Genomic DNA, 55,895 nt, shown 5'->3' with positions numbered 1-55,895 from the left:
GAACACCCGATGCCGAACATCCTGCTCAAGGACCCGCGTGACTGGGAGCAGGTCAACCATGGCATGCAGATGGTGATGCACGACCCGCGGGGCATTGCGCGGGCCGCAGCGGCCGGCGCGCAGTACCGGATTGCCGGCAAGAGTGGCACGGCGCAAGTGGTGGCGATCAAGCAGGGCGAGCGTTACAACCGCCTCAAGACCCGCGAGCGTAACCGAGACAACGCCTTGTTCGTCGGCTTCGCCCCGGCCGAGCATCCAAGGATCGTGATTTCGGTGATGATCGAAAACGGCGAAGCCGGTGGCCGCGTCGCCGGCCCTGTGGTGCGGCAGATCATGGACGCCTGGCTGCTTGACCAGGATGGCCACCTGAAACCGCAATACGCCAGCCCGGCCAAGCCTGCGGCTCCGCCCCACGTCTGAGTCACTTGAGCATCAGGCTCCCCGGCACCTGCTCACGAATGCTGAGCATGTGCTGGATGCTGTCGAGGAACACAGTCTCGGCCTGGCTCATCTTCTGCTCGCGATTCCACAGCAGCTGGATATCGAAATCCACCACCCCTTCCTCCGGCGGCAGGCGCCACAGCAGGCCTTGCTCAACGTCACGTCGCACCAGGTGGATCGGCAGGCAGCCGATGCCGAACCCGGCGCACACCAGGCGGTAAATTTCCTCGAAACTGGTGGAAGACGCGACGATCTTGCCGGTAAAACCCTGCTGGTCACGGAACAGGGTCAAGGGAGAAAGGTTGCCACCCAACTGGTCACTGGTGAAGCTGACAAAGTGCTCCGCGGCCAGTTGCTCCAGGGTCAGGCCGCGCTGGCCGAACAGCCGATGGCGCTGGCCGCAGAAGTAGGCATAGCGCTCGCGGAACAGCACCCGCTGCTCTAACCGTGGCTGGGGCAGGCGACACAGGCCCAACCCCAGGGTGGCGGTCTTTTGCAGCAGCGAGCTGATGATGTCCGAACTGCCCATGACGTCCACTTCCAACTCGATCTTGGGGTGGGTTTCATGAAAGTCGGCGAGGAACTCGTCGTAATGCTGGGCCTGTACCCCGCTGACGGTAAGGATGCGCACCTTGCCCACCAGATCGTCATGGCGGCTCTCCACCACTGACCCCAGGCGCGAGATATCACCGTAGATATCGGCAGCAATGCGCAGCACTTCCTCGCCGGTTTCGGTCAGCTCGAAGCGCCGTCCACTGCGCGCAATCAGCACACACTCGAGCTGTTCCTCCAGGCGCTTGAGGGCCTGGCTCACGGCGGACTGGGTGATGTGCAGGCGCGCAGCGGCGCGGCTCATGCTGCCTTCCTGGCCAATGACCAGGTAGGTACGCAGCAGATTCCAGTCCAGCCGATCGTTGAGAAAACGGCGACCGACCCAAGGGTTGGCCACAGGGTTGGCAGTGGGCATCGCCCCTCCAGGTAGTAGCAAGGCTAATAGTAAAGATAAGGATTTGAAAATTGACTAATCCTGGCACGGCGGCGATAAAGCCCACAAGCGCCACAGAGCGCCACCCGGATTAGTTCTTCAGTACCTGCCCAAAAAACTACAAATACAGGGTCCTTGCATGCACACCACCCCTCAGCCGCGCCGAGCCGCGGCGGCTGCCTTTATTGGCACCACCATCGAGTTCTACGATTTTTACATCTACGCCACGGCGGCGGCGCTGGTACTCGGGCAAGTGTTCTTTCCCAGCACTGACCCGGTGATGAGCACCTTGGCTGCGTTTGGCAGCTTTGCCGTGGGTTTTATCGCGCGGCCCATGGCGGGCATGGTCTTCGGGCACCTGGGCGACCGCCTAGGACGCAAAAAGATGCTGCTGGTGACCATGGCCCTGATGGGCCTGGCCACCACTGGCATCGGCTTGCTGCCGAGCTATGCCAGCGTCGGTATCTGGGCACCGATCAGCCTGATCGTGCTGCGCATCATCCAGGGCATCTCGGTCGGAGGCGAGTGGGGCGGGGCAGTGCTGATGGCCAGCGAACATGCTCCGGCCAGGCGCAAGACCTTCTACGCCTCGTTCGCCCAACTGGGCAGCCCGGCGGGCCTGTTGCTGGCGTTGATTGCCTTTCGCCTGGTGACCAGCCTGGAGCCCCAGGACTTCCTCGACTGGGGCTGGCGCCTGCCGTTCCTGGCCAGCGGTGTGCTGATGATGGTTGGGCTGATGATCCGCTCCGGGGTCCATGAGTCGCCGGAGTTCGCCAAGGCCCGGGACAACAATGAAACCGCCCAATACCCGGTGATGGAAGTACTGCGCAGTTGCTGGCGGCAGATCCTGTTTGCCGCGGCGGCGGTGACCATCGGCTCGGCCGGGTTCTTCTTCACCAACACCTTCATGATCACCTACGTCACCCAGTACCAGGGCATTGCCCGCTCGACCATTCTCGACTGCCTGTTCCTGGTGACGGTGATCCAGTTGCTGTCGCAACCGCTGTCGGCGTTGCTCGCCGAACACATGGGCGAGGGCCGCTTCCTGAAACTGGTGGCCCTGCTGTGCATGGCCACGCCGTACCCGATGTTCGTGCTGGTGGGGACGCAGAACATCGTGCTGATGACCCTCGGCATCGCGGTGGCGGTGGTGATCCTCTCCGCGCTGTACGCAGTGATCGCCGGCTACATGACCCAGGCATTCCCGGTGCACCTGCGCTACTCGGGCATTTCCATCGCCTACCAGCTCAGCTGCGCGATTGCCGGTGGCAGCACGCCGCTGATCGGCACGCTGCTGGCAAGCAAGTTTTCCGGACAATGGTTGCCGTTGGCGGTGTACTTCAGCCTGCTCTCGGCACTGTCCCTGATTGGCGTCTGCGGCCTGGCCCGGCTCCGTGCCGGCAATGACGCCCACCCCGCTCGAAAAGAGGTGTATTCGTGAGCAAACCTGAACACATGAACCCGATTGAATGGCAGGCCCGTTGCGAGCTGGCGGCGCTGTACCGGCTGGTCGCGCACTTTCGCATGACCGACCTGATCGACACCCACATCACCCTGCGCATCCCCGGCCCCGAGCATCACTTCCTGATCAATCGCTACGGGGTCATTTTCGACCGCATGCGTGCCAGCGACCTGGTGCGTATCGACCAGGACGGCCGCATCGTCGACCCGGATTACGCCGGGCACCGGGTCAATGCTGCGGGCTTTGTGATCCATTCCGCGATCCACATGGCGCGACCCGATCTCAACTGCGTGATCCACACCCACACCGCCGCCGGCATGGCGGTCGCCGCGCAGAAGCAGGGCCTGTTGCCGATCAGCCAGCACGCGCTGAAGTTCTACCGCCGGCTGGCCTATCACACCTATGAAGGCATCGCCCTGTCCCTGGATGAGCGCGAGCGCCTGATCGCCGACCTGGGGCCGCACAAGGCCATGATCCTGCGCAACCACGGCTTGCTGGTGGGGGGCGCGACGGTGGCCCATGCGTTTCAGGAGATCCACTTCCTGGAGCGTGCCTGCCAGGCCCAGGTGCAGGCACTGGCCGGTGGCTGCGAGTTGAATTACCCGTCGCCCGAGGTCTGCGCCCACACCGCCGAGCAGTTCGACCGCGATGAAGCCGACAACATTATCGAACTGGCCTGGCACGCTGCCCTGACCCTGATCGAGTCCCAGCGCGAGTCTTACCTGTCATGAGTAGCGTGGTGCTGTTATCCCGCGATGGGCTGTTGCTCGAACAGCTGCAAGCGGCCTTTGCCCGCCGTGCGCCGCAGCTCAAGGTGCTGCTGGCCGATGACCCCCAGGCCGCCCAGGCGCAGATCGCCGCCTGCTGGTTTCCGCCCGCCGGCAGCCTGCGGGCCTTGCCCAATGTGCAGGTGATTCACTCGGTGGCGGCGGGCATCGATCACCTGCAGCACGATCCCGAATGCCCGGACTTGCCGGTGTGCCGGGTGGTCGACCCGGGCCATCGCCAGGGCATGACCGAATACGTGCGCTGGGCGGCCATCCACTATCACCGCGGCTTTGACCAGGTGCTGCGGCAACAGCCCGAACAGCGTTGGCAACGGCCACTGCAACGGGCTGCCGCCGAGTACCGGGTCGGGGTCATGGGGCTGGGTTCCCTGGGCAGCGCGATTGCCCTGGACCTGGCCGCCGCCGGCTACAGCGTGCGCGGCTGGGCGCGCAGCGCCAAGGTGCTGCCGGGCGTCGAGAGTTTTGCCGGGGCGGCGGGTTTGGCGCCATTTCTCGACGGCGTCGAACTGCTGATCAACCTGCTGCCGCTGACCGCGGAAACCCGTGGGATTCTCGGGCATGCCACCTTCGCCCGCCTGGCGCCGGGGGCGGCGCTGGTCAACTGTGGGCGCGGCGCGCACCTGAATGCCGATGACCTGGAGCAGGCCCTCGCCAGCGGGCAGTTGCGTGGGGCGTTGCTGGATGTGTTCGACGAGGAGCCACTGCCGCCCAAGCATCGGCTGTGGACCCTGCCCGCAGTGACCATCACCCCGCACATGGCCTCGGCCGCGTCCCACGATTGCATCGCCGAACAGGTGGCGGAAAACCTGCGCCGCCTGCAGGCCGATGAACCGCTGCTGAATCGGGTCGACCTGACGCTGGGTTACTGAGGTTCGAGGCTCTGTTGCAGGCTGTCGATAAACAGGGTCTCGGCACGGCTCATGCGTTGTTCGCGGTTCCACAGCAGGTGGATGTCGACATCGGCAATGCCTTCGTGTGGCGGCAGGCGCCACAACAGGCCGGCTTCGACGTCGGCCGCCACCACATGCTCCGGCAGGCAGCCGATGCCGAAGCCGGCAATCACCAGGCGCCGCACTTCTTCCAGGCTAGGTGACGAGGCGACGATGCGCCCGCTGAAACCTTGCTGATCGCGAAAGATAGTCAGCGGCGAGAGCATGCCGCCGATCTGGTCACTGGTGAAGCTGACAAAGTTCTCACGCTGCAAATCGCCCTCGGCCACGGCTTGCTGGCCGAACAGGGCATGGTGCCGGCCGCAGAAAAACGCATAACGCTGCCGCAGGAACAGCCGCTGTTCCAGGCGGGGCTGTGGCCGGCGATTGAGGCTCAGGCCCAGGGTCGCGGTTTTTTCCTGGAGTGCGCTGACGATGTCCGAGCTGCGCATGACTTCGATTTCCAGATCCACCCGTGGGTGCTGGCGATGGAAACCGGCAAGGAAGTCATCGAAGCGGTCGGAAAAGATCCGGCTGATCATCAGCAGCCGCACCTTGCCGATCACCTCGTCGGCGGGTTGTTCGAGGACGCCGCTGACCTGGGACATCTGGCCGTAGATTTCCCCGGCCAGTTGAAAGATCTGCTCGCCGACCTCGGTCAGGGCAAAGCGCGGCCCTCGGCGGGCGATCAACTGGCGCCCGAGTTGTTCTTCCAGGCGCTTGAGGGCCTGGCTCACGGCCGGCTGGGTCAGGTGCAGGCGGGCGGCGGCGCGGCTGATGCTCAGTTCCTGGCCGATCACCCGGAAGGTGCGCAGCAGGTTCCAGTCCAGGCGGTCATTGAGCAGGCGGTCGGACATGGGCGAAGGCTCTGGGAAGGGCAGGGGCTTGATAATAAGCGTGGCTAATAATCAGCATAATAAATAGAAAATTGACTAATTATAGCCCCGCGACGATAAATCCCTTCCAGACAAGCGCCGCCAGAGCGCCTGCGTGTTCACCGTTCTCTCCTGCCAAAAAAAATAGCCAAGGAGCCTGATCCCATGAAGCTTGCCGCTTCTGCTCAACCACGCCGTGCCGCGGCCGCCGCCTTTATCGGCACCATGATCGAGTGGTACGACTTTTACATTTACGCCACCGCCGCCGCGCTGGTGTTCGGCGCCTTGTTCTTCCCCTCCGACGACAAACTGTTCAGCACCATGGCCGCCTTTGGCACCTTCGCCGTGGGGTTCTTCGCCCGGCCCCTGGGCGGGATCATCTTCGGCCATATCGGCGATCGCATCGGACGCAAGAAGTCCCTGGTCATCACCTTGCTGATGATGGGCGTGGTCACCGTGTGCATCGGCCTGTTGCCGACCTATGCCCAGATCGGCGCGCTGGCGCCGGTGCTGCTGGTGCTGCTGCGTATCGTCCAGGGCATTGCCGTGGGTGGCGAATGGGGCGGGGCGGTGCTGATGGCCGGCGAACATGCGCCCAAGGGCCGGCGCAATTTCTTCGCCTCCTTTGCTCAGCTCGGCAGCCCGGCCGGTTTGATCCTGTCGCTGCTGGCCTTCAGTGCCGTCACCCGCCTGCCTGAAGAGGCCCTGATGAGCTGGGGCTGGCGCCTGCCGTTCCTGGCCAGCGCGCTGTTGCTGCTGGTGGGGCTGGTGATTCGCCTGGGGGTCAACGAGTCGCCGGAGTTTCTGGCCAGCCGCGAACAGGCGCGGACCTCGGTGCGCAAGGAGCAGGCGCCGGTGATGGAGGTGCTGCAGACCGCCTGGCGCCCGCTGTTGCTGTGCATCGGGGCCAATACCCTGGGGATCGCCGGGGTGTATTTCACCAACACCTTCATGATTGCCTACACCACCCAGCAGCTTGAGCTGCCGCGTTCGCTGATTCTCGAATGCTTGTTTGTGGTGGCAATCATTCAGTTCTGCATCCAGCCGTTGGCGGCCTGGACCGCCGAGAAGATCGGCGCCACGCGCTTCCTGTGCCTGGTGTCACTGCTGGCCATGGCCTCGCCGTACCCGATGTTTGTGCTGGTCAGCTCGGCCCAGGCGCCGCTGATCATCCTCGGTATCGCGCTGGCGGTGGTGTGCATGGCGTCCTTCTATGCGGTGATCGCCGGCTACGTCAGCGGCATGTTCGAGACCCGTGTGCGCTACACCGCGATCTCCCTGGCGTACCAGGTGTGCGGCGCGCTGGCCGGTGGCCTGACGCCGCTGATCGGCACCTGGCTGGCCCATGAGTTCGCCGGGCAATGGTGGCCGATGGCGCTGTTCTACAGCCTGATCGCCGCGGTGTCGCTGATCTGTGTATTGGCCCTGGCTCGGCGGCATGCCGCAGCCCAGCGCCTGGAAATGGCCGCAAGCGCCTGACTTATTCTGGAGAAGAACCCATGTTGAAAATCAATGGCGAACGCCTCTGGGCGAGCTTGATGGCCATGGCTGAAATCGGCGCCACGGCCCGTGGTGGCAGTTGCCGCCTGGCGCTGAGCGCCGAGGACCAGGCCGGTCGCGAACTGTTTGCCCACTGGTGCACCGAGGCCGGGCTGACCCTGAGTGTCGACCCGATCGGTAACCTGTTTGCCCGCCGTCCCGGCACCGACCCCCAGGCGGCCCCGGTGATGATCGGCAGCCACCTCGACACCCAGCCCGAAGGCGGGCGGTTCGACGGGGTCTATGGCGTGCTGGCCGGGCTGGAAGTGCTGCGGCGCCTGGACGATTTGCAGATCCGCACCCGCAAGCCGCTGGAGGTGGCGGTGTGGACCAACGAAGAGGGCGCGCGCTTTACCCCGGCCATGTTCGGCTCGGCGGTGTTCACCGGGGTCATGCCGCTGGAGGCCGCACTGGCTGTGCGCGATGCCGCCGGCATCAGCGTCGCCGAGGCCTTGCAACGCACCGGATATGCCGGCCAGCGACCGCTGGGCGGGCCGGTGGATGCCTACTTCGAGGCACACATCGAGCAGGGGCCGATCCTCGAAGACAACGCCAAGAGCATCGGCGTGGTCAGCGGCGGCCAGGCGATTCGCTGGCTCGACGTACAGGTCGAAGGCATGGCCGCCCACGCCGGGACCACGCCGATGCCGCTGCGCAAGGATGCGTTGTATGGCGCCGCGCAGATGATCCTCGCGGTCGAAACCCTGGCGGCCGACTTCGCCCCCCAAGGCCTGACCACGGTGGGCGAGTTGAGCATTGCCAAGTCGTCGCGCAACACCATCCCGGGCGTAGTGCAGTTCACCGTGGACCTGCGTCATCACCAGGACCAGCAGATCGCCGCCATGGAACAGCAATTGCGCGAACGCCTGGAGGCCATTGCTCACCAGCGCGGCCTGCGGGTCAGCGTCAGCCCGCACTGGGTCAGCCCGGCCACGCCCTTCGACGCCCAATGCGTGGCCGCCGTGCAGCAGGCGGTGGATGGCCTGGGCTATCCTCAGCAGTCGATTGTCAGCGGCGCGGGTCACGACGCGATTCTGCTGGCGCGTTACTGCCCGACGGCCATGGTGTTTATCCCCTGTGTCGGCGGCCTGAGCCACAACGAAGCCGAAGACGTGCTGCCCCAGGACGTGCGCCAGGGCGCCGATGTATTGCTTAACGCCGTGCTGGCCCGTGCTGGCCAGGTTGAATAAGGAGAAGGTCATGCGCAGTTTTTTCCACCCCGAACAGTTGCTCCACCACCCACGCAGCTACTACTCGCGCGGCCAGATGCGCATACCCCAGGAGGTGCCGGAGCGCGCCCAGCGCCTGGTGCAGGCCGCACACTCCCTGGGTTTTGCCGTCGAGCAGCCACGGGATGCCGGGATGGCCCCATTGCTGGCGGTACACGGCGCGCCGTACCTGACGTTTCTGCAGGATGCGCACCAGGGCTGGAAGGACATCCCCGAAGACTGGGGCGATGAGGTGATGTCCAACATCTTCGTGCGTGAGCCCAATGCCCTGCGCGGGGTCCTGGCCCAGGCCGCGTGCTACCTGGCCGACGGAAGTTGCCCGGTGGGTGAGTCGACTTGGCGTGCAGCCTACTGGTCGGCGCAAAGTGCCGTCGCCGGGGCCCAGGCATTGCTCGACGGTGAGCCGGCGGCCTACGCCTTGTGCCGCCCGCCGGGCCACCACGCGCGGGCCGAAGCCGCAGGCGGCTTCTGCTACCTGAACAACGCGGCAGTGGCGGCCCAGGTGCTGCGGGAGAAATATGCCCGGGTCGCGGTGCTCGACACCGACATGCACCACGGCCAGGGCATCCAGGAGATTTTCTACCAGCGGGACGACGTGCTGTATGTCTCGGTGCATGGCGACCCGACCAACTTTTACCCAGGCGTGACCGGGTTTGCCGACGAGTGCGGCGAGGGACCGGGGGCGGGCTATAACCTCAACCTGCCGATGCCCCACGGCGCCAGCGAAGGGGATTTCCTAGCCCAGCTGGAAACCGCGCTGGACGCGGTGCAGTGTTTCGGTGCCGAGGTGCTGGTGCTGTCCCTGGGCTTTGATATCTATGAGTTGGACCCGCAAAGCAAAGTAGCGGTGACCCGGGACGGCTTCGCCACCCTGGGGGAGCGGATCCGCAGCCTGGGTCTGCCGTGCCTGATCGTCCAGGAAGGCGGGTATCACCTGGAAAGCCTGGAGGACAATGCCCGGGCCTTCTTTGTCGACGGCGAGGCCTGGAAGCTCTGACCCGGGGCGATCCGCCTGCGGGTGATGGCGCCCGAGGCGCTGATCCCGCCGACCCGTCGCGGGGCCAGGGCAGACGGCGCTTGCCATTGGCTTGACGTTAACGTAAAGATGGCCCGGCGCCGCAACCCATGGCGCAGGTTTTGCTTGAAGGGAATGGGTGTCCGCGGTGCCGGGCCAAACTTATCTTTACTGCCATCTGAACCGGGTGTAGACATTTGCCTTGGCTTGCGTGCTTCTCGCAACCCAAGGGAATGGATCGGGGAGGTACCGGGCGGACCGATTCGGAGCGCTTGATGACTCTTATAAAAACAAGAAACGCTGAACTGCCACACGAAGCCCGGCTGGCCCGGGAGAAGCTGCACCTGGAGGGCGAAGTCCCCGACGGTGTATTGCGTGCAGAAATCGATGCCTCATGGCGGCGCAGCCTCAGCCATGGCGTGCACTTCAATGGTCAGCACGAGCTGGCCCTGGAATCCAGCGCCAGCCTCGAGCTGCTGCTGTCCAGCAACCGCTTGTTGCTCGATGCCGCGATGCCGGCCATCGACTACCTGGCCGAGCGTCAGGGCAAGGACGGGCTGATCATCCTCGCCAACTCCGACGCCACCATCCTCGCGGTCGAAGGGCGTGCCGATCGCCTCAAGGGCAGCGGCTTGCAGGACATCACCCTCGGCGCCTGCTGGAGCGAGGCGGCCCGTGGCACCAACGCCCTGGGCACGGCCCTGGTGGAAGCACGGCCGACTCTGATCGATTGCGGTGAGCACTACCTGGACCGCCTGAGTGATTTTTCCTGCACCTCGGTGCCCATCCATTGCCCCCAGGGCGAGATCCTCGGCGTGCTCGATCTGACCCGCGAAGGGCCGCTGGGAAGGGCCCAGGACAGCACCGCGCTGCTGGCCATGGCGGTCAGCCAGATTGAAAGCCGGGTGTTCAACGCCACCTATCCCGAACAGATCGTCCTGGCCTTCCACAGCCGGCGGCAGTACCTCGAATCCCCCTGGCAGGGCTTGCTGGCCCTGAGCCTGGGCGGGCAGATCCTGGCGGTCAGCACCCAGGCCTGCCAATTGCTCAATGCACCGCGTGCGGCCCTGGTGGGGCGGCGCTGCGAGGAGTTCCTCGGGGTCGATGGCCTGCAACTGCTCGCGCGCTTGCAGCAAGGCGGCGTCGGCAGCCTGCAAACCGCCAAGGGCGAACTGTTCTACAAAACCCTGCGCGCGCCCCAGCGTTCGCTCAACCTCAGCAGCGCGCCGCGGGCCGTGCCCAAGGCCGCTCCCGTGCAACCGCCGCTGGAGCATCTGGCCGGCAGTAACCAGCGTTACGCCCGAGCCTTGCGCATGGCGCGCCAGGGCTTGGCCAACGCCTTGCCGGTGTTGTTGCTGGGCGAGACCGGCACCGGCAAGGAAGTGATTGCCCGGGCCCTGCACCTGGCCGGCAGCCGCAGCGACAAACCCTTTATCGCGGTCAACTGCGCGGCGATCCCCGAAGGCCTGATCGAGTCGGAACTGTTCGGCTACCGCGAAGGCGCCTTCACCGGTTCGCGCCGTGGCGGGATGATCGGCCGCCTGCAACAGGCTCACGGCGGCACGCTGTTTCTCGATGAAATCGGCGACATGCCCCTGGCCTTGCAGGCGCGATTGCTGCGGGTGTTGCAGGACCGCAAGGTGGCGCCCCTGGGCGCAGGTGAAGAGCAGGACATCGACGTCGCGCTGATCTGCGCCACCCACCGCGACCTCAAGCGCCTGGTGGAGGACAAACACTTTCGTGAAGACCTGTTCTACCGGGTCAATGGCATCAGTGTGATGCTCCCGGCCCTGCGCGAGCGCGAGGATTTCGGCGCGCTGCTGGGCGTCCTGCTCGGCAAGCTCGGCAGCCCCGGCGTGGCCTTGGCCGATGATCTGCGGCAACTGCTCGAGGCGTACCACTGGCCGGGCAATATCCGCCAGCTGGAGATGGTCCTGCGCACGGCCCTGGCCATGCGCGAGGAGGGCGAGAGCGCCCTGACCCTGGAGCATCTGCCGGACAGCATGCTCGATGAACTCAACGCCAGCGAACGGCCTCAGGCCGGCAGCATCCGCGAGAACGAGCTGGAACTGATCCGCAGTTCCCTGGACAGCCACCAGGGCAATGTCTCGGCGGCGGCCGACGCCCTGGGCATCAGCCGCGCGACGCTGTACCGCAAGCTCAAACAGTTGCGCAGTTGATGCGGCGTCTGATCGGGCGCCTGGTAGACAGCCCCAATCCCGAGGCCTTGCAGGGCGCGTTGCAGTGGTTATATGCCTTTGTCCGGCCCCATCGCCTGGCCATCGCCGGCCTGCTCGGGCTCTCGGCCTGTGCCTCGTCGCTGGTGCTGGTGCAGCCCTGGTTGACCAAGCTGTTGATCGACGACGGCTTGCTGGCCCGTGATTTTTCCATGCTGGTGCTGATCGCCGTGCTGATGATCGGCGCCGGCCTGCTGGGCACGGCGCTGTCCGGGATCAATCGCTACCTGCACACGCGGCTGTCCGGGCGCATTCTGTTCGCCCTGCGCGACGACCTCTATCAGCACCTGCAACGGCTGTCGCCGGGTTTTTACGGGCAGCGCCGGATCGGTGACCTGATGTCGCGGCTGGACGGCGATGTGGCCGAGATCCAGCGCTTCGCCGTGGACTCGCTGTTCTCGGCGGTCTCCAGCGTGATCGGCCTGGTGGTGGCCCTGGTCATGCTCCTGACCCTGTCCTGGAAACTCTCGCTGCTGGCCCTGGTGCTGATCCCGCTGGACGTGCTGTGGCTGCGCTGGATGCGGCGCAAGGTCGAGCGCGACGTGCGCCAGTTGCGCGAGCGTTCGGCGGACATGTCCTCGTTTATGGTCGAAACCCTGCCGGTGATGAAGTTCATCCAGAGCGCCGGCCAGCAGCAGCGCGAGGCACGGCGCCTGGACAGCCTCGGCAAGGGCTACATGCAGCAGTTGCTGAAGCTGCAAGTCACCGAGTTCTTCACCCAGGCGGTGCCCGGCACCCTGACCTCATTGTCCCGGGCCTGTGCCTTTCTGATTGGCGGCTACTGGGTGGTGCAGGGCACCTGGCAACTGGGGTCGCTGATCGCCTTTTCCACCTACCTGGGCATGGCGGTGGGACCGGTGCAGAGCCTGCTCGGCCTGTACGTGGCGATCCAGCGCATGACCGTGAGCCTGGGCCGGGTCATGGAACTGCGCGGCGAAGAACCCGGCATCAGCAACCCCGAGGCGCCGCTGCCGGTGCCGGAGCAGGGCGAGCTGCATTTCCAGAATGTGCACTTCAGCCACCCGGGGCGCGGCATGACCCTGCAGGGCATCGAAGCGCGGATTCCCTACGGCCGCAAGGTGGCACTCAGCGGCAGCTCGGGGGCGGGCAAAAGCACCCTGGTCGACCTGCTGCAGCGCCACCACGATCCGCAATCCGGGCAGGTGCTGCTGGGCGGTGTCGACCTGCGCCAGCTGGACCTGACGCAATTGCGCCGGCGGGTGGCGGTGGTCAGCCAGGACATCGTGCTGTTTCGCGGCAGCCTGGCCGACAACCTGGCCTACAGCGTGCCCGATGCCAGCCGGGAAGCCGTGGCCGCGGTGGCGCGGCTGGCGCAATTGCAGGGGCTGATCGAGTCCCTGCCCGAAGGCCTGGACAGCCCCCTGGGCGAGCGCGGCCAGCAACTGTCCGGCGGGCAGAAACAGCGCATCGCCATTGCCCGGGCCCTGCTTCAGGATCCGATGATTCTGGTGCTGGACGAAGCCACCTCGGCGGTGGACGAAGCCACTGAACGTGAGGTGATCGAGGCCATCGACCGGTTGTTCGCCGGTCGCACACGGATCCTGATCAGTCACCGGCCTTCGACCCTGGCCGATGCCGATCTGCGTTTTACCTTGCAGGACGGGGTACTGCGCACAGTGGAGGTGGCCCATGCAACCTGAGCTGCGCATCGGCGTGATCGACAGCGGCCATGCCGCTCATCAGCGAGTGGCGGGCGGACGGCGTTTTTTCCTGCAACCGGATGGGGTCGGCGGCGACCCATTGCAGGAGGATGCCCTGGGCCACGGCAGTGCGGTGGTCGAGGCCATCGGCCTGCGCGCACCCGGCGCGCGGCTGTATGTGGCCCAGGTCTTCGATCAGCGCGGGGTCACCAGCGCTGCGCAAGTGAGCGCCGCGCTGTACTGGCTGCTGGAGCAGGACGTACGGCTGATCAACCTGAGCCTGGGCCTGCGCCAGGATCGCGAGTTGCTGCGCCAGGCCTGCGCCGCCGCCGAGGCCCGCGGCGTGCTGCTGTGCGCGTCCAGCCCGGCCCAGGGCGAAGCGGTGTTTCCGGCCAATTACCCCGGTGTGTTGCGCGTCACCGGCGATGCGCGGTGCAGCGCGCAGCAGTGGTCATGGCTCAATAGCGCCCAGGCGGATTTCGCCGCCTGCGTGCGCGGCAGCAGCCCGGGGCAATCCGGTGCCAGCCTGGGGTGCGCGGCCCTGAGCGGGCATATCGCCGCTTACCTGGGCGCCCACCCGGACGCCGGCAAGGCCCAGGTCCTGCAGTGGCTGCAGGACAACGCCCACTATCGGGGCCCGGAACGCCGGCACGTGCCATGCACGCCATCCTGATCCTCGGCGCGGGGCCGGCCGGGGCCGCGGTGGCCCTGGGGCTGCGTCGCCTCGGCTACCCGGTGACCCTGATCAGCGACTGGCGGCGCTTTCCAGCCCTGGAGGGCGTTTCGGTGCGGGTCCTTGAAGCCTTGCGTGGCGCCGGCCTGGAACAGGCGCTGGCCCAGGCCCTGCAACCGTCCCAGCGGCGGGTGGCGTGGAACGGCGAGGAGCATGCGCAGAACATCGAATACCTGCTGGACCGCCCGGCGTTCGACCGCGGCCTGCGGGAGGCCTTGCGCGAGGCCGGCGTGCAACTGATCGAGGGCCGGGTACTGGGCGTGCAGTCCACCGAGGCCGGGCATCGGGTCCAGGTGCAAGGGCAGGCCGAGCAGGTTGGCGAATTTTTGGTTGAGGCCCGTGGGCGGCAGGCGCCGGGGCTGGACAAAGGGCTGCGCCAAGGCGTCGGCAAGGGCATGCGCGGCCCGGAAACTGTCAGCCTGCTCAATCGTTGGCAAGGCCCCACCGGCAGCGCCGCCAGCGCGGTGTACAGCCTGGAGGATGGCTGGGCCTGGATGGCCCGGCGCGCCGATGGCCAGTGCTACTGGCAACTGACCCTGGATGTGGCCAGCGCCGGGCTGCCGGGCAAGGCGCAGTTGCCGGAGTACTGTCGCCAGCGCCGCCAGGCGTCGGCCATGGCCCGGGAGTTTTTTGCCGATGGCGAGGAGCAGCAATTGCACCTGCATGCCCGCAGCAGCACGGCGATCCTCAACCCCCAGGTGTGTGGCGCCCGCTGGCTGCGGGTCGGCGACGCAGCGATGGCCGTGGACCCCTTGTCCGGCAATGGCATTTTCCAGTCCCTGTCCTCGGCCTTGCAGGCCCCGGCGGTGATCAACACCCTGTTGCAGCGCCCACAGAACGGGGCGCTGGCGCAGCGTTTCCATGGGCAACGGGTGGAGCATCTGTTCCAGCGTTTCGCCCGCACCGGCCGGGATTTCTACGCCGACGAGCAGCGCTGGTCCGAGCAGCCGTTCTGGCAGGCCCGGCGGCATTGGCCGGACCGGCAGCAGGCCCACGCCAGCGTGGATTTTGCCGCCTTGCGCATCGAGCGCGCGCCGGTGTTGCGTGATGGCCTGGTGGATGAAGCCGAAGTGGTGGTCACCCCGGATCAGCCCCTGGGGATCTGGCATGTGCAGGGGGTGGAGCTGGCGCCGCTGTTGCGCCGCTTGCGCAGCCAGGGCGCGACCCAGGCCCTGGCGCAGCTGAACCCGGAGCAGGATCGGGTGATACGTGGCTGGTTGCTGTCTCAGGGGTATCGGCCTTAAGCCTTGCGCCCACGTCCGCGAAACACCCAACCAATGGCAGGAGCGGTCTGGCTCGTGATCCGCACCGCCGCCATCGAGCCTGGTCATGGCCGAAAAAAACCGGGGGCTCAAGCAGCCCCCGGTGTGCACTGGCCAGCGGTCAGTTATGAGGGTTGAGGTACACCCGCTGGCCGCCTTTCCAGGTTTCGCAGACTTTGATGTCGCGAATCTGGGTGGCCGGGAACTTCTCGTCCAGCGGGTCCTGATCGAGGATCACAAAGTCGGCGAAGTTCTGATCCTGCAAGGACCCGGTCCAGGCCTCGGCATGGCACTGCCAGGCGGCGTCGTAGGTGATGGCTTTCAACGCCTGCTTGCGGGTCAGGCACTCGCCTTCATTGAGGATGGGTTGCAGGCGCGGATCGTCGATAAAGGTCGGGTCCACAACACTTTTGCGGATGCCTTCCATCTTGCGGGTGATCGCCTGCTCCATCGAGCGCAGGGGCCCCAGGGGGGTGACCGAGTAGTCGCTGTGCAGGGAGATCCGCAGTTTGTAGTCCAGGGCCGACTTGCAGAGGTCGAGCATCTCCTCGGCCTTTTTTTCGAAAATGGCTTTGTCGAAGGCGTAGCCCCAGTACCCGACATGGCCAATCAGAAAGCTCGGCGACAGGCCCAGTTGCTGCATGGTCTCCAGGGTGCTTTTGTTCAGCAGCGAGCAGTGTTCGATGCGATGGCGCTTGTCCAGGCCGCTCTTGCCCTGCAGGGCGAGGCCATAGGCTTTCAGGGTGAATTCGATGGCCCGATCGCCGTTCGCATGAATCATCAGCGGCCAGCCTTTTTTCACCGCCGCGTGGATGAATTCCCTGTATTTGACCGGGAGAGCTGTCGGGGTGTCTTCGCCTTTGTCGCAGAAGTTGAAGTTGCCCACCGGACGGTCCGTCTGGCAGCAGTAGTCCGCGATCTGGTAGCCGGTCAAGCCCTGGTTGGAGCCATCCGAGATCACCTTGATCGAGCCTTGATACATGTATTTGGCCTCTTCCCGTGTGGCCGGTCGGTAATCGGGCAGCAGCTTGAGGATTTCCAGCGAGTTGTTGCAGGAGGCGGCGTAGCCGATCCGCAGCTTTCTGGGGTGCGTCAGGAAGTAGGCGTTCAGTACCAGTTTTGACAGGGGATCCACCATCGCGTCGTAGAGCAGGGTGATCCCGCGGCTGGAAGCGGTGTCGAAGAAGGTGTCGAGGCGCTTGAAGATCTTCAGCATTTCCAGCTTCTGCTTGGCGGGAATCGACAGAATCCCGGCCACTATCTGGGTTTCCTGCAGCACACCGTTCTCGGCCATGACCCCGGTTCGTTCATGAACCAGATCCCTCGCCGCCGTGTTCATGTAGGCGGTGTGCATCGACGCGCTGATCAGTAGCATCGGACGCTTGGACTCGATGGTGTCCAGGTAGCCCTCTTCTGGCGTGTCGCCACATTGCAGGGTAATCAGTTGGTTCAGGCCGCCCTCAACCACCTTGAACGGCATCAGCGCCGGATCGACCAGGTGCCCGAGGATCCAGCTCGAACTGTCCTCGGGCAGGTTTTTCTGAATGGTTTTCGTCAGCCAGTCCCAGGTATAGAGCGGCCGCAGGCGCTGGCTTTTTTTCTCTGTGTGCGGGTCGGTATCGGCGTCGTCGGGCTCGATCGCGCCCAGGTTCAGCCAGCCATCCATGGCGCAGCTTTGCACGATGTGGGCGTGGGGCTCGACCAGGCCGGGCAGCAGGGTCTTGCCGTGCAGGGACTGTTTCTTGTAGTCGATGCCCAGGGCCTGCATGCGGGCTTCGACGTCGGCCAGGGTGCCGGAGGCGACCACGTCGCCGGCATGGATGCCCAGGGCGTCGACCCGATCGTCCATATTGCCGTCGCGCAAGGGGTAGATGATGCCGTCATGGAACACCAGGGACTCGCCGTTCGGGTCCTTGACCGGGCCATGTGCGGCGTTGGGGTGGCTGGCGATATAGCTGGCGGGGTCGAGGGTGTCTTTTAGCGCTTCCCAGACGGGGTTGTGGCAACCGCACTGGATGTAATCGTGATCATTTCCATTTGATCCCATGATGCTTTCCTCAGGTTTTCGGTGGTGATGAGGCGTTGTGGGTGGATGAGCCGGGACTCCTCAAGCGAGGTAGCGAGCCGGCTCGGGCTGAGCGTAGCAGCGCTTTGCGCCGTGCACAGGGCGGTCGTCGGCAGGCGCCGGACCACCTCCGGCGCCCCTGGCGGGGAGCATTTCCTCTAGCGCTGGCCGCCAGGATTTGCCTGATGAACCGAAGGTTCCCGGTAGTTGCCGATCAGAGCTTGATCAGCACCGATTTCAGCTCGGTGTAGTGCTCGATCGCCGCGTAGCCCATTTCCCGGCCGACCCCGGACATTTTGTAGCCGCCAAAGGGCAGGGCCGGGTCCAGGGCGCTGTGGCAATTGACCCAGACCGAGCCGGACTTGATCCGCGGGATCATCCGATGCACCGCCGCCAGGTCGTTGGACCAGATGCTCGCCCCCAGGCCGTAGGGGCTGTCGTTGGCCATGCGCAGGGCGTCGGCCTCGTCGTCGAAGGGGATCGCCACCAATACCGGGCCGAAGATTTCCTCCTGCACCAGGGAGTGTTTCTGGTCGACGTCGACAATCACTGTCGGCTTGACGAAATACCCCGGCCCGAACTGCTCACCGCCACAGGCGATGGTGGCGCCGCTTTCCCGGCCCATTTCGATGTAGCGGTAGACCCGCTCCTGTTGCCGCGCCGAGATCAGTGGGCCCATGTCGACGCTGGGGTCCAGGCCGTTGCCGAGCTTCATGGCGTTGGCGATGCCGGCGATATCGGCCACCACGTTGTCGAAATGCTTGCGCTGCACATACAGCCGCGAACCGGCGCAGCAGACCTGGCCCTGGTTGAAGAAAATCGCGCTGGCAGCGCCGGCGGCGGCACTGCCCAGGTCTGCGTCGGCCATGACGATGGTCGGCGATTTGCCGCCCAGTTCCAGGGTGACCCGGGTCATGGAGTCCATGGCGATCTTGCCGATTTCCTTGCCCACGGCGGTGGACCCGGTGAAGGTCAGCTTGTCCACCAAAGGGTTGTGGGTCAGGGCCGAGCCGGCGGTGATGCCAGTGCCGGTGACCACGTTGAACACGCCTTCGGGGTAGCCGGCTTCGAGCACCAGTTCGGCCAGTTTCAGGGCGCTGAGCGGGGTTTCATCCGCCGGCTTGAGGACCACGGTGCAGCCGGTGGCCAAGGCCGGGCCGAGCTTCCAGCAGGCCAGTAGCAGCGGGAAGTTCCAGGCCACGATGGCGCCGACCACGCCCACCGCTTCGCGACGGATAAAACTGTGGAACTGGTCGTTTGGCATCAACGGCAGCGAGACCTCGACACTGGAACCCTCGATCTTGGTCGCCCAGCCGGCCATGTAGCGCAGAAAATCGATGGACAACTGCACGTCCATGACCTGGGCCACCGCCGCGCTTTTGCCGTTGTTCAGGCATTCCAGCTGCGCCAGCAACTCGGCATCGCGCTGCATCAGGTCGGCGAGTTTCCACAGCAGGTTCTGCCGCTCGCGAGGGCGGGTACGGGTCCAGGCCGAATCGTCGAAAGCATGCCGGGCGGCGAGGACTGCGCGGTCCACATCGTCAACCGTGGCGCGTGGCACCAGGCACAGTTGCTCGCCGGTGGCCGGGTTGCGCAGGGGCATGGTCTGGCCATCGGCGGCCTCGACCCATTCGCCGCCGATCAACATGCGCGGCGCGCGCTGGATAAAAGCCGTGGTGGCCGGGAGCAGAGAAGAAACAGACATGGCAAGACCTCTTGTTGGGCATGAGGCGAGGTCTTTCGCAATGGCTGTGCCAGTTGTGCCATCGGCGTCCAGGCCGCCGTTTTGCAGGGCCTGGCGCCCGCCGAGGGGCAAGCCGGCGGGGCCTTGTGTTCGCAAACTGCGACAGCCTGTGAGACGGGGGAGACGATAGAGCTCAGGTAGCCGCTGCCGCCAGGCTGCGCTGGCCGGGATGGGCGGCGTGGGGTGTCAGGTGTATTTGGGGGGGGAGTGAGGGCCAGCGCAGCCTTCGGCAGCGGCTACGGTATGGTGGCGCCGTGGCGGTTATAGGTGCAGCCAGGCCAGGCCTCCCAGCAGCACGCTGGCGCTGGCGGCGGTGTAGGCGAGTTTTTTCAGCCATTCCTTGCGGGTCAGCAGGGTGATGGCGGCCAGGGAGATGGCGATCTGAATCGCGGTCATGGCCTGGGCCCAGCGATGGTGCTGATGCAGGGCGGCTTCGGATTTGTCGTCCCACTCGCGGGCTTGCGCTTCCAGGGCTTCGGCTTGCTGGCGCAGCCCTTCCTTCTGCTCCTGGTAGCGATGGGCCTCGCCGGCATAATGCGCGGCATCGAGCCCGGGGATGTGCACTGCCAGTTCCGCCAGGTTCTGGCGGCTGGATTTGGCCTGGTAGTAGTTCCACTGGTTGGCGGCTTCGGTCTTCTTCATGGCCGCATTGTTCTTGTCCATCGCCGCTTCACTTTCGGTAGACCCCGCCTGGTAGCTGAGCAGTGCGCCCAGGGTGGCCATGATGGCGGTCATCACCGCGATCTTGCTGGCAAAGGTATCGCTCAGGGCATGGGCGTGTTCGGCCACGTGTTCCAGGTGTTTCTCGTGGGGGCTGGGCACTTCGAAGTCTTCGGTCATGGCCGTGATCTGCGGGAGGGGAGAAAGTATCAAATTGTAACTGCGGCCCTGGACCTGCGTTGGCGTAGCCGGCTTCTGTTCAGCTTCCCGACAGCCCGCACGGGATTGGGTTGAACCGCCGCCTCGGCGCCAGGGTCTAGGCAAAGATGGCCCCATAAACCTGGAGGATTGCCCTTGAACATTTTCGAAGCCCTGCGCGAAAGTCACGACCGGCAGCGCAGCTATGCCGAGGCTCTGGTGCGCACTTCAGGCGACACCCCCGAGCGCACCGCAGCCTATGCCCAGCTCAAGGCCGAGTTGCAGGCCCACGAGACGGCCGAAGAGCGGTTTTTCTACGTGCCGCTGATGGAGCACGACAATGGCGTCGACCTCAGCCGCCATGCGATCTCCGAGCACCACGCGATGGATGAGTTGATGGAAGAGTTGGACGAGACCGAGATGTCGAGCCCGGCCTGGCTGGCCACGGCGAAAAAACTCTCGGAGAAGGTGCATCACCATCTGCATGAAGAAGAGCAGAAGTTCTTCCAGATGGCCGGCAAGATCCTCGACGACAAGCAGAAGGACCAATTGGCCAATGGCTACGTCAAGGAGTACGAGCAGCAGTTGACCGCCAATTGACCCCGGTAGTCGGCCCCAGACGCCGCCTGGCAGCGGGCCTGGGGCTGACGGCTAGCGGTTGAAACGCTCCACCAGCGAGTACTGGGTAGTGGCGGTCTGGGTCAGTTCCTGGCTGACCTGTGCCGAGTGATGGGCCTGTTCCGACGACTGGTCGGCCAGCTCGGCAATGGTGCTGATGTTGCGGCTGATCTCCTCGGCGACGGCGCTTTGCTCTTCGGTGGCGGCGGCAATCTGGGTGGTCATTTCAGTGATGTTAGCCACCGCTTCGCTGATCCCCACCAGGGCCTTGTCGGCCTCCAGCACCCAGGCCACGCCTTCTTCGGCCTGACGCTGACCGTGCTCCATGGTTTGCACCGCGTTATTGGACGAGCTCTGCAACTTGCTGATCAGGTCGTGGATTTGCGTGGTGGATTCGGCCGTGCGCTGCGCCAGTTGACGGACTTCATCGGCGACCACCGCAAACCCGCGCCCCATGTCCCCAGCCCGGGCCGCCTCGATCGCGGCGTTCAGGGCCAGCAGGTTGGTCTGGTCGGCAATGCCTTTGATCACATCGACCACGCTGCCGATCTGGTTGCTGTCACGGGCCAGTTGGGCCACGGTTTCCCCGGTTTCCCCGACCACGTTGGACAGTTTCTGGATCGCCTCGCGGGTATCGCGGGCCACTTCGCGGCCACGGCGGGTCAGCACATTGGCTTCCTGGGTGGCGTCGGCAGTGCGTTGCACGTGGCTGGCGACTTCCTGGGTGGTGGCGGCCATCTGGTTGACCGCGGTCGACACCTGTTCGGTTTCGGCGCGCTGGCGGTCCAGGCCACGCGAGCTGTCGACCGCCAGGCTGCCTGCGCGGCGCGCCTGTTCGGTGAGCTGTTCGGCGGTGTCCTGCAAGCGCGTGAGGCAGGTTTTCAGGCGGGCATCCTGGCTGACAAAGGCCGTCTCCAGCCGCCCCTGGTCACCCTGTTGATCGCTGTACATCTGCGCCAGCAGCCCATCACACGTGGAGGCGTCGGCCAAGTGCAGCAAGCGCTGGGCCGCAGCCTGCTGGCGCTGCCAGGCGAACAGCCCGAGGGGCAGCGACACCACGGCGCTCAGGGCAAAGGCCAGGGGCGGTGCAAGCAGGGTGGCGCTCAGGCTGCCGATCAGGGCCATGGCCAGCAACGGTAGCCAGCACAGCAGCGCCGGTTGCCAGCGCTGGCGGCTCGGGATTGCTGCGCGGCCCTGGTTCAGACGCTGGTACAGCGCTTGCGCGCGGCGGATCTGGTCGGCGGTGGGCTTGACCCGTACCGACTCGTAACCGACCACTTGGCTGCCTTCGAAAATCGGCGTGACGTAGGCGTTGACCCAATAGTGGTCGCCGTTTTTCGAACGATTCTTTACGATCCCCATCCACGGATTGCCCAGCTTGAGGGCCGCCCACATATGGGCAAAGACCGCGGGCGGCACGTCCGGATGGCGCACGATATTTTGCGGCGCGCCAATCAGGTCGGCCCGATCGAAACCGCTGATTTCGACGAACGCGTCGTTGCAGTAAGTAATGACTCCGCGAGCATCGGTGGTCGAGATGAGTTTTTGCTGTGCGGCGAGCGCCCCCTCACGTTGGGTGACGGGTTGATTGTTTCTCATTGCTGTTGCTCCCTGGATCCTGTGCAAACACCATCGGCAGACGCGTGCGATTACTGAGTTTTGTCTTCAAAAAAACCTTAAATAACAATTGGTTGCCTAAGGTTTTCTGGCGCTTCGGATCCGCTGAGCTGGGTTTTCCGTTGTCTGGAACAAGCTGAAAAACGGTCCACCTGCAAAAACAGGCCCGCGTGTTGGCGGGCCTGGCTGGGTTTTTTGCAAGTGACGACTATCAATCTAGGCGAGTACCAGAAAAAGCGCCGGGACTTTGGGACATGTCCGATGGAATGCCCCGGGCCATAGACCTATATTGCTGCAGCTCGCCCAGCCTAAGGGGGGTGTTTCGACACCAAGCAACACGGTCGAAATAAATGGGCGAGCTTCTTTTCTCTCTCTGCCGGTTCCTGGCAGATCACCTGCTCAAGACGTTTCAGGCGCTGCCCATCGGGCGGTGTTTTTGCGCTGGGCGTGTTTCACCTAGGGCCTGGCGCCGAGCATGCGTTCGATCTGCTGCCACAGGAGCGGGTCGTTGAAATCCTCGATCACCAGATGGGCGCCGGCGGCGAGCAGGGTTTCGCGGCTTTGGCTGGTGGCCAGGCCCACGGTGAAAATCCCTGCCTTGACTGCGGCGGTCAGGCCGGGAATCGAGTCCTCGAAGGCCAGGCTGCTGTCGGCCCGTGCGTTCAGGCGCTCAAGGCCGGTGAGGTAGGGCAGGGGATCGGGCTTGGCCCGGGGCAACTCTTCGGCCACCAGCACGGTCTCGAAACGCTCGCGCAGGCCCAGTACCTGCAACATGTGCTCGGCGTTGGCGCGCGGCGCGTTGGTCACCACGCACATGGCGATGCCTTGCTCGCGGGCGAAGTCCAGCAGGCGCACCAGGCCTGGCATCGGGGTCAGTTGGGGCGACAGTTGGCGAAAGCGCACTTCCTTGCGGTCGGCGAAGGCTTCATGTTCAGCCACCGACCGGTGTGGAAACAGGTAGCGGCACATATTGGCATTGGCCTGGCCACTGACGTGGGCTTCGAACTCGTCGGCGGTAAACACCCGGTCGTCCTCCTCCAGCAGCAATTGTTGCAAGGCCAGAAGGTGCAATTGGTCGGTATCGGTCAGGGTGCCGTCGAGGTCGAAAAGCAGAGCATTGAGCATGTCGGGGTTCCTGTCTGGCCACGTCCGGGCCGGTGGGCTGAAGCGGTTAAGCGCGCATCCTAGCAGGCTTGCCCGATCAGCGGACCAGGCGCTTCGGGTTGCGCCTTGTCCCGTGCGTCGCGCTCGACACAATCGGCCTTTACAGGCGCGGCGCCTGCGCCATGCTGCTGTATCAGACTGAGAACCGTGTCGCGAAATTGAACGGCAGCCCGGGCCCGGAACCGCCCCGTATCGTCACCAGGCGCCGACAAGCCTTTGATTCAGTGAACAATAATAAGCTGGCACGCTCCGTGTATTGCTCACCGCAGACGTTTCTCTTGCCTCCATGACCGGCCTTGCCGGGCGTGGCAGAAACCATAAAAACGACGCACTAAAAATAAGAAAGCTCCGTGGGAGGTTTGACGTTGATGAAGAGAAAAATCCGAGCAGGCATGACCAGCGGCCTGCTGGCGATGGCTGTATGCAGTGCCTTGCATTCCCCGCCCACACTGGCCGCGCGCGATGCCCCCAGCATCCTCCGGGAAACCTGCCAGGGCTGCCACACGCCCGAGGCCGACAATGGCCTGAGCCGCATCAGCCACCAGCGCAAGACCCCCGAAGGCTGGCTGATGAGCATTGCCCGCATGCAGACCATGCATGGCTTGCAGATCAGCGATGACGATCGGCGCACCCTGGTCAAATACCTGGCCGACACCCAGGGCCTGGCGCCCAGCGAAACCGATGGCGTGCGCTACGCCCTGGAGCGGCGCCTGAACACCGTTGAGCAGTTCGACGAACAGACCAGCCAGATGTGCGGCCGCTGCCACTCCGGCGCGCGGGTCGCGCTGCAACGGCGGCCGGCCGAGGAATGGGAGCGGCTGGTCAACTTCCACCTCGGACAATGGCCGTCCCTGGAATACCAGGCGCTGTCCCGCGACCGGGACTGGTTCGATCTGGCCCGCAAGGACATGGTGCCGCTGCTGGCCAAGCGTTACCCCCTGGACAACCCGGCCTGGAAAAAATGGCTGAGCAGCGCGCCCAAGGCCGAAGCCCTGGTGGGCGACTGGAGCTTCAGCGGCCACCTGCCGGGCAAGGGTGAACTGGCCGGGGTCATGAGCGTCGCCGCCGACGGCAGCGATCAGTTCAAGGTCAGCGTCAAGGGCCGGTACGCCGACGGCAGCCCGTTCAATGGCGAGGGCAGTGCGATCCTCTACAGCGGCTACGAATGGCGCGGCAACGTCAGCATCGACGGCGTCACTATGCGCCAGGTATTCGCCGCCCAGGGCAACGTCCTGCAAGGGCGGATGTTCGAGGCCGAGCACGACGAACGCGGCCTGGACTTTATCGCTGCCAAGCAGGGCTCCAGCCGTTTGCTGGCGGTGCAACCGGGCTACCTCAAGGCCGGCAGCGAAACCGAAGTGACCCTGATCGGCAGTGGCCTGCAAGGCCAGCCGGACTTTGGCAAAGGCGTGCAAGTGCTCGAAGTCGTCAGCCACAGCCCGGAGCAGATCAAGGTCCGGATCAAGGCCGCGGCCAATGCCCAGCCGGGCCTGCGCGCGGTCAGCGTGGGCGCGCTCAAGGGCGTGAACCTGGCGCTGTACAGCGCCATCGCCGAAGTCAAGGTGGTGCCGGCGTTCTCGGTGGCACGCATTGGCGAAGGCGGCGGGTCGACGCCCAAGGTCCAGGGGCGGTTCGACGCCGAAGCCTGGGGCAAGGGCGCCGATGGCAAGCCGTATCGCATCGGCGTATTCCCGGCGCAGTGGAAGGTCGAGGCCTTCGACGAGCGCGCCAAGGAAGACGAAGACGTCAAGTTCGCCGGGCAGATGCAGGCTGACAGTGGCGTGTTCACCCCGGGCGACGCCGGGCCGAACCCGGCGCGCAAGATGTCCACCAACAACGCCGGCAACCTCAAGGTGATCGCCGCCGTCGACGACTCAGGCCAGTCCCTGACCGGCGAAGGCCACCTGATCGTCACCGTGCAACGTTGGAACAATCCACCCATTCCATGAGTTGTTCGATGCCTTGGGCTGTAACGACTTTTCTGGAATGACCGCCGCCCCTGAACCCCGGGGTGAGCACAGGAGATTGCGATGGGCGCTATTTTGAATCTGGTCGAGCGCAACCTGCACGAAGTGCAGGTGGACGCCGACCGCATGCTGTTCCATATCCCCAGCAGTTCGCTGTTTGCCAGCGATGCACTGACCGGCAGCATCATCGATGCCTTGCGTGGCCCGGGTTGCTCTTCGGACGACCTGGTCCAGCGCCTGGCCAGCCACTATGGCGGCGCTGAAGTGGTCGAGACCCTGCGCGAGCTGATGGCCCTGGAACTGGTCAGCGACGGCTCGCCACTGACCCCGGACATCGGCACCAAGCGGGTCGAGCGCACGGCGATCAACACCGTGGTGCTCAACGTCAACACCGGCTGCAACCTGAGTTGCACCTACTGCTACAAGGAAGACCTGGACAAGCCCTCGGCCGGCAAGAAGATGGAGATCGACACCGCCGTGGCCTCGGTGGAGATGCTGCTCAAGGAATCGCCGGACGAAGAGCGCTTCACCGTAGTGTTTTTCGGCGGCGAACCGCTGAGCAACCGCAAGCTGATCGAGTACATGGTCGACTACTGCGAGAAGCGTTTTCGCGAGGCCGGCAAGTTCGTCGAGTTCGTCATGACCACCAACGCCACCCTGCTCACCGAAGACACCGTGGACTACCTCAATGCCCACCGGTTCGGGCTCTCGGTGAGCATCGACGGGCCCAAGACCGTGCACGACCGCAACCGCATCACCGTGGGCGGGCAGGGCACCTATGACGTGGTGCGGCGCAAGGCCGAAATGCTGCTGTCGCGTTACAACAGCCGGCCGGTGGGCGCGCGGGTAACCCTGACCACCGGGGTCACCGACGTCGAGACCATCTGGGATCACCTGTTCAACGAACTGGGTTTTGCCGAAGTCGGTTTCGCCCCGGTGACCTCGGGCGATATCAGCAGCTTCAACCTGTCGAGCGAGGAGTTGATCGAAGTCTTCGCCAACATGAAGAAGCTGGGGCGACGTTACCTGGAGGCGGCCCTGGAGCACCGCAATATCGGTTTCTCCAACCTGCACCAGCTGATCACCGACATCCACGAGGGCCACAAAAAGGCCCTGCCGTGCGGCGCCGGGCTGAAGATGCTGGCGGTGGACCACAAGGGCGAACTCAACCTGTGCCACCGCTTTACCGGGTCGTCCCTGCCGACCTTCGGCAACGTCCACAGCGGGGTCAAGCAGGTGGAGTTGAATGACTTCCTGTCCCAGCGCCTGGACCGCACCAACACCGGCTGCGAGGACTGCCAGATCCGCAACCTGTGCTCCGGCGGCTGCTACCACGAGAGCTATGCGCGCTACGGCGACCCGACGCACCCGACCTATCACTACTGCGAACTGATGCGTGACTGGGTGGATTTCGGCATCGAGGTCTACACCCGGATCATGGCTCACAACCCTGCGTTCATCAGCAGTTACATCACTCCGCGCAAGGCCCACTGATATGAAACATCTCAAGCCGATCAACAACAAAGCCCAGAAGCTGGAACAGGCCGCCGCCGAAAACCGCATCGAAGAAGTGGTGGCGATGAACTCCGTGGCCGGTTGCGCCTCGACCACCGACCCGGGCTGGGAAATCGACGCCTTCGGTGGCGTGTCCTCGCTGTGCCAGCCGATGGAAGCCGACCTCTATGGCTGCTCCGACCCTTGCTGGTGGCCGGCCCAGGTGCCGGACATGATGAGCACCTACCCCGACTGGAACAAGGACGCCCAGGCCTCCAACGACAACTGGCGCAACCTCGGCACCGTCTTCCCCAAAGACAAGTAACCGGACAGCACAAGGATTCCAGCATGCGAGCTATCACAGTGTGCGGCCTGGCCGCCGGCGCGGTTCTCAGCGCCTGTTCCATCACCGCGTTGGCTGATGAGGGCCTGGCCCTCAACAGCGGTCACGAATACATGGTGACCACCAACTACCCGAACAACCTGCACGTCCTCGACCTGGCCAGCGACAGCCTGTACAAGACCTGCCAACTGCCCGACGCCTTCGGCCCGGGCACGGTACAGCTGTCGCCGGACCGCAAGATCGCCTATGTGTTGAACAACCATTACGCCGATGTCTACGGCGTTGAGCTCGACAGCTGCAAACAGGTGTTCCACGCCAGCATCACCCAGCAGCCGGGGGAGAAGGCCCGCTCGATGTTCGCCTTCACCGTCAGCCACGACGGCAAGGAGCTGTACACCGTGGCCAACCCGACCCAGATGCTCAACGACCGCTACGAGGTCAAGCAGCCACGACTGGATGTCTACGCCACCGACGCCGGGATGAACGCCAAGCCGCTGCGCAGCTTCCCCGCGCCGCGCCAACTGACCATCATGCAGAGCGGCGACGACGGCACCCTGTATGTGGCCGGCGCCGATGTGTACAAGGTCAACGTACAGACCGGCAAGTTCGATGTGCTGATCCCCAGTCGGCACTGGAAACGCGCCAACTACAGCGCCCCCGACGTGCTCTACGTGTGGAACCAGCAGACCTTCCGCCATGACTTCTCGCTGCTCTACACCGCCGCCAAGTTCAAGGACAAGAAGCAGGACCCGGCCACCGCCGACTACCTCTACGGGCTGTTCAGCGTCGACCTGAAAACCGGCAAGACCGAAACCACCGACTTCGGCCCGCTGACCGAAATCTACTTCAGCGGCATGCGCTCGCCCAAGGACCCGAACCTGATGTTCGGCGTGCTCAACCGCCTGGCCAAGTACGACATCAAGCAGAAGAAGCTGATCCAGGCGGCGACCCTCGATCACTCCTACTACTGCATTTCATTCAACAAGGCGGGGAGCAAGATCTACCTGGCGGGGACCTTCAACGACGTGGCGATTTTCGACGCCGACAGCATGAAGCAGATCGGCAGCATCAAGCTGCCGGGCGGTGACATGGCGATCACCACGGCGCAGATCTTCGTCCGCTAGACCCGCCCATCTGGCGCCGGCGTGGCGCTGATGAGGCCCAGGCGTTGCGCGACCGGCAACCCCCTGGACCCCATCAGCGCCACGCCGGTTTTTGCATGAGCGGCTAGAGCCCCGGCACCGGGCAGCTCAGGTCGCCTTCTTCGCACTTGAGGTAGGTCTTGAAGGCCTTGACCCGGTCCTTGGTCAGGGCCGTGGTGCAGTTGCTGTGGATCAGCGGGTAGACACTGCCGCCCTCGACCCCGGAGGCGGCGAAGTCGCACTCGGCATCGCGAAACGCCACCCAGGCGCGTTGCGTGGTGACCAGCAGCTTCTTGGTCTGCGGCTGGTCCTTGAGGCGCTGGTTGATCTGCTGGTACAGGCTGTTGAGTTCCTGATCGGCGGCCTTGAACTGCTTGCCGGCGCATTGGTTCATGTCGAGTTGGGTGGTGGCGTTGTCACACTCGTCGGCCTGGGCCAGGGGCGCCAGCAGCAGCGGGGCGAGCAACAGCAGGTAGCGTGGGTGCATGGCAGGTCTCTTGATTCGAGCAGGGTGGGGTTACGGCTGGCATTGAGCCTGGACGGTCTGCGCAGCCTGGAGCAGGGCATCGGCCGTGGCCTGGATCTCATCGCCCATGTGCAGCTTGGCCAGCCAGCCTTCGGGGATGCCCTGGGCACCGTAATGGGCCCCGGCCAACTGGCCGACGATGGCGGCGGTGGTATCGGCGTCGTCCCCCAGGTTACTGGCGGCCAGCACCGCGGCGGCAAAGCTGTCGGTGTGCTGGAAGCACCACAGCGCGGCCTCCAGGGACGCCACCGAGTAACCGCTGCCGACGATCTGTTCGCGGGTTTTGTCCAGGTACTGGCCCTGGGCAATGGCCGCGACCTTGGGCTGGCTGAAACTCGATTCCGGCACGTGACGCAGCTGCGCCTTGCTCGCGCCGGCCAGGGCCAGGGCGATGAGTTGCGCAAACAGCTGGCAGCATTCCACGGCTTCGGGCGCAGCGTGGGTGGTGCGCGAACTGCTGGCGGCGAATTCGGCGATGCGCGCCTCATCGGGGAAGTAGAACAGCACCACCGGCGCCAGGCGCATCAGTGAGCCGTTGCCGGCGCTATAGGGATCGGTGGAGCCGGAAAACGGATCGCCGCTGGCCTGGAACCGGGCCAGGGCCTCGCGCACGGTCATGCCGATATCGAAGCAGTCGCCGGTGGAACTCAGGTAGCCCCATTGCCACCAGTTGAGGTAGCGGCCCATCTGGTCGGCGGCATTGAATCCGCCCTTGTTCAGCAGGCTTTCGGCCAGGCACAGGGCCATGGAGGTGTCGTCGGTCCATTGCCCGGGCTTGAGGTTGAACGGGCCGCCGCCGGTCATGTCGGTGACTTCCGGGAACGAGCCGCGCGGCTTGAATTCCACGGTGGTGCCGAGCGCATCGCCGCAGGCCAGGCCGAGCAGGCTGCCGCGGTAGCGATCTGAAAGCGTAAGGGGCATGGGTCATCCTTGTTGAAGGCCGGGTACGGGGGCGACCTTAGCATTTTTCCCGGGTGATCCGCGCTGCGGCTCGGCGCAGGCCGACGAGGCTATTGCCTCGCTTTGGACATTGGACTAAATTGCGACGCATTCTCAATTACGTGCGCAGCGCTCATGCCTCCGGTCGCTTCCGATTGTCCCGCTCATCAACCCATTGCCGTGCTCTACGGCGATCACCATGGCTGGCTGGTGGGCTGGTTGCGCGCGCGCCTGGGCTGTTCGCAGCAGGCGGCGGACCTGGCCCAGGACACCTTTGTCCGTCTGTTGCTGGCTGACCCGCAAAAGAGCGTGGGCAGCCCGTTGAAGGAGCCGCGGCACTTTCTGGTGACGGTCGCCAAGCGCGTGATGATCGACGGCTGGCGCCTGGAGCGCCTGGTCGACGAGTTGCAGCGTTATCGCGGCGGCTACCTGGGCTGCGCGCCGCAGGTGGCGGATCTGCGGGTCTCGGGGGCATTCCCCCTGGACGATATCGACCAGGCGCTGGAGGCGATTGCCCAGGCGCTGCCGGTGCAGATCGTGCGCCACACCCGCTACTGGACACGCCTCGTCGCGGCCTGACGCGACCTGTCAGCGCCCCCTGAAAAAAAATGCCGCGGCCATTGTCGATTGGCCAAGGCTCGCTCGACTCCCTCCTGCAAGACCTTCACCTTTGAACCGAATCTTCAGGAGTCAGCATGCGCGCAGGGCCATACACAGCGGTGGATAAACGGCACTTTTCCAGCAGCAGGAAACCCTTGGCCATGGCGCTGCTCGGGGCTTCCCTGGCCTTGCACTACGGGGTGCTGCAACCCTTGCTCGACCCTGCGTCCCAGGCCCGCGCCGCCAGCCAGCAGAAAACCTATGCCATTGGCGCCGGCCCTCTGGGCGCGGTGCTCAGCCGCTTTGCCGGGGACTCGGGCGTGGTCCTGTCATTCGATGCCGGGCTCACGGCGGGCAAGAGCAGCCGGGGCTTGAGCGGTACTTTCAGTGTCGAACAGGGTTTTGCCAGCTTGCTCGCCGGCAGCTCGCTGGCGGTGGTGATCAACCCCAATGGCAGTTATGGGCTGGTGCCCGTTGGCGAGGGTTCGGTGCTGAACCTGGGCGCGACGTCGGTCACCGCCCAGGCCCTGGGGTTGACCACCGAGGGCAGCGGTTCCTACACCACCGGTGCCACCAGTACGGCGACCAAGCTGCCGTTGTCCCTGCGCGAGACCCCGCAATCGGTGAGCGTGATCACTCGCCAACTGATGGACGACCAGCACCTGTCCACCCTCAACGAGGTGCTGAGCTTTACCCCAGGGATCAGCAGCAATCACCGCGACAGCGAGCGCTACACCTTTTACTCGCGCGGCTTTCAGATCCAGAACTTCCAGTACGACGGGATTCCGGCGCAGATCGCCAACGAGTCCCAGCAATTCACCTCGGCACTGTCGGACATGGCGATCTATGACCGTGTCGAAGTGCTGCGCGGCGCCACCGGCCTGATGAGTGGGGCGGGGACTCCGTCCGCCACCATCAACCTGGTGCACAAGCGCCCGACCAAGGACTTCCAGGGGTATGTTTCCGGCGAGGCCGGGGCGTGGGACAAGTACCGTTCGGAAGTCGACGTGTCCGGCCCCTTGACCGACACCGGCAACGTGCGCGGGCGCTTTGTGGCGGCCTATCAGAAACAGAACTCGTTCATCGACTGGTACAAGCAGGAGAAGCGCGTGCTGTATGGCGCACTGGACATCGACCTGAACGAAGACACGGTGCTGCGCACCAGCCTGGACTACCAGAACAACAACGCCGATGGCACCAGTTATGGGCATATCCCTTTGTTCTACAGCACCGGCCAGCAAACCAATTTCTCCCGCTCGTTCAACCCGGCCGGCCGCTGGAGCTTTCTCGACAACACCAGCTACAACTTCACCAGCATGCTCGATCACAAACTCGGCAACGACTGGAGTCTGAAGGCCTCGTACAGCCATCAGTACGCTTACCGCAAAGGCGAGGGTTCGTCGGCCAGCGCCTCCAACCCGGACCCGCTGACTGGCGCCGGTGCCTTTGCCTTTATCAGTCGCCTGGACAGCTACCAGACCCAGGACACGCTGGACCTCTATGCTTCCGGCCCGTTCACCCTGGGCGGTCGCGAGCATGAGCTGGTGGTGGGCGGTAGCACTTCGCGCACGCACTTGAATTTTCCCGATTACACCAGTGTCGGACCCGACGGCGACTACCGTCCGGTGGACAATATTTTCGAGCTCGATGGACGCGAGTTCAGTCGTCCCAAGTTCATCAAGAATGCCGAGGGCGTTACCCGCCTGAAACAGACCGGCCTCTATACCGCGCTGCATTTGAAGCCCTTCGACCCGCTGTCGATCACCCTCGGCACGCGCGTCAGTTGGTGGCACCAGGAAGACATGACGCGCAACGAGGCGTCGGGGGTGGAAACCGTCGACAACACCAAGAAAAGTGCGGTGCTGACCCCGTACGCCGGTATCGTCTATGACCTCAACGACCGTTACTCGGTGTACGCCAGCTACACCAACATCTTTTTGCCGCAGACCTACTACAAGACGGCGGCCAACACCTCCCTCGATCCGCTGCAGGGCGATAACTACGAAATCGGCATCAAGGGCGAGTTCTTCGATGGCGGGCTCAATGCCAGTGTGGCGCTGTTTGACGTCGAGCAGAAAAACAGCCCCGAGTACGTCGGTGACAACCTGCAGACCAACAAGCCGATCTACCGGGCCATCAGCGGCACGTCGACCCGGGGGCTGGAGGCCGAGGTTTCCGGCGAAGTGGCGAGTGGCTGGAATCTGTTCGGCGGCTATACCTACCGCGAATCCCATGACAAGAACGGCGAGCGGGTGCAGGCCAACCAGCCGATCAACCTGTTCAAGCTCGGCACCACCTACCGTCTGCCGGGTAACCTGAGCCGCTTGACCGTGGGCGGCAACCTGACCTGGCAAAGCGAGTCCTTTGCCACCCGGGAGATTTCAGGAACCACCTACAAGGCCTATCAAGACCCCTATGCAGTGGTCGGTTTGCTGGCCCGGTACCAGGTCGACGAGCATCTTTCGCTGGGCCTGAACCTGAACAACCTGTTCGACCAGAAGTATTACGACGGCCTGGGCACCTTCAACTCGGGTTCCTATGGCGAACCGCGCAATGCGATGGTCAACGCCAAGTGGAGCTTCTGATCCTTTGCGATGAGTGGTGGGGCTAACGCAACTCATTGGTTGCGTTTGGCCCAAGGCCGACTAGTGTTCAGTGCTGGAGGTGACCCATGAATTCATCTGATCGCATTGAACGAAAAATCCTGCTCAAGGCGCCCCGGGCCAAGGTCTGGAACGCGTTGACCGATGCCCAGGCCTTTGGCAACTGGTTCGGCGTGGCCCTGCAAGGCCAGCGCTTTGTCGCCGGCCAGCGCGCCACGGGGCAGATCACCTACCCCGGCTACGAGTACCTGGTCTGGGATGTACTGATCGAGCAACTGCTGCCCGAAGAGGTGTTTGCCTTCAGCTGGCACCCCTATGCGGTGGACACCCACCTCGACTATTCCGGCGAACCCACCACCCTGGTGCGCTTCGAACTCGAAGACATGGACGGCGGCACCTTGCTGCGGGTGGCGGAGTCGGGCTTCGACGGCATCCCGGCGCAGCGCCGGCTCAAGGCGTTTCGCATGAACAGCCGGGGGTGGGATGTGCAAATGAGCAACATCGAGACTTACCTTGGTGCAGCCTGAACCCACCCTCACCGGCGTTGCGGCCCTGGACCGCTCGGCGCTGATCTTCGCCGCACTGGGCGACGAGACCCGTTTGCGGCTCGTCGTCATCCTGTGCGCCGGCGAGCCCCAATCCATCACCCAATTGACCCTCGGCACCGCCATCACCCGCCAGGCTGTGACCAAGCACTTGCAGGTGCTGGCCCAGGCCGGCCTGGTACGCGATGCCAAGCTGGGGCGCGAACGCCTGTGGGCGCTGGAGCTGACCCAGCTGGCCGCGGCCCGGCACTCCCTGGAACTGATCAGCCGGCAATGGGACTCGGCTTTGGGTAATCTGGCGTCCTTTACCGAGCGCTGACGGTAACCCGATGTTCGAGTCTTACCTGAGTCGCTGGCAGTTGCTGCCGGACGGCGAACCGATCATGACCCATGGCAGCCGCCTGCTGCCGGTACGCCGTGGCGCAGTGCCGGCGATGTTGAAAATTGCCCTCGATGACGATGAAGCCATCGGCAACCAACTGATGGCCTGGTGGGCCGGCGCGGGCGCGGCCCCGGTCCTGGCCCAGGAGGGCGCGGCGCTGTTGATGGCGCGGGCCGAGGGCGGGCGTTCGTTGCTGGACCTGGCCCGGCACGGCGAGGACGACCAGGCGAGCCGTCTGGCCTGCGCCTGCCTTGCGCGTCTGCATGCGCCCGGGCCCGGGCCGTCGCCCTCGTTGTTGTCCCTGGCGCGCTGGTTCCAGGCGCTGCGCCCGGCGGCCGCGCGCGAAGGCGGGGTGCTGCTGGAAAGCCTTGCCGCCGCCGATGCATTGCTGGCCGACCCGCGTGACGAGGTGGTGCTGCACGGTGATGCCCACCACGAGAATATTCTCGACTTTGGCGAACACGGCTGGCTGGCCATCGACCCGAAACGGGTGCGGGGCGAGCGCGGGTTTGATTTCGCCAACCTGATCTGCAACCCGCAACTGCCGACGGCCACCGATCCGGCGCGCTTTACCCGGCAGGTCGCGGTGATTGCCGAGGCCGCCGACCTGCCGCGCCAGCGCCTGTTGCAGTGGGTGCTGGCTTACAGCGGCCTGTCGGCGGCCTGGTTTCTGGAGGACCGGAATCAGGCGGGCGCCGGGCACCAGCGTCAGATGGCGCGCCTGGCGGCTGGGGCACTGGCGCAGTCCTAAGGGTTTACGGAAGCCGCCCTATGGCGAATGGCTTACACGCGCTGCCCGTGATGTCGTCTATTGCCCCTTGAGGTTTGTGTTTAATCTTCACTCCATCAACTGCAGCGCAGGAAGCGCTCAGGATCAAGGATGATCGACCATTTGCAAGGACGCTACCGACAGGGAGTCGACATGGTCTTGGGAAAACCCGCTTCGGCGGGTTTTTTTATGCCCGGGAAAAACTCAGGCCACGGTGCTTAACGCACCGACCGGCTACAGCTCGGTTACCGCATCGCGCACTTTGTGCAGCGCCTGCTCCAGTGCCTCCAGGCTGATGGAGCCCAAAGCCACCCGCAACGCCTGCGGCACATGGGCGGTGGTGGCGAAGGGCGCGGCCGAGGTCACCCGTACGCCCTGGCGTTCCAGCTGGCTGACCACGTTGTCGGCGCGCAGGCCCTGGGCGAGCCTGAGCCAGAGGTAGTAGGACGCTGGGTGGGCACTCAGCTCGCAGCCCTTGAGCACCCGCCGTGCCAGGCGTTGCCGGCGACGAGCGTCGGCGCGCTTTTGTTCCTCCAGGCTGTCCACCAGCCCCGATTCGATCCAGTGACAACCCAGGGCCACGGTCAGCGCCGGGGTGCTCCAGGTCGAGAGACGAATCGCCTGTTCCAGGGCCGGGATCATCTCCAGCGGCGCCACGATAAACCCCAGGCGCAGGCCCGAAGCGACGCTTTTCGACAGCCCGGAGATGTACAGCGTGCGCTCCGGGGCCAGGGTTTGCAGGGGCTTGGGCGCCGGTTCCGCGAGAAAGGCATAGGCGCCGTCTTCGATAATCAGCAGGTCATGCTGGCGGGCCAGTTGGGCCAGGCGCAGCCGGTCGGCCTGGGGCATCACCGTGCCCAGTGGGTTGTGCATGGTCGGCATGCAATACAGGGCCCGCACCGGGCGCCGCTGGCACAGCGCTTCGAGCGCATCCAGGTCCATCTGGCCGTCCCGTTGCGGCAGTGCCTCCAGGTCCAGGCGGTGGAACTGGGCCAGGGTTTTCAGGCCGGGGTAGGTCAGGGCGTCGAGTGCCAGGACATCCCCCGGTTGCAGCAGCGCCATCACGCTCACCGCCAGCCCCTGCTGGGCACCGTTGACGATCAGCACCTGCTCGCCGGGCACGCGGATGGCGCGGTTGCGCAGGTGGCGGGCAGCGGTTTGCCGTTCATGGGGCCGTCCGCCCTGGGGGGGCGAATGCAGCAGGGCGTCGAGGTCGCCCGACGCGGCGATGGCCCGCAGGCCGTCACGCAACAGGTGCGCCTGGCCGGGCAGGGCGGGGTAGTTGAAGGTCAGGTCCACCGCGCTGCTGCGCGGCGGGTGCTGCTCCAGGCCCATGCCCCGGGGCAGGCTGCTGTCGCGCACAAAAGTGCCGCGTCCGGGCTCGCCCACCACCAGGCCGATGGCCTCCAGCTCGTTGTAGACCCGCAGCGCAGTGGCCAGCGCCACCTGCTCCTGGGCCATCAGCGCACGCAGGGTCGGCAGCTGGGTGCCGGGGGCCAGCTCGCCACTGCGGATGCGAGTGGCCAGGTGGTCGACGATGCGTTTGTAGCGGATTCGGCTCATGCAGGGTGATCCCGTGTATCTAGATCAATTTTTTGTTTGTATCAGATCGGCGCTCTAATCTAGCGCCTTTTCCACAGGAGTGCTGCGCTGATGATGGACCTGGCGACCCTTTCGATCTTCGTCGGCACGGTGCTGCTGTTGCTGCTGTCGCCTGGGCCGAACATGGCCTTTGTGCTCAGTCACGGCCTGGCCTACGGCTGGCGCGGCGGCGTGGCCTGCGGGCTGGGGATCGGCGCGGCGGACGTGCTGCTGACCCTGTTGACCGCCACCGGAGTGACGGCGCTGGTGGCGGGTTGGCCGCCGGCGTTCGACCTGATCCGCTACGCCGGCGTCGCCTACCTGCTGTGGCTCGCCTACCAGGCCGTGCAGGCCCGTGGGCCGAAGCGCCTGCGGCAAGTGGCACGGGTGCCGTTGCCCACGGTGTGGGTTCGGGCGCTGCTCAACAGCCTGCTGAACCCCAAGGCGCTGCTGTTTTTCATGGTGTTCCTGCCGCAGTTCGTGCGGCCCGGGAGCGGTCCGATCGCCTTGCAGCTACTGGTCCTGGGCTTGGTGCTGACCCTGGTCAGCGTGGTGTTTCACACCCTGCTTGGGGTGTTCGGCAGTGCCCTGAGCCATGGGCTCGGCGCCAGGCCGCTGCTGGCCCGGATCCAGCCCTGGCTGCTGGCGGCGGTGCTGTTGCTGCTGGCAGCGCGCCTGGCGCTGATGACAAGTCCCCTCTGATGCACTTTGCCAATGGAGTTCAGCATGTATATCGCCGCTTTTATCTATAAACCCGGGCAGCAGGATCAGGAGTTCCAGCGCCTGAGTGCCATCATCGACGAGATCGCCAACAGCCTGCCGGGGTTCGTCGGCGCCCAGTCGTGGACTTCGGCTGACGGGCAGTTGGTCAATGCCAGTTATTACTGGGAAGACGAGGCGTCGATCCAGGCCTTTGCCCGGCACCCGACGCACCTTGAAGCCAAGCGCCAGTACCGCCAGTGGTACGCCGGCTATCAGGTGCTGATCTGCAAGGTGGAACGTGCCTACGGTGACGGGCAGATCACCCAGTTGGTGGCCAATAACCGGCAGGGGCCAGTAGTTCGGGCTGCACCGCAGTCGGTAAAAGCCTGAAATCGCTGCGCTGGGTGTGGTGAAATAGGCGGCTTTTTTTCAGCCAGGGATCAGCATGACGCCGCTTGAACCAAGGGTTTCCAATGGAGTGGATACATCCGCAGTCAGCCGCAGGCCGAGCCTGTCACGTGTTTGGCGCCTGGCGTGGCTGGGCGTTGCGCTGTGCCTGGCGTCACCCGCCGCCCTGGCTCTGGGCGTTAGCGCCCACTGCACCGGGCCCAAATGCCCGACCCTGGGCGATGGGCTGCTGTTTATGGTCAAGGCCTTTGTGGCGCTGAACGTGGCCGGTGCGCTGTGGCTGATCGGCCGCGACCTGCTGGGCCTGTGGCGGCGCCGGCGTCACCCCCGGGCCAGCAAGCCGGCCGATCCCGCCGCACCTGACTCGCCGGCTGATTGAGTCGCAGGGTCTAGCGCTGCAGCCTTTGCGCCGCACGCTGGGTCACGGCGCTGCGCACCTGGAATGACTCGGCCACCAATTGCCGGGCCTCGGCCAGCACGGCGGCGGGCGCAGTGCTGGGGCTGCCGGCGTTGAAGGGCGGGGCCGGAGCGTATTCCAGTTGCAGTTGCACCAGTTGCGCGCGGGCCTCGCCGTAGAGTTCAGCGGCCAGGGCCAGGGCGAAATCGATGCCGGCGGTGATGCCGCCACCGGTCAGCAGGTTGCCGTCGCGCACCACCCGGTCCTGCACCGCAGTCGCCCCCAGCGGCGCCAGCAGTTCGTGGTAGGCCCAGTGGGTGGTGGCGCGTTTGCCCTGCAACAGGCCGGCGGCCCCCAGCACCAGCGAGCCGGTGCAGACCGAGGTGATGTAGCGCGCACCTGCGGCCTGGCGGCGGATAAAGTCCAGGGTCTGTTCGTCCTCCATCAGCGGGCCGACCCCGGCGCCACCGGGAATGCAGATCACATCCAGGGCCGGGCAGTCGTCGAACGTGGTGGTGGGCAGCAGCACCAGGCCGGTGCTGGCGGTGACCGGTTCCAGGTCCTTCCAGATCAGGTGCACCTTCACGTCCGGCAGCGACGCCAGCACATCGTAGGGGCCGGTGAGGTCCAGTTGCTGAACCTTGGGAAACAATAGAAAACCGATCTGCAGCGTCATCGCGTCTCTCCTGGGGCAATCTTCGGGGTCACCCGAAACGGGTGGACGGCCTCACTCTATTCCCCTAGGCTTTGGCGCATCCGCCAAGATGCCCACGATTTACGCCAATCATGCCTACTGCTGCCAAAACCGTGTATGTGCTGGCCTTCGCCAACGCCCAGGTGCTCGATGTGACCGGGCCGCTGCAAGTGTTTGCCTCGGCCAATGACCTGCTGCGCCAGCAGGGTCTGCCTGCGCCCTATGTGGCCACGGTGATCGCCGATCCGGGCGGGCCGGTGCCGACTTCGTCCGGGCTGGCGCTGCTGGCCGAGCCCTTGCCGGCGCCGGACGCGCCGTCCGACACCCTGATCATTTCCGGTGGCTGGGGCGTCTACGCCGCTGCCCGGGAGCCGCACCTGGTGCAATGGGTGGCGCAGCAGGCCGGGCGTTCGCGGCGGGTGGCGTCGGTCTGCACCGGGGCGTTTCTGCTGGCGGCCAGCGGCTGGCTCGATGGCCGGCGGGTGGTGACCCACTGGACCCGCTGCGAGCAACTGGCCCGGGAATACCCGCAGCTGCAGGTCGAGGCCAACCCTATTTTCATCAATGATGGCGCGGTCTGGACCTCGGCCGGGGTCACCGCCGGCATCGACCTGGCCCTGGCTCTGGTCGAGCAGGACCTGGGCCGTGGGGTGGCCCTGGAAGTGGCGCGGCACCTGGTGGTGTTTCTCAAGCGCCCCGGTGGCCAGTCGCAGTTCAGCGTGACCCTGGCCCTGCAGCAGGACGGCAATCGTTTCGACGACCTGCATGCCTGGATCGCCGAGAACCTGGCCATGGACCTGGGTATCCCGACCCTGGCCTTGCAGGCCGGCATGAGCGAGCGCAGCTTTGTGCGCCACTACCGTGCGGACACCGGGCAGACCCCGGCCCGGGCCGTGGAGCTGATCCGGATCGAGACCGCCCGCCGGCTGTTGGCCGATACCACCCTGGCGATCAAGCGCATTGCATCGCAGTGCGGGTTTGGCAGTGAAGAAACCCTGCGCCGCGGCTTTCTGCGGGCCATGGGCGTGACGCCGCAGGCTTACCGGGAGCGTTTCAGCGCCCATGAACTCAAGGAACAAACCTCTGATGTCGTTTGATGATCACGCTGCAACCGCCCCGCCAGGCCCCGCCAGCGAGCCGCCGCTAAAGCTGACCTGGACCCTGGTGATGCTGGCGATTCAACTGTCGATCCTGTTCTGGTACGTGGCCAAGCCCGATGTCACGGTGCATTACTCGGCACAGGGCACGCGCACCCTGAGCTACGTGCTGAACGTCCAGCACAGCATCTACCGTGGCCGGATCGAGCCCGGAGAAAGCACGGGGGACAGTGGGCATATCTTCCCCGATGCCGACTTTTTCATGCAGTTCGACTGGTGGTCCAAGGACAGCCGCGACTGTGTGGAGATCAACCCCAAGTGGCCAGAGACCCATCTCTATATCGATGCCAACGGCGAGCTGGATCGGCGTCCTGAAAGCGGCACCGATGTAGACCGCTTGTCACCCTGCAACGGCTGAGTTCAGCCCTGCACCAGGCTCAACTCGCCGTCGCGGTACAGCACTTCACGGCCGACCCAGGCCGGGTCGACCTGGGGGAGCACCGCCGAGGGTTTGCGCAGTTCGCGCAGCAAGGTCGAGCCGTGGGACAGGCGTCCGCCCATGCGCGCGATCACCGCGCGTGCCGCTTGATACTGCGCATGGCGGCCGGGGTCCAGGGTGTCTTCGAGCAGGATGTCGACGCCCAGCACCCCTTGCACCTGGCCCGGGTAAATCATGAAGCCGCAGGCCTGTTCGCTGCCTTCGCGGCCGTCCTGCCAGAAGCTGCCGTCGCGGCTGCGGACCTCGGGGTGGGGCGCAAACCAGTGGTCACGCTCGGCCTCGGGCATGGCGTGGTGCAGGCGGAAAAAGATCCGCATCAGGTTGTCGCGGTACCACTCGCGTACTTGCAGGTAGTAACCGCGCATCCCCGGCAGCCCCAGGCGATGGGCCATCCCGACTGCCCTTGGCCAGGCCGGCAGCGCCTGCAACGGCAGGTCGCTGCAGGCAGGGCGCGGGGTGCCGGGGTCGGTTTCCCAGGGCAGGCGGTGCGGGCTGTGCTCCAGGTTGCCGTAGGCGGTGGGCGGGCGCCCCAGCAGATCGCCGCCGCTGCTGGCCAGGGCCGTGGCGATGCAGAGGTTGCCCTGGACCACAAACACATAAAAACGGCTGAACCAATCCGCCAGTTGCTGGCCATCGGCGCCGGCCGCGTGCAGTTCGTGCAGTTCTCGGTCGAAGCGCCGCAGGCCGCTTTCCAGGTGCAGCAGCTGGCCCCGGGCGATGCGTTGCATGCGCCAGAACAGCGGCAGCGAGCGCAGCAAGCGCGCCGGGCGCCACGGCAGGTGCGGGGTGGCGCCGCCGACCTCGCCGGCATAGCTGGCCGAGGACACGCCCCAGTCGGCCAGGCGTGCGAGGAACAGATCATTGTTGATGTAGGACGCGCCGCCAAACACGGCGGTGAACGGCTCATTGTCTTCGAGGATCCGCGAATCCCAGCGCGCCATGACTGCCGGAATGCTCGCCGCCGCTCGCCGTTGCCCGTACTCCACAAAGCGGCTGGGCTGGGGCGGCAGGATCTCGGCGATATTGGCGGCGGTCAGGTGCCGGCGCCAGCCGTAATCACTGATCGGCCGGTATTGCAGGAGCCACAGTTGCGCGCCGTCCCAGGCCCATTCGACATCGCCGGGCACGTAGTGGAAGGTTTTCAGCACGCCCTGCAAAAAGTCCCAGAGCATTTCGCTGCTCAAGCCATGGGCGGTCGGGAACTGACCGCTGGCCCAGGCGGCTCCAAGCCGCGACAGGACCGCCCGTTCAGGGCTGGACTGGCCGTCAGCCAAGGCCTCCAGATGGCCGTCGACCCACTCCAGCTCCACCCCCAGGTGCCTGACAAAGGCGATGCCCGACAGGGTCGGGGTGATAAAACGCTGCACCACCACTTCCTCGACACCGGCCGCCCGCAGCGCATCGATGCGCGCCGGCACTGTGCTGGCCGGCTCACGCAGGTAGGTGGTGCTGAGGCCGGCATTGGCGGCGTCGGCCTGGTCTTCGCCATAGCTTGAGGAGCGCACCGCCCACGTGGCGTCGGGCTGGCTGGCGAGCAGCGCGGGCAGGCGCGGGTCGTCGCTGCTGTCCAGGGACAAGGCGCTGGGCACCGCTTGTCCGGCCAGCTCGGCCAGGCGCAGGCGGCCGCCCTTGGTGTGGGCGACAAACCCCGGCTCGGCGCCTTCCAGCCAGGCTGCGAACTCGGCCGGGGCATCGATCCACGGGTAATGGCCCCAGCCCGGCTTGAGGCTGATACGCAAGTCGGCCCGGGCCAGGATCGCCGACCAGGCCGCGGCCTGGGCAATGCCCAGCATCCGGTCCTGATCGCCCCACACCAACTCCACCGGGTCCTTGATCCACTCCAGCAACGGCAGCGCGGTGTCGGCCCGCAGTTGCTCCCACAACGGCACAAAGGCCTGGCAGCGGGCGTAGCCCTGGCCCATGCGGCGGTACTGCGCCGGGCTCCAGGGTTGGGCTGAAAACTTGTGGGCGAACCACGCGGGCCTGCGGCTCAGGGCCTGATGGATCAGGCTGCGAATCGGCAGGGGCGCCATCAGCGCCGGCAACCGCCGTTGCCAGAGAAACGCCCCCACCGGCGCCAGCAGCACACTGCGCGCGAAGTGCCCCGGACGGCGCGCCAGGGCGTGCAGCACAATCAGCGCATTGACCCCGACCGCCATGATCGCCTGCCCAGGCTCAGTCAGCGCCAGCAACGCCTCGGCGTAGGCTGCCAGGTCTGTGCAGGGCGGTTGCGGGTTGTCGCCAAAACCTGGCAGTTCCAGGGCGTGCACCCGGTAGCGGGCAAAGTGTGGCACGGCGTCGTCCCACCAATCGGCGGCGCTGCCATTGCCGGCCAGCAGGTACAGCAGGGGCTTTTCCATCAGGGTTCCTTCAGGCACGCGGGGCGGCCCCGGGGTGGCGGCGGTCATGGACAAACAACCACAGCAGCGGCGGCAATAACGTCAGCAGGGCCACGCTGTCGAAGGCCAGGTGCGACCCCATCTGCACCTGGACCGAGATCCAGATGTCCTGGGGCGCCCAGAGCAGGATCCCGGCCATCAACCAGGCCCAGGCGTTGGCGTGGTGCAGGCGGTCACCCAGGCGCACCAGGGCCAGCAGGTACAGCGCGTAGCTTTGCAGGGTGGCGCCAAACAGCGCCAGCCACCAGACCTGCTGCGCCCGCGCGGCAGGCGGTGCGGCCTGGCCCCAGAACAGTTGTTCGATGCCGTGCAGGTAATCGGTAAAGAGTCCGCTGTTGCCGGCCCAGGTCAGCAGCACGCCGGCCAGCAGGTGGACCAGCGCCGCGGCATACAGCCAGAGCACCAGGGCGCGACGCAGGCCGGGCTGCGGCGAAGAAGAGGGGGGCAACATTCCATGTCCTGTCGGGAGGCGTCGAGGCGGGGAGTGTAACGATTTTTAGCGGGCCTGCGTGGCGCCGATGGGGTCCTGGCCACTGGGCAGGGGCCGTCCCGCCAAGCTGCCATTGTCCTCGGCGGACGGTTAGAATCGCCGACGTTGCCGCGCCGGCCCGGCGTGGCGCCACAACCAGGGAAGATCGATGTCACGTGCGTCACTGTTGCAACCTTTCACCGTCCTGCTGCTGGTGCTGCTCGCCGGATGCGCCGGCCAGCCCCAGCCGCTGCCGGACACCCCGCACCGCACGCAGTTGATCGGGCAGATCGTCGCCAAGTCGGGCATGGTCCGCACCCTCGATTCCCTTAAACAGGCCCCCCCGGCCAAGCCCCTGCCCAGCGTCGACGAGCTGATTGCCGAGCGCAAGCAACTGATGGGCTTCCTGCTGCCGGACGCCTACTGGGCGCTGTACCGCGACAACCTGGAGCAGTTCAAACTGGAGATGGCCGAGGTCAAGGTCAAGTCGCTCACCGAGTACAAACGCCTGTACCGCACGCAACTGGTCAAGGCCAGCGACAGCCAGCTCGAGACCCTGGCCACCGCGCCGGACATGGAAGCCACCCCGGTGTTCAAGAAAGTCCTGGGCAGCGACATGGACATCACCCTGCTGTACTTCGACATGGTCAGGGTCGAAACCGTGGTTGCCGTACAGAGGCACCTCAAGCGCATGGCCCAGATGGACGTGCAATACGACGTCTGCTCGCGCTACAAGGCCTGCTGGAACCCGCGCTGAGCAAGGCCTTCAGGCTTCATGCAAACCGTCGGCGTCGCGCCAGTACAGCGTCGACTCGTACTGAAAGGACAGGATGAAGCAACTGTCGCACTGCTCGCTGATGTGCCAGGCCAGGCGCCGCAATTCTTCCATCGCCGAGTGCTCGGGATGCTCCGGGCCCTGGATGCGCAAATAGGCGCGCAAGGCCACGGCAAACTCGCAGCCTCTGCGGTCCTCGGCGTACAGCTGCTGATCGGTGCCGGCCGCGCTGCTTTCAATGTGCATCCCGGATGGCAGGGCCGCCCACAGCCCATCCGCTTGTGGCTGCACTTCGGCCCCCGCGAAGCCTTCGAGGATTCGCCGCAGCAGGGCGTGGTTCAAGCGACTGTCGGCTTCAAGGTGCAGGTCGAGTGCCATTAGGCCTCCGGGGTTGACGAGGACGGTGTCGGCCTAGGCGTGCGGTTGCAGCAGCTCGGCGCGGGTGATCAGGTGCTTGAAGTGGTGCTGCCAGAGCCGTATCCCCAGTTGCCCGCTGCGGTCCAGGGACGAGCCCAGGGTCAGGTCAGTGATCAGGGTCGGTTGCAGGCCGGCATCGAACAGCGCGAAGCCGGCGGCCAATACGCAGGTATCGGTCTGGATCCCGCACACCAGCACCCGCTGCGGCGCCAGGCTGTGCAGGTAGTGCAGGGTCTCGGCGGTCGGCGCATAGCCGTGCTTGATAAACACCTTGTCGGCGGCCACCAGGCTTTCGTCATCGGGCGCCGGCTGCCAGCCCAGTTGCCGGGCAAAGGGCGTGCGGCTTTCATCGTGGCGTTCGACCGTGGCCACCGAGGGCATGCGCCCCAGCAACTGTTCGATACCGCTGACCAGCCACTGCGGCGGGTTGAAAGAGGGCTGTACATCGACGATCAATAACACCTGATCCATGGGCACCTCGGGTGGTGTGGAAACGGGGGCCGGCCTAGCGGTATCGGCCTTCGACCCGGTATATGGTCAGGCGCTGTTTTTCAGTCAGCCAGAGAAAGTTCGAATGCTCGTCGTACTGTCGCACCAAGCCGTCGTAGGCCTCCATCGCTTCGCGCCCCGGCCACCAGTTGAACGCGTCGCAGTAGGGGCCGGAGGCGCGCATCAGCATGGCCAGGGCAATGTCGAACGCCTTCAGCGTGATATAGCCACCGTGCAGATCGATGAGTTCCCTGGGCGTGAGGTTTTCAACCAGCCGCGCGTGCATGCCTTGATCGGTGTGCACGATGAAATAGTCGCCCAAGGGTGAATACGGCACCTCATCGGTGCAGTCCTTTTCCACCTTGTTGAAGTCGGACAGGGTAAAGCTGCCGTGCACGAAATCCGACAGCGGCGCGTAGGACTTCTCATATTCACCGGTCCAGCCCAGGTTGGCGGCGGACATCATCTTCTGCACGCCCGGGCATTGGCCCTTGGAAAAACGCTCGAGGCGGTTCTCGAAATCATCCGCCAGCCAGGCAAAGCGCGTGGCCAGGTCGAGGGCCGTGCGCAGGGTGGCCATGGCGGGGCGGATCAGCCCCAGCTTCAACACATGTTCCAGGGTCTGCAGCAGTTCGAGCTGGAACTCGGCGCAGCGCTTGAACACCAGGTCGGCCTGTTCGTGAATCCCCAGGCACTCGGCGGTGCCTTCGGTATGGGCCGCCAGAAACAGCATTTTTCGACTGGCCGAAAAGTACAGGTTGATATCGATCTTTACATCCAAAACCACGGTCCTTGCTGCAAGGTTGCAGAACGCCTGGGGGCGCTCCTGTCGGTGTGCAGCAGGTTAAACAAGCGGCGCGAATCTGCAAGCGGGAAGGCGGGCAGATTCACACCGCGAGGGTGTTCAGACGATACGGCACCGACTCAGTCAGTGGTTTCCAGCACCCGTGGCCGGCGATAGTTGCCGGTACTGATGCGCATGTAATACGGCTTGTCGGCGCGCAGCAGATGGGAGGTCGTCACCCCTGGCGCAAAGCCCTTGCCGCACAGGCCACTGCCCTGCGGGTCCTGGATCACGGTCATGTCCACCACGCCTGCCGGCAGGTAGAAGGTGGCGGTTTCTTCGGCGGCGAAGCGGCCGATGAGTGTGCTGTTGGCCTGCACACCCACGTAGCACCCCAGGCTGTTCATGCCTTCGTCGCGGGTGACCACGACCTTGACCAGGCCGGCGGCAGGCGCTTGGTAGGCGAGTAGGCGGTCCTGAGGGACAGGGTCGGCCTTGCTGTGGGAGACCGGGGCTGAGCGAACGAAGACCGTACAGGCGGAGGTGGACAGCACAAGGGCTGCCAGGGCCAGGGAGCGGGCAAAATACATAGGGATTCCATTTCCAGGGAGGGACCGACCGCAGGCCTTGTGGACAAGGCCGTAAAAAAGCCACGCATAATATCAATATGATGGCCTTTGCGGTAGGCGACGGTGTTCGGAAGGGGCACAGGTGTGCCCACCGTCGACCTGGCGCTCAGCCCGTGGCGCGCGGAGCTGCGCTCGCCAGATCAGCCCGCGACGATCAAGGCTGCCACACGCTCTTTTCACCCCCCAGCTTGCGATCAAGAAAACTTGCGGCACTGATCAGCGCCAGGTGAGTCAGGGCCTGGGGCGTATTGCCCAGGTGCCGGCCATGGCTGTCGAACTCTTCGGCGTACAGCCCCAGCGGGTTGGCGTAGCGCAGCAGCTGCTCGAACTCCAGGTGCGCCTTGTCGAGCTGGCCGGCGCGGGCCAGGCATTCGACGTACCAGAACGAGCAGGCGGCAAACGCGCCCTCGCTGCCGGCCAGGCCGTCGATCTGGCTGTCGTCGTTGCGGTAGCGGTAGACCATGCCGTCACGCACCAGGGACTTCTCGATGGCTTCCAGGGTCGACAGCCAGCGCGGGTCCTTGGCGCTGACAAACCGCACCAGGGGCATCAGCAGCATCGAGCCGTCCAGGGCGGTGCTGCCGATGTGCTGGACGAAATGCCCACGTTCCTCGTTCCAGAAGTTGCTCCAGATATCGTCGTAGATCGCCTGCCGCGTCTGGTCCCAGCGGGCAAAGGGCGCCGGCAGGGAACGCTTGGAAGCCAGGCGGATGGCGCGGTCCAGGGCCACCCAGCACATCAGCCGCGAATGCAGGAAGTGATGCTGCTCGCCGCGCATTTCCCAGATCCCCACATCCTGGCCCTGCCAGGTGTCGCAGACCTGATCCACCACCTGGACCGCGTGCTTCCAGCCCTGGTGGGAAATGGCTTCGCCGTACTTGTTGACCAGGTACACCGCGTCCATCAGCTCGCCGAAGATATCCAGCTGGATCTGTTCGTAAGCCTGGTTGCCGATGCGCACCGGCTGCGCATTGCCGTGGCCGGCCAGGTGCTTGAGCTCGGTCTCGGGCAACTCCTGCTGGCCGTCGATGCCGTACAGGATATTGAGCTTCATCGGCTGGCCATGGCAGTCGCTGACCCGCTCGCGCAACCAGCCCATATAAGCATTGGCCTCGGCGACGAAACCCAGGCGGATAAAGGCGTAGACGGTGAACGAGGCATCGCGGATCCAGGTGTAGCGGTAATCCCAGTTGCGCTCGCCGCCGGGGGTTTCCGGCAGGCCGAAGGTCGCGGCCGCAAGGATCGCCCCGTGCTTGCGCGAGGTCAGCAGCTTGAGCGCCAGGGCCGAGCGGTGGACCATCTCGCGCCAGCGCCCGCGGTAGTTGGATTGGCCGATCCAGTCGCGCCAGAACTTCTGGGTGCGTTGCAGGCACAGGTCACTGGTGCCCACTGCGACCCGTGGGTCGTCGATGCCGCCGAGGATGAACTCGGCGCTCTGGTCCTGCTCCAGTACCCATTCGGCCACCGCGCTGTCGCCCTCCAGGCGCAGTGCCTGGCTGGCGACCAGGCGCAGGCCGGGCTGGCCGTCGGCCTCGAAACACACCGCGTCGGCGTCGACCCGGGCCCGGGTCTTGGCCCGGGCGTAGTCGTGGCGCACCGCACAGCGCATGCGCACGGTGGCCTGGCCGCTGACCACCCGCACCCGGCGAATCAGCAACGGCAGATCATCTTCGCTGTCGCCCACCGGCAGCAGGTCGGTGACTTCCACCACCGCCCGCTCGCTCAGCCAGCGGGTTTGCAGAATGTTGGTGTCCGGCAGGTAGATCTGCTCGCGCCGGGCGTCGGCCAGGTCCGGGGCCAACTGGAAGATTCCGGCAGCGGGGGAGTCGAGCAGCGAGCAGAAGATCGACGGGCTGTCGAACTCCGGCCAGCAGAAGAAATCCACGCTGCCCTTGTCGTTGACCAGGGCCGCGCTGCGCATATCGCCGATGATGCCGTGGGCGTCGATCGGGCTTTGGCGTTCTGGATGCTGCCGTTCTGTATGAGACTCAGCCATTGCCACGCCCTTCTTCATAAAAGCCGGGATAGAGGCTCATGCCGCCATCGATAAACAGGGTGCTGCCCACGACATAGTCGGAAGCATCGGACGCCAGCCACACCACCGCATTCGCCACATCCTGGGCCTCGCCGATGCGCCCGTAGGGGATCAGCTTCAGCAGTTCCTGCCCGGCCTCGCCCTCGGTGGCCGTGCGGTTGATGGCGGTGCGGATCGCTCCGGGGGCAATGCCGTTGACCCGGATCCGCTGTTCGCTGACCTCCTGGGCCAGGCTGCGCATCAGCATCTCCACCCCGCCCTTGGAGGCGGCGTAATTCACATGGCCGGCCCAGGGAATCACCTGGTGCACCGAGCTCATGTGGATAATCTTGCCCGCCGCCCTGGAGACCCCGGCACGTATGCCCTGGCGCTGGAAAATCCGCAGCGCCTCGCGGGCACACAGAAACTGCCCGGTGAGGTTGACCCCGATCACCTGGTTCCAGTCGTCGAGGGTCATTTCGGTCACCAGCGCGTCCCGTTGCAGGCCGGAATTGGCCACCAGGATATCGAGAAAGCCAAAGGCTTCGAGGGTCTTGGCGAACAGGTGCTCGACCTCGTCCTCCTTTGACACATCGGCGCCAATGGCCACGGCCCGGCCACCGCAGGCGTTGATATCGGCGGCGAGCTTTTGCGCGGGCTCGGGCTGGCTGTTGTAGTTCAGCACGACGCTGGCTCCGGCGGCTGCCAGCGCTGTGGCGGCCGCTGCGCCGATACCGGAACTGGCGCCGGTGACCAGGGCCACTTGTCCATCGAGGGAGAGCTGCATGGGGCAATCCTTAACTCAGGGAGCGTGATTAGCTGACTGGTGAAGGTGGCCGGGAGTTCAGCGGGCGCGATAAATCCGTGGCGTATTCAGGCGCTCACGGGTTTCAGGTTCAGGCTCCGGCAGCGGTTGCTGCCGCTGCATCGCTGCGGCGCAACCCGCGCAGCAACAGGTTCAGGCCACCCAGGCTTTGCTCGAGCTTTTGTGCCGGATGCGCGGCATTGGCGATCCACAGGGCAGCTTCCACCAGGCTGCCGTTGATCAGGCGCGCCAGGGCCAGGGGCGCGACGGGCTCCACCACGTGGGCGTCTATCAATTGCTGGAGCAGGGCGCCGAGGGACTCGATGCACTGTTCTTCGCCGGCCTGGGCGCTGTCGGCCAGCACCGCCCGGGCATCCTGCAACAGGATGCGCTGGATTTCAGGCTCCAGGGCCATGTGCAGGTAGGCATGACAGCGCTCGCAGAACGCCTGCCAGGGGTCGGCCACCGTGCTGGAAATCGCCTCCAGGCGCTGGTCCATTTCGGCGTCGATCTGCGCCACCACCGCCGCCAGCAAGCCTTTTTTATCGCCGAAATGGTGGTACAGGGCACCCCGGGTCAGGCCGGCTTCGGCGGTCAGGTCGTCCATCGAGGTCTGGGCGTAACCCAGGCGGCCAAAGGCCTGGCGCGCGCTGGCCAGCAGCTTGGCACGGGTGGCTTCGATCATTTCAGCGCGGGGGCGGGGGCTCATGGCGGCTACTCATCTGGGCAATGGGGTTTGACATACGGCGCGTATGTTCGCATTATTTCTCACATACGCACCGTATGTATTTTTACTGCAGCTGCTGTTTATGGCAAGTTGCACGCCCCTGCCGAGGTTGAAAGCCCATGGTTAATCCGTACCGCGAGCTGTTCCACGCCCCGGGCTCTCGCGCCTTTGTCATCGCCGGGATGATCGCCCGCATGCCGATCTCCATGACCGGTATCGGCATCATCACCATGCTCTCCCAGCTCAAGGGCGGTTACGGCCTGGCCGGCGCGGTGGCCGCTACCTTCGCCCTGGCCACGGCGTTTTGTGCGCCCCAGGTATCACGCATGGTCGACCGCTTTGGCCAGGGCCGGATCCTGCCGATCGCCGCCGGCGTCGGTGGCGGGGCGTTGCTGGCCCTGTTGCTGTGCACCCGCTTGCAGGCGCCGACCTGGACCCTGTTCCTGTTTGCCGCCCTGGCCGGCTGCATGCCGAGCATGTCGGCCATGGTCCGGGCGCGCTGGACCGAGCTGTACCGTGGCCAGCCGCTGTTGCAGACCGCCTATGCCCTGGAATCGGTGCTCGATGAGCTGTGCTTTATCGTCGGCCCGCCGTTGTCGGTAGGGCTGTGCGTGGCGGTGTTCCCCGAGGCCGGGCCGCTGGTGGCGCTGCTGGCCCTGGCCGTCGGCGTCACCGCGCTGGTGTTGCAACGCGCCACGGAACCGGCGGTGCACCCCCATACCGGTCCGCAGCAAGGTTCGATCATTCGCTCGGTGGAACTGCGCCTGCTGGTGCTGTTGATGGTCGCCATGGGCACCACTGCCGGGGTGGTGGACGTGGTCAGCGTGGCCTTTGCCCAGCAGCAGGGCCAGCCGGCGGCGGCGAGCATCGTGCTTTCGGTGTACGCCATCGGTTCATGCCTGGCCGGCATTGCCTTCGGCGCCTGGAAGCCGACCTTGCCCTTGCCCCGCCTGTTTATGTACGGCGGCATCGCCACCGCCGTCACCACCTTGCCGCTGCTGATCGTGAGCAATATTCCCGGGCTGTCCCTGGCGGTATTTGTCGCCGGTCTGTTCTTCGCTCCGACCCTGATCGTGGCCATGGCCCTGGTGGAGAACATCGTGCCCCCGGCCAAACTCACCGAGGGCCTGACCTGGCTGGTCACCGGCCTGAGCATCGGCGTGGCCATCGGGGCCGCCAGCTCCGGCTGGCTCGCCGACCACTATGGCGCGCGCAGCGGGTTCTGGGTGGCCCTGGGCGCCGGGGCGGTGGTGTTGTGGACGGCGGTGCAGAGCTGTCGCCGCCTGAGCCGCGGGGCACCACAGCCAGACTAATTTGCGGTGACCTCAATCCGTTCTCTTTACACATAACTGATTGAGGTAAGTGCAGTGACCCAACTGACACTGCTGTGCCTGCCCTATTCCGGCGCCAGCGCCATGGTCTACAGCCGCTGGCGGCGCAAGCTGCCGCAGTGGCTGAAACTGCAGCCGGTGGAATTGCCGGGGCGCGGTGCGCGTTTCGGCGAGCCGTTGCAGACCGACATGCGCGCATTGGCGCGGCAACTGGCCAGCGAACTGCTGCCCAGCCTGAAAGCGCCCTATGCACTGTTCGGCCACAGCCTGGGCGCCTTGCTCGCCTGTGAAATGGCCCACGCCCTGCGTGCCCTGGGCGGGCCGGAACCGGTGGCCCTGTTCGCCTCCGGCACCGCGGCCCCGAGCATGCGCTCGGAGTACGACCGCGGGTTCTCCGAGCCCAAGACCGACGCGCAACTGATCGAGCAGTTGCGCTCCCTGCAGGGCACCAGTGAAGAAGTGCTGGGCAATGAAGAACTGATGAGCCTGACGTTGCCCATCCTGCGGGCCGACTTTCTGCTCTGCGGGCGTTTCCAGCCGGCCAATCGCCCGCTGCTCAGTTGCCCGGTGCATGTACTGGGCGGCAAGGCCGATCGCGCCACCACCAAGCAACTGATCGGCTGGAGCAAGGAAACCCACGGCAGCTTCTCGGTGGACATGCTGGCCGGCGGGCACTTCTTTATCCATGAACACGAAGCCAAGGTGCTGCGGGCAATCAAGGATTACCTGGAGGTGCATCATCGGCGGCATGGGCAAAAGGTTGCATTGAGCGTCTGAGCGGACCCTTTTCCCCTGCGGGTTGCTCCTGCACTCAAGCGCCTCCGGCACTGACCCAGGGGCCAGTGCCGGCACCGGTTACCAGCCGCGTCCCGAATTGACCCAGAAATTCACCGAGAGCGAGGTGGAGACCGACTCCACCTGGTGGAACCAGCCTTCCGGCAGAAACAGCAGGTCGCCGGCCTCCAGTGTCACCCGCAGGAAGGTCACGTCACGGGCCTGGGGGAAGCGTTGGTAGTCCGGTGCATCCGGATTGAAGTCACAGCCGTCGAGCCCGCCTTTGGGCGCCGTGGACCAGGTGCCCAGGGCGGGACGATGGTGGGGCGCAGCGAGAATAAACGACTTCTGCCCCCAGACCTGGGCGAACAGGTTGTCGGTGTCGTCACGGTGCAGGGGTGTCAGGGTGCCTTTGGGGCCGATCCAGATCCGTGGCGCAATGAACAGCGCGCGGTCGAAATAGGGCGGGTAGCTGATCTGCTCCATCAATTGCGCCGGCAAAATGTTGTTGCCCATATAGGCCGGCGGTTCGCCGTTGGGCCCCTTTTGGGCCGGGGCATCGAGGGACGCGATGAAGTCGGCCATGGAGGTGGAGCGGAAGTCGCGGTCGGTGGAAAAGGTCTTTTTCACGTAGTCGCCGTGGCGGGTAATGCCCTGCAACTCGGCGAAGTGCACCAGGGATTCTTCGCGGCCCATGTTGAACAATGGCCAGTCATTCAGGGCATTGCTGATCACCAGGGGAATGCCTTCGGGTAGGTAGTGGGCGCGGAAGTCGCCGATCGACAACGCCTGGCGGGCGATCCGCGCAACCTCTCGCTGTACCGGCTGCGCCGCGGAAACCCGCTCGCTGAACCTGGGCGGCGTCGGGTAGCGCTTGTTCATGTCGACCTTTTCCGCCCGGTCGCCATGGCGTGCGCTTTCGATGATTTGCGGCAGCAGGGTGGCCAGGCCCATGTTGCCGTCGATTTTCAGGCGGCCGCTGGCAAACAGTTCTTCGACATCGGCAACGCCGCCCATGATGCCGAGAAAGTCTTTTTCCGCGACGTTGATGGTGACATCCGGGCGGGCGTGCAGGCCGCTCTGGGTGGTGGTGCGCTCCCTGATTTCGGACCAGAACATCAGGTTGGGGGCGAAGACGAATTGAAATACGCCTTCGATGCCGACGGAGCCGGCATTGGCGAACAGCTTTGACAGAACGTTCTGCAAATCCACGGCATTCCCTCTGGGTGTATGTGGGCCTGAAGAGGGAACGAAGCCTGGGCTGGAAAATTTATCCAGGGCGCTGGCTCCCGCGCCGGGTATCGACAGGCCTCAGATTTGACACCCCATGAGCCAGGCGCAGCAGATCGTGAACAAGGCCTCAGTTCAGGCTTCGCCCTTGGCGCCAGTAGCCCATCAGCGTCAGTTCGCGGCGATCCAGGCCGCGCTCGGTGATCAGATGGCGGCGGATGCTCATCACCGCAGCGGATTCGCCGGCAACCCAGGCATAGAAGTGGCTGTGGGAGGGGCTTGCGCGTTCCCAGAGGATCTGTTGCTCGATGTCGACCTCCGGCAGCTTCGCGGCGCGCTGGGTGCCACTGGCCCTGGGCCCCAGGTCCGCCAGTTCGCGGGCGGCATGCAGCATGGCTTCGCCATGGGCGCATTGCAGCAGGTCGCGGGGCAGCCAGTTCAGGCGGGTGTTCGGGCCGGTGCGCAGCGACAGGCAGTCGGCTTCGCCGGGCACTTCAATAAAGGCCTGCACCGCCATCGCTTCGGGGTGATCGGCCAACTCTTCGAGAATGCCGGCCAGTGCCGGCAGGGCGGTTTCATCGCCAATCAGCAGAATCTGCCGGGCGTCCGCGGGCGGTTGCCATTCATAGCCGCCCGGGTCGTCGGCAAACTCCAGGTTGGGCACGAGCATCTGCACCCTGTCGCCGACCTGGGCCTCGGTGGCCCAGGCCGAGGCCGGGCCGTTGACGCCATGCAGCACGAAGTCGACGTCCAGCTCGCACGGCTCGCGACGCAGGTCGCGGATGGTGTAGGTGCGCATGGGCGGGCATTGGCCCTTGCTCATCTGGCGCCTGACGGCTTGCCAGTCGCCCTGCCGGGGCAGGTTCGACGGCGTACCGTCGGCGCCGGGAAAGAACAGCTTGATCCGTTGGTCCGGGGCCAGGGTGCGGGCCAGGGCAATGTCGGGGCTGGCAAACACCAGGCGTGTCAGCGACGGGCTGAGCACAATCCGGCGCTTGAGCTGGGCATCGATCATGCGGTAGGCAGTGGGCTGCCCGGCCGGGGTGCCGACCAGTCTGCGCAAGCCGTTACTCAGGGCGCGGCCGAGGGATGCTGCTGAGGACATGGAAATGCCTTTTTGCGAAGGGGTTACTGATTGGACGAGTTGTACCGAGGGGGATTTACCCGTGCCGCAGGGGGCTTGCGTCAGGGCGCAGGGCGCTAATTTTCTGTGCGGGTTATCCGTTCCGTAGGGATAGCCGAGCCAAAGCTCGATACCCAACATGTACGGAAGGCCCCAGATGAATGCTGAAAAGTCCCTGAAACTTGCCCGCCGCTTCATCGAATTGCCGCTGGAAAAGCGCCGGCTGTTCCTTGAAGGCCTGCGCGCGGAAAAGATCGACTTTTCGCTGTTCCCGATTCCGGCCGGGGTGCTGGTCGAGGACCGTCAGACCCTTTCCTATGCCCAGCAGCGCATGTGGTTCCTGTGGCAGCTGGACCCGCAGAGCGGTGCCTATAACCTGCCGGGGGCCGTGCGCCTGACTGGGCCCTTGCATGAGCTGGCGCTGGAGCAGGCATTCGCCAGCCTGGTGGCGCGTCATGAGACCTTGCGCACGGTGTTCCGACCAATGGCCGACCAGCGCCTGGAGCAGGTGCCCCTGCAACAGCCGCTGCGGGTCGAACACCTGGACCTGACCGAGCTGTCGGTGGATCAGCGCGAGGCCCGGGTGCGCCAGGAGGCTGAGCGGCAGTCTCTGGAACCCTTCGATCTGGAGCAGGGGCCGCTGCTGCGAGTGCGCCTGCTCAAGCTCGACCACGCCGAACATGTGCTGCTGCTGACCTTGCACCACATTGTTTCCGACGGTTGGTCGATGAACCTGCTGATCGACGAGTTCAGCCGTTTCTACAGCGCCCATGTCACCGGCGCCGAGGCGCTGCTGGCGCCGCTGCCGATCCAGTACAGCGACTACGGCCTGTGGCAGCGACGCTGGCTCGAAGCCGGCGAGCAGGAGCGCCAGCTCGATTACTGGCGCGAGCAACTGGGTGACGAACACCCGGTGCTGGAACTGCCCACGGACCGCCCGCGCCCGGCGCTGCCGAGCCATCGCGGGACCCGTCATGAATTCGCCATGGACGATGGCCTGGCGCAGCAATTGCGCAACCTGGCACGGCAGCAGAACGTCACCCTGTTCATGCTGCTGCTGGGGGCTTTCACTCTTCTTTTGCAGCGCTACAGCGGGCAGACCGATATCCGCGTCGGGGTGCCGATCGCCAACCGTAACCGCAGCGAACTGGAAGGTTTGATCGGTTTCTTCGTCAACACCCAGGTGCTGCGCACCCGGATCGACCCACAGGCCACGGTGGCTGAGCTGTTGCTGGCGATCAGGGACACTGCCCTGGGAGCCCAGGCCCATCAGGACCTGCCATTCGAGCAGTTGGTGGAGGCCTTGCGCCTTGAGCGCAGCATGAGCCATACGCCGCTGTTCCAGGTGATGTACAACCACCAGCCCCAGGTCGCCGACGTCACCACTTTGCAGCTGGAGTCCGGCCTGGAGCTGGGGTTGATCGACTGGCAGAGCCGCACCACCCAGTTTGACCTGACCCTGGATACCTACGAAAAAAACGGCAAGCTGCATGCCGCCCTGACCTACGCCACCGACCTGTTCGACCCGGCCACCGCCGAGCGCATGGCGCAGCACTGGCAGAACCTGCTGCACGCGATGGTGGCCGATGCCAGCCAGCGCATTGGCGACCTGGCGTTGCTGGACACCCACGAGCACCAGGCGAGCATCGCGGCCTGGAACCCGGCCCGGGTTGAATTCCCGGCGACCCAGGGCATTCATCAGCTGATCGAACAGCAGGTCGAGCGCACGCCCGAGGCCGTGGCAGTGGTATTCGAGCAGCAGTCCCTGAGCTATCGCCAGCTCAATCAGCGGGCCAACCGGTTGGCCCATCAACTGATTGAAAACGGCGTCGGTCCTGATGTGCTGGTCGGCCTGGCGGTGGAGCGCAGCCTGGAGATGGTGGTCGGGCTGCTGGCGATCCTCAAGGCCGGCGGTGCCTATGTGCCTCTGGACCCGGCTTATCCACAGGAGCGGCTGGCCTACATGATCGAGGACAGCGGCATTCGTCTGCTGCTGACCCAGCCGTCTTTGCTTAAAAC

The 55,895-nt window shown here is 65.2% G+C and carries 51 protein-coding genes and 2 pseudogenes (1 of these 53 running past the window's edge); 30 read left to right on the top strand and 23 right to left on the bottom strand.

Features of this window, described 5'->3' with window-relative positions:
* Nucleotides 1-420 carry the end of a penicillin-binding protein 2 gene (gene mrdA / locus MF4836_RS32960; protein WP_078473886.1) on the top strand. It extends 1,473 nt beyond the left edge of the window, so only the last 420 of its 1,893 coding nucleotides appear in the window; the start codon falls outside the window, past its left edge; the stop codon is at nucleotides 418-420.
* Nucleotide 421: 1 nt separating this feature from the next.
* On the opposite strand, the gene MF4836_RS32955 is transcribed toward mrdA, so the two are convergent.
* Nucleotides 422-1,408: a LysR family transcriptional regulator gene (locus tag MF4836_RS32955; protein ID WP_078473885.1), complete on the bottom strand. Its 987-nt coding sequence runs from the start codon at nucleotides 1,406-1,408 to the stop codon at nucleotides 422-424.
* 157 nt (nucleotides 1,409-1,565) lie between these two features.
* Between MF4836_RS32955 and MF4836_RS32950 the strand changes: the two genes are divergently transcribed.
* Genes MF4836_RS32950 through MF4836_RS32940 form a run of 3 tightly spaced genes read left to right on the top strand, consistent with a single transcriptional unit; the run spans nucleotide 1,566 to nucleotide 4,545 of the window.
* Entirely contained in the window at nucleotides 1,566-2,867 is a 1,302-nt protein-coding gene (locus MF4836_RS32950) for an MFS transporter (protein WP_078473884.1), read from the top strand.
* Nucleotides 2,864-3,619 carry a class II aldolase/adducin family protein gene (locus MF4836_RS32945; protein ID WP_078473883.1) on the top strand — a complete coding sequence of 252 codons (756 nt, stop codon included), beginning with the start codon at nucleotides 2,864-2,866 and terminating at the stop codon, nucleotides 3,617-3,619. The genes MF4836_RS32950 and MF4836_RS32945 overlap by 4 nt, the downstream gene beginning before the upstream one ends.
* Nucleotides 3,616-4,545, top strand: coding sequence for a 2-hydroxyacid dehydrogenase (locus MF4836_RS32940; RefSeq protein ID WP_078473882.1), 930 nt, complete (start codon nucleotides 3,616-3,618; stop codon nucleotides 4,543-4,545). Before MF4836_RS32945 ends, MF4836_RS32940 begins: the two co-directional genes overlap by 4 nt.
* On the opposite strand, the gene MF4836_RS32935 is transcribed toward MF4836_RS32940, so the two are convergent.
* Nucleotides 4,539-5,462: a LysR family transcriptional regulator gene (locus MF4836_RS32935; protein ID WP_078473881.1), complete on the bottom strand. Its 924-nt coding sequence runs from the start codon at nucleotides 5,460-5,462 to the stop codon at nucleotides 4,539-4,541. The genes MF4836_RS32940 and MF4836_RS32935 overlap by 7 nt on opposite strands.
* Nucleotides 5,463-5,645: 183 nt before the next feature.
* Here MF4836_RS32935 and MF4836_RS32930 point away from each other — a divergent pair, with 183 nt between their 5' ends.
* The 7 genes from MF4836_RS32930 (at nucleotide 5,646) to qhpG (ending at nucleotide 15,138) form a co-directional block, all read left to right on the top strand.
* Entirely contained in the window at nucleotides 5,646-6,959 is a 1,314-nt protein-coding gene (locus MF4836_RS32930) for an MFS transporter (RefSeq protein ID WP_020297299.1), read from the top strand.
* A 20-nt stretch (nucleotides 6,960-6,979) separates the two neighbouring features.
* Nucleotides 6,980-8,209 (top strand): Zn-dependent hydrolase, encoded by a 1,230-nt coding sequence (locus tag MF4836_RS32925; protein ID WP_078473880.1) that lies wholly within the window; start codon nucleotides 6,980-6,982, stop codon nucleotides 8,207-8,209.
* 10 nt (nucleotides 8,210-8,219) lie between these two features.
* Nucleotides 8,220-9,245, top strand: a complete 1,026-nt coding sequence (locus MF4836_RS32920) for a histone deacetylase family protein (protein WP_078473879.1) — start codon at nucleotides 8,220-8,222, stop codon at nucleotides 9,243-9,245.
* A 293-nt stretch (nucleotides 9,246-9,538) separates the two neighbouring features.
* A complete protein-coding gene (locus tag MF4836_RS32915) occupies nucleotides 9,539-11,443 on the top strand; it encodes a sigma-54-dependent Fis family transcriptional regulator (RefSeq protein ID WP_078473878.1) in 1,905 nt (634 codons plus the stop codon).
* On the top strand, nucleotides 11,443-13,161 hold the full coding sequence (locus MF4836_RS32910; protein WP_078473877.1) for an ABC transporter ATP-binding protein: 1,719 nt from the start codon (nucleotides 11,443-11,445) through the stop codon (nucleotides 13,159-13,161). The genes MF4836_RS32915 and MF4836_RS32910 overlap by 1 nt, the downstream gene beginning before the upstream one ends.
* Nucleotides 13,151-13,834 (top strand): subtilisin-like serine protease QhpE, encoded by a 684-nt coding sequence (gene qhpE / locus MF4836_RS32905; protein ID WP_078473876.1) that lies wholly within the window; start codon nucleotides 13,151-13,153, stop codon nucleotides 13,832-13,834. The genes MF4836_RS32910 and qhpE overlap by 11 nt, the downstream gene beginning before the upstream one ends.
* Nucleotides 13,819-15,138: a flavin-dependent monooxygenase QhpG gene (qhpG, locus tag MF4836_RS32900; protein WP_078473875.1), complete on the top strand. Its 1,320-nt coding sequence runs from the start codon at nucleotides 13,819-13,821 to the stop codon at nucleotides 15,136-15,138. The genes qhpE and qhpG overlap by 16 nt, the downstream gene beginning before the upstream one ends.
* Nucleotides 15,139-15,277: 139 nt before the next feature.
* On the opposite strand, the gene MF4836_RS32895 is transcribed toward qhpG, so the two are convergent.
* From MF4836_RS32895 to MF4836_RS32885, 3 genes are all read right to left on the bottom strand, one after another.
* Nucleotides 15,278-17,203 (bottom strand): amidohydrolase, encoded by a 1,926-nt coding sequence (locus MF4836_RS32895; protein WP_078473874.1) that lies wholly within the window; start codon nucleotides 17,201-17,203, stop codon nucleotides 15,278-15,280.
* A gap of 232 nt (nucleotides 17,204-17,435) precedes the next feature.
* The gene (locus MF4836_RS32890; protein ID WP_078473873.1) at nucleotides 17,436-18,926 is read right to left on the bottom strand and encodes an aldehyde dehydrogenase family protein; all 1,491 of its coding nucleotides are present in this window, start codon (nucleotides 18,924-18,926) and stop codon (nucleotides 17,436-17,438) included.
* 300 nt (nucleotides 18,927-19,226) lie between these two features.
* A complete protein-coding gene (locus tag MF4836_RS32885; protein WP_078473872.1) occupies nucleotides 19,227-19,805 on the bottom strand; it encodes a DUF4337 domain-containing protein in 579 nt (192 codons plus the stop codon).
* A gap of 174 nt (nucleotides 19,806-19,979) precedes the next feature.
* Between MF4836_RS32885 and MF4836_RS32880 the strand changes: the two genes are divergently transcribed.
* Nucleotides 19,980-20,423, top strand: coding sequence for a hemerythrin domain-containing protein (locus MF4836_RS32880; protein WP_078473871.1), 444 nt, complete (start codon nucleotides 19,980-19,982; stop codon nucleotides 20,421-20,423).
* Nucleotides 20,424-20,474: 51 nt separating this feature from the next.
* Here the strand turns inward: MF4836_RS32880 and MF4836_RS36300 are convergent.
* From MF4836_RS36300 to MF4836_RS32870, 3 genes and pseudogenes are all read right to left on the bottom strand, one after another.
* A pseudogene (locus MF4836_RS36300) lies at nucleotides 20,475-21,419 on the bottom strand (methyl-accepting chemotaxis protein); the annotation flags it as partial.
* Between the two features lie 348 nt (nucleotides 21,420-21,767).
* Nucleotides 21,768-22,040: pseudogene (locus MF4836_RS36295) on the bottom strand (PAS domain-containing protein); the annotation flags it as partial.
* 474 nt (nucleotides 22,041-22,514) lie between these two features.
* Nucleotides 22,515-23,183: an HAD family hydrolase gene (locus MF4836_RS32870; protein ID WP_078473869.1), complete on the bottom strand. Its 669-nt coding sequence runs from the start codon at nucleotides 23,181-23,183 to the stop codon at nucleotides 22,515-22,517.
* A gap of 407 nt (nucleotides 23,184-23,590) precedes the next feature.
* Here MF4836_RS32870 and peaA point away from each other — a divergent pair, with 407 nt between their 5' ends.
* The 4 genes from peaA (at nucleotide 23,591) to peaD (ending at nucleotide 28,150) form a co-directional block, all read left to right on the top strand.
* Nucleotides 23,591-25,171, top strand: a complete 1,581-nt coding sequence (gene peaA, locus MF4836_RS32865; RefSeq protein ID WP_078473868.1) for a quinohemoprotein amine dehydrogenase subunit alpha — start codon at nucleotides 23,591-23,593, stop codon at nucleotides 25,169-25,171.
* An 81-nt stretch (nucleotides 25,172-25,252) separates the two neighbouring features.
* Nucleotides 25,253-26,683, top strand: a complete 1,431-nt coding sequence (gene peaB / locus MF4836_RS32860) for a quinohemoprotein amine dehydrogenase maturation protein (protein ID WP_078473867.1) — start codon at nucleotides 25,253-25,255, stop codon at nucleotides 26,681-26,683.
* Between the two features lies 1 nt (nucleotide 26,684).
* Complete coding sequence (gene qhpC, locus MF4836_RS32855; RefSeq protein ID WP_078473866.1) at nucleotides 26,685-27,008, top strand: quinohemoprotein amine dehydrogenase subunit gamma; 324 nt, start codon at nucleotides 26,685-26,687, stop codon at nucleotides 27,006-27,008.
* 23 nt (nucleotides 27,009-27,031) lie between these two features.
* Nucleotides 27,032-28,150 (top strand): quinohemoprotein amine dehydrogenase subunit beta, encoded by a 1,119-nt coding sequence (gene peaD / locus MF4836_RS32850; protein ID WP_078473865.1) that lies wholly within the window; start codon nucleotides 27,032-27,034, stop codon nucleotides 28,148-28,150.
* A gap of 103 nt (nucleotides 28,151-28,253) precedes the next feature.
* Here peaD and MF4836_RS32845 read toward each other — a convergent pair whose 3' ends face one another.
* Together MF4836_RS32845 and MF4836_RS32840 are read right to left on the bottom strand one after the other, a co-directional pair.
* A complete protein-coding gene (locus tag MF4836_RS32845; RefSeq protein WP_078473864.1) occupies nucleotides 28,254-28,655 on the bottom strand; it encodes a lysozyme inhibitor LprI family protein in 402 nt (133 codons plus the stop codon).
* A 30-nt stretch (nucleotides 28,656-28,685) separates the two neighbouring features.
* Entirely contained in the window at nucleotides 28,686-29,615 is a 930-nt protein-coding gene (locus tag MF4836_RS32840) for an ADP-ribosylglycohydrolase family protein (RefSeq protein WP_078473863.1), read from the bottom strand.
* Between the two features lie 153 nt (nucleotides 29,616-29,768).
* Between MF4836_RS32840 and MF4836_RS32835 the strand changes: the two genes are divergently transcribed.
* From MF4836_RS32835 to MF4836_RS32815, 5 genes are all read left to right on the top strand, one after another.
* Nucleotides 29,769-30,212 carry a sigma factor gene (locus MF4836_RS32835; protein ID WP_078473862.1) on the top strand — a complete coding sequence of 148 codons (444 nt, stop codon included), beginning with the start codon at nucleotides 29,769-29,771 and terminating at the stop codon, nucleotides 30,210-30,212.
* A 116-nt stretch (nucleotides 30,213-30,328) separates the two neighbouring features.
* Nucleotides 30,329-32,818 carry a TonB-dependent siderophore receptor gene (locus tag MF4836_RS32830; RefSeq protein ID WP_078473861.1) on the top strand — a complete coding sequence of 830 codons (2,490 nt, stop codon included), beginning with the start codon at nucleotides 30,329-30,331 and terminating at the stop codon, nucleotides 32,816-32,818.
* A gap of 86 nt (nucleotides 32,819-32,904) precedes the next feature.
* A complete protein-coding gene (locus MF4836_RS32825) occupies nucleotides 32,905-33,363 on the top strand; it encodes an SRPBCC family protein (RefSeq protein ID WP_078473860.1) in 459 nt (152 codons plus the stop codon).
* Nucleotides 33,353-33,700: an ArsR/SmtB family transcription factor gene (locus MF4836_RS32820; RefSeq protein ID WP_238596246.1), complete on the top strand. Its 348-nt coding sequence runs from the start codon at nucleotides 33,353-33,355 to the stop codon at nucleotides 33,698-33,700. Before MF4836_RS32825 ends, MF4836_RS32820 begins: the two co-directional genes overlap by 11 nt.
* Nucleotides 33,701-33,710: 10 nt before the next feature.
* A complete protein-coding gene (locus tag MF4836_RS32815) occupies nucleotides 33,711-34,514 on the top strand; it encodes an aminoglycoside phosphotransferase family protein (protein ID WP_078473859.1) in 804 nt (267 codons plus the stop codon).
* Between the two features lie 252 nt (nucleotides 34,515-34,766).
* Here the strand turns inward: MF4836_RS32815 and MF4836_RS32810 are convergent, their stop codons facing one another.
* Nucleotides 34,767-36,095 carry an aminotransferase-like domain-containing protein gene (locus MF4836_RS32810; protein ID WP_078473858.1) on the bottom strand — a complete coding sequence of 443 codons (1,329 nt, stop codon included), beginning with the start codon at nucleotides 36,093-36,095 and terminating at the stop codon, nucleotides 34,767-34,769.
* 90 nt (nucleotides 36,096-36,185) lie between these two features.
* Here MF4836_RS32810 and MF4836_RS32805 point away from each other — a divergent pair, with 90 nt between their 5' ends.
* The 3 genes from MF4836_RS32805 (at nucleotide 36,186) to MF4836_RS32795 (ending at nucleotide 37,602) form a co-directional block, all read left to right on the top strand.
* Nucleotides 36,186-36,815 carry a LysE family translocator gene (locus tag MF4836_RS32805; protein ID WP_078473857.1) on the top strand — a complete coding sequence of 210 codons (630 nt, stop codon included), beginning with the start codon at nucleotides 36,186-36,188 and terminating at the stop codon, nucleotides 36,813-36,815.
* A 24-nt stretch (nucleotides 36,816-36,839) separates the two neighbouring features.
* Nucleotides 36,840-37,205: an antibiotic biosynthesis monooxygenase family protein gene (locus MF4836_RS32800; protein WP_078473856.1), complete on the top strand. Its 366-nt coding sequence runs from the start codon at nucleotides 36,840-36,842 to the stop codon at nucleotides 37,203-37,205.
* Nucleotides 37,206-37,293: 88 nt separating this feature from the next.
* Nucleotides 37,294-37,602 (top strand): hypothetical protein, encoded by a 309-nt coding sequence (locus MF4836_RS32795; RefSeq protein ID WP_078473855.1) that lies wholly within the window; start codon nucleotides 37,294-37,296, stop codon nucleotides 37,600-37,602.
* Nucleotides 37,603-37,612: 10 nt separating this feature from the next.
* On the opposite strand, the gene inhA is transcribed toward MF4836_RS32795, so the two are convergent.
* A complete protein-coding gene (inhA, locus tag MF4836_RS32790; protein WP_078473854.1) occupies nucleotides 37,613-38,296 on the bottom strand; it encodes an isonitrile hydratase in 684 nt (227 codons plus the stop codon).
* Nucleotides 38,297-38,406: 110 nt separating this feature from the next.
* Here inhA and MF4836_RS32785 point away from each other — a divergent pair, with 110 nt between their 5' ends.
* Both MF4836_RS32785 and MF4836_RS32780 read left to right on the top strand, forming a co-directional pair.
* Nucleotides 38,407-39,411 (top strand): GlxA family transcriptional regulator, encoded by a 1,005-nt coding sequence (locus MF4836_RS32785; RefSeq protein WP_078473853.1) that lies wholly within the window; start codon nucleotides 38,407-38,409, stop codon nucleotides 39,409-39,411.
* Complete coding sequence (locus MF4836_RS32780; RefSeq protein ID WP_078473852.1) at nucleotides 39,401-39,829, top strand: hypothetical protein; 429 nt, start codon at nucleotides 39,401-39,403, stop codon at nucleotides 39,827-39,829. Before MF4836_RS32785 ends, MF4836_RS32780 begins: the two co-directional genes overlap by 11 nt.
* Before the next feature lie 2 nt (nucleotides 39,830-39,831).
* Here the strand turns inward: MF4836_RS32780 and MF4836_RS32775 are convergent, their stop codons facing one another.
* Together MF4836_RS32775 and MF4836_RS32770 are read right to left on the bottom strand one after the other, a co-directional pair.
* Entirely contained in the window at nucleotides 39,832-42,270 is a 2,439-nt protein-coding gene (locus MF4836_RS32775; protein ID WP_078473851.1) for an alpha/beta fold hydrolase, read from the bottom strand.
* Between the two features lie 10 nt (nucleotides 42,271-42,280).
* Nucleotides 42,281-42,760 carry a hypothetical protein gene (locus MF4836_RS32770; RefSeq protein WP_078473850.1) on the bottom strand — a complete coding sequence of 160 codons (480 nt, stop codon included), beginning with the start codon at nucleotides 42,758-42,760 and terminating at the stop codon, nucleotides 42,281-42,283.
* Between the two features lie 187 nt (nucleotides 42,761-42,947).
* Here MF4836_RS32770 and MF4836_RS32765 point away from each other — a divergent pair, with 187 nt between their 5' ends.
* Nucleotides 42,948-43,535 (top strand): hypothetical protein, encoded by a 588-nt coding sequence (locus MF4836_RS32765; RefSeq protein WP_078473849.1) that lies wholly within the window; start codon nucleotides 42,948-42,950, stop codon nucleotides 43,533-43,535.
* 9 nt (nucleotides 43,536-43,544) lie between these two features.
* On the opposite strand, the gene MF4836_RS32760 is transcribed toward MF4836_RS32765, so the two are convergent.
* From MF4836_RS32760 to MF4836_RS32730, 7 genes are all read right to left on the bottom strand, one after another.
* Nucleotides 43,545-43,931: a hypothetical protein gene (locus MF4836_RS32760; RefSeq protein WP_078473848.1), complete on the bottom strand. Its 387-nt coding sequence runs from the start codon at nucleotides 43,929-43,931 to the stop codon at nucleotides 43,545-43,547.
* A gap of 33 nt (nucleotides 43,932-43,964) precedes the next feature.
* Nucleotides 43,965-44,441: a cysteine hydrolase family protein gene (locus tag MF4836_RS32755; protein ID WP_078473847.1), complete on the bottom strand. Its 477-nt coding sequence runs from the start codon at nucleotides 44,439-44,441 to the stop codon at nucleotides 43,965-43,967.
* A gap of 34 nt (nucleotides 44,442-44,475) precedes the next feature.
* Entirely contained in the window at nucleotides 44,476-45,240 is a 765-nt protein-coding gene (locus MF4836_RS32750; RefSeq protein ID WP_078473846.1) for a hypothetical protein, read from the bottom strand.
* 143 nt (nucleotides 45,241-45,383) lie between these two features.
* Nucleotides 45,384-45,833 carry a hypothetical protein gene (locus MF4836_RS32745; protein ID WP_078473845.1) on the bottom strand — a complete coding sequence of 150 codons (450 nt, stop codon included), beginning with the start codon at nucleotides 45,831-45,833 and terminating at the stop codon, nucleotides 45,384-45,386.
* Between the two features lie 193 nt (nucleotides 45,834-46,026).
* Entirely contained in the window at nucleotides 46,027-47,868 is a 1,842-nt protein-coding gene (locus MF4836_RS32740; RefSeq protein WP_078473844.1) for a glycoside hydrolase family 15 protein, read from the bottom strand.
* Nucleotides 47,861-48,673, bottom strand: a complete 813-nt coding sequence (locus MF4836_RS32735) for a glucose 1-dehydrogenase (RefSeq protein WP_078473843.1) — start codon at nucleotides 48,671-48,673, stop codon at nucleotides 47,861-47,863. The genes MF4836_RS32740 and MF4836_RS32735 overlap by 8 nt, the downstream gene beginning before the upstream one ends.
* A gap of 109 nt (nucleotides 48,674-48,782) precedes the next feature.
* Nucleotides 48,783-49,400: a TetR/AcrR family transcriptional regulator gene (locus MF4836_RS32730; RefSeq protein WP_078473842.1), complete on the bottom strand. Its 618-nt coding sequence runs from the start codon at nucleotides 49,398-49,400 to the stop codon at nucleotides 48,783-48,785.
* Nucleotides 49,401-49,537: 137 nt separating this feature from the next.
* Here MF4836_RS32730 and MF4836_RS32725 point away from each other — a divergent pair, with 137 nt between their 5' ends.
* Nucleotides 49,538-50,731: an MFS transporter gene (locus tag MF4836_RS32725; protein WP_078473841.1), complete on the top strand. Its 1,194-nt coding sequence runs from the start codon at nucleotides 49,538-49,540 to the stop codon at nucleotides 50,729-50,731.
* Between the two features lie 54 nt (nucleotides 50,732-50,785).
* Complete coding sequence (locus MF4836_RS32720; protein WP_078473840.1) at nucleotides 50,786-51,526, top strand: thioesterase II family protein; 741 nt, start codon at nucleotides 50,786-50,788, stop codon at nucleotides 51,524-51,526.
* Between the two features lie 78 nt (nucleotides 51,527-51,604).
* Here MF4836_RS32720 and MF4836_RS32715 read toward each other — a convergent pair whose 3' ends face one another.
* Nucleotides 51,605-52,735, bottom strand: a complete 1,131-nt coding sequence (locus MF4836_RS32715; protein ID WP_078473839.1) for a cupin-like domain-containing protein — start codon at nucleotides 52,733-52,735, stop codon at nucleotides 51,605-51,607.
* Nucleotides 52,736-52,883: 148 nt separating this feature from the next.
* Complete coding sequence (locus MF4836_RS32710) at nucleotides 52,884-53,858, bottom strand: siderophore-interacting protein (protein WP_078473838.1); 975 nt, start codon at nucleotides 53,856-53,858, stop codon at nucleotides 52,884-52,886.
* Between the two features lie 175 nt (nucleotides 53,859-54,033).
* Between MF4836_RS32710 and MF4836_RS32705 the strand changes: the two genes are divergently transcribed.
* On the top strand, nucleotides 54,034-55,895 hold a 1,862-nt coding region (locus tag MF4836_RS32705; protein WP_102047967.1), incomplete at its 3' end, for a condensation domain-containing protein.

It is taken from the genome of Pseudomonas sp. MF4836, from assembly GCF_002018875.1.
In the GTDB taxonomy this organism is placed as follows: Bacteria; Pseudomonadota; Gammaproteobacteria; order Pseudomonadales; family Pseudomonadaceae; genus Aquipseudomonas.
This window is presented reverse-complemented; position numbering and strand designations above follow the sequence as displayed.

Bases quoted from the DNA above. Each gene is read 5' to 3' on its own strand.
- MF4836_RS32950 (WP_078473884.1), top strand. From the start codon at position 1,566: ATGCACACCACCCCTCAGCCGCGCCGAGCCGCGGCGGCTGCCTTTATT.
- MF4836_RS32840 (WP_078473863.1), bottom strand. From the start codon at position 29,615: ATGCCCCTTACGCTTTCAGATCGCTACCGCGGCAGCCTGCTCGGCCTG.
- peaB (WP_078473867.1), top strand. From the start codon at position 25,253: ATGGGCGCTATTTTGAATCTGGTCGAGCGCAACCTGCACGAAGTGCAG.
- MF4836_RS32940 (WP_078473882.1), top strand. From the start codon at position 3,616: ATGAGTAGCGTGGTGCTGTTATCCCGCGATGGGCTGTTGCTCGAACAG.
- MF4836_RS32835 (WP_078473862.1), top strand. From the start codon at position 29,769: ATGCCTCCGGTCGCTTCCGATTGTCCCGCTCATCAACCCATTGCCGTG.
- MF4836_RS32845 (WP_078473864.1), bottom strand. From the start codon at position 28,655: ATGCACCCACGCTACCTGCTGTTGCTCGCCCCGCTGCTGCTGGCGCCC.
- MF4836_RS32730 (WP_078473842.1), bottom strand. From the start codon at position 49,400: ATGAGCCCCCGCCCCCGCGCTGAAATGATCGAAGCCACCCGTGCCAAG.
- qhpE (WP_078473876.1), top strand. From the start codon at position 13,151: ATGCAACCTGAGCTGCGCATCGGCGTGATCGACAGCGGCCATGCCGCT.
- MF4836_RS32765 (WP_078473849.1), top strand. From the start codon at position 42,948: ATGTCACGTGCGTCACTGTTGCAACCTTTCACCGTCCTGCTGCTGGTG.
- qhpG (WP_078473875.1), top strand. From the start codon at position 13,819: ATGCACGCCATCCTGATCCTCGGCGCGGGGCCGGCCGGGGCCGCGGTG.
- MF4836_RS32815 (WP_078473859.1), top strand. From the start codon at position 33,711: ATGTTCGAGTCTTACCTGAGTCGCTGGCAGTTGCTGCCGGACGGCGAA.
- MF4836_RS32725 (WP_078473841.1), top strand. From the start codon at position 49,538: ATGGTTAATCCGTACCGCGAGCTGTTCCACGCCCCGGGCTCTCGCGCC.
- inhA (WP_078473854.1), bottom strand. From the start codon at position 38,296: ATGACGCTGCAGATCGGTTTTCTATTGTTTCCCAAGGTTCAGCAACTG.
- MF4836_RS32745 (WP_078473845.1), bottom strand. From the start codon at position 45,833: ATGTATTTTGCCCGCTCCCTGGCCCTGGCAGCCCTTGTGCTGTCCACC.
- MF4836_RS32955 (WP_078473885.1), bottom strand. From the start codon at position 1,408: ATGCCCACTGCCAACCCTGTGGCCAACCCTTGGGTCGGTCGCCGTTTT.
- MF4836_RS32885 (WP_078473872.1), bottom strand. From the start codon at position 19,805: ATGACCGAAGACTTCGAAGTGCCCAGCCCCCACGAGAAACACCTGGAA.
- MF4836_RS32925 (WP_078473880.1), top strand. From the start codon at position 6,980: ATGTTGAAAATCAATGGCGAACGCCTCTGGGCGAGCTTGATGGCCATG.
- MF4836_RS32735 (WP_078473843.1), bottom strand. From the start codon at position 48,673: ATGCAGCTCTCCCTCGATGGACAAGTGGCCCTGGTCACCGGCGCCAGT.
- MF4836_RS32800 (WP_078473856.1), top strand. From the start codon at position 36,840: ATGTATATCGCCGCTTTTATCTATAAACCCGGGCAGCAGGATCAGGAG.
- MF4836_RS32890 (WP_078473873.1), bottom strand. From the start codon at position 18,926: ATGTCTGTTTCTTCTCTGCTCCCGGCCACCACGGCTTTTATCCAGCGC.
- peaA (WP_078473868.1), top strand. From the start codon at position 23,591: ATGAAGAGAAAAATCCGAGCAGGCATGACCAGCGGCCTGCTGGCGATG.
- MF4836_RS32740 (WP_078473844.1), bottom strand. From the start codon at position 47,868: ATGGCTGAGTCTCATACAGAACGGCAGCATCCAGAACGCCAAAGCCCG.
- MF4836_RS32770 (WP_078473850.1), bottom strand. From the start codon at position 42,760: ATGTTGCCCCCCTCTTCTTCGCCGCAGCCCGGCCTGCGTCGCGCCCTG.
- peaD (WP_078473865.1), top strand. From the start codon at position 27,032: ATGCGAGCTATCACAGTGTGCGGCCTGGCCGCCGGCGCGGTTCTCAGC.
- MF4836_RS32910 (WP_078473877.1), top strand. From the start codon at position 11,443: ATGCGGCGTCTGATCGGGCGCCTGGTAGACAGCCCCAATCCCGAGGCC.
- MF4836_RS32785 (WP_078473853.1), top strand. From the start codon at position 38,407: ATGCCTACTGCTGCCAAAACCGTGTATGTGCTGGCCTTCGCCAACGCC.
- MF4836_RS32755 (WP_078473847.1), bottom strand. From the start codon at position 44,441: ATGGATCAGGTGTTATTGATCGTCGATGTACAGCCCTCTTTCAACCCG.
- MF4836_RS32760 (WP_078473848.1), bottom strand. From the start codon at position 43,931: ATGGCACTCGACCTGCACCTTGAAGCCGACAGTCGCTTGAACCACGCC.
- MF4836_RS32915 (WP_078473878.1), top strand. From the start codon at position 9,539: ATGACTCTTATAAAAACAAGAAACGCTGAACTGCCACACGAAGCCCGG.
- MF4836_RS32830 (WP_078473861.1), top strand. From the start codon at position 30,329: ATGCGCGCAGGGCCATACACAGCGGTGGATAAACGGCACTTTTCCAGC.
- MF4836_RS32870 (WP_078473869.1), bottom strand. From the start codon at position 23,183: ATGCTCAATGCTCTGCTTTTCGACCTCGACGGCACCCTGACCGATACC.
- MF4836_RS32775 (WP_078473851.1), bottom strand. From the start codon at position 42,270: ATGGAAAAGCCCCTGCTGTACCTGCTGGCCGGCAATGGCAGCGCCGCC.
- MF4836_RS32805 (WP_078473857.1), top strand. From the start codon at position 36,186: ATGATGGACCTGGCGACCCTTTCGATCTTCGTCGGCACGGTGCTGCTG.
- MF4836_RS32935 (WP_078473881.1), bottom strand. From the start codon at position 5,462: ATGTCCGACCGCCTGCTCAATGACCGCCTGGACTGGAACCTGCTGCGC.
- MF4836_RS32920 (WP_078473879.1), top strand. From the start codon at position 8,220: ATGCGCAGTTTTTTCCACCCCGAACAGTTGCTCCACCACCCACGCAGC.
- qhpC (WP_078473866.1), top strand. From the start codon at position 26,685: ATGAAACATCTCAAGCCGATCAACAACAAAGCCCAGAAGCTGGAACAG.
- MF4836_RS32780 (WP_078473852.1), top strand. From the start codon at position 39,401: ATGTCGTTTGATGATCACGCTGCAACCGCCCCGCCAGGCCCCGCCAGC.
- MF4836_RS32930 (WP_020297299.1), top strand. From the start codon at position 5,646: ATGAAGCTTGCCGCTTCTGCTCAACCACGCCGTGCCGCGGCCGCCGCC.
- MF4836_RS32710 (WP_078473838.1), bottom strand. From the start codon at position 53,858: ATGTCCTCAGCAGCATCCCTCGGCCGCGCCCTGAGTAACGGCTTGCGC.
- MF4836_RS32895 (WP_078473874.1), bottom strand. From the start codon at position 17,203: ATGGGATCAAATGGAAATGATCACGATTACATCCAGTGCGGTTGCCAC.
- MF4836_RS32810 (WP_078473858.1), bottom strand. From the start codon at position 36,095: ATGAGCCGAATCCGCTACAAACGCATCGTCGACCACCTGGCCACTCGC.
- MF4836_RS32825 (WP_078473860.1), top strand. From the start codon at position 32,905: ATGAATTCATCTGATCGCATTGAACGAAAAATCCTGCTCAAGGCGCCC.